Origin of the sequence: Shewanella sp. (genome assembly GCF_047975355.1) — a bacterium.
GTDB lineage: Bacteria > Pseudomonadota > Gammaproteobacteria > Enterobacterales > Shewanellaceae > Shewanella.
Genome location: NZ_JBKEDJ010000040.1, coordinates 1 through 57,671, shown reverse-complemented (window position 1 = coordinate 57,671; position 57,671 = coordinate 1). Strand labels below are relative to the sequence as shown.

The window sequence follows — 57,671 nt, the reverse complement described above, 5'->3', positions numbered from 1 at the left end:
CTATCGATCAATTTATCGAAGCCCGTGGTCGCGAAGGCGCAGCTATCAAAGATATGCTGTTAAGCCGCTTAGATGGCGTGAGCGAGCAAATCGCCATCGTACGTGAACATATGCCAAAAGTGATGGAATATCAGCGTGAAAAGTTAACCAACCGCCTTGCAGAAATCAAAGGTGAACTCGACCCAGCCCGCATCGAGCAAGAGATGGTGCTACTGGCACAGAAACAAGATGTGGCCGAAGAAATGGATCGCCTCGAAGCCCATGTCAGCGAAGCGCGCCGCATCCTCAAAAAAGGCGGCAGCGAAGGTCGCCGTTTAGATTTTATGATGCAGGAATTTAACCGCGAATCTAACACCCTTGCCTCAAAATCTATCAGCACTGAAATCACTTCAGCCGCAGTGGAACTTAAAGTTTTGATCGAACAGATGCGCGAGCAGATCCAGAATGTGGAATAGCTTTGTTTGTGTTATCTAAACCCAAAAGCCCTTTTAAAGGGCTTTTGGGTTTCAGGGCGTTAGCCGAGTAACGACATTAACTTCTGCTGTAGCTCATGATGGGAGGCAACTTGAAAGTGGGGGCGGATGCCTGCGGGAGCGGCGTGTCCATGGACGTTATACCAACAGGTGTGAAATCCCGCATTGATACCCCCTTGAATGTCAGAATGTGGGTTATCACCCACCATCAATACTTGTTCACGCTCAGGATGGCCCATTAATTCAAAGGCATGCTCGAAGATGCCTACATCGGGTTTAGCCATACCGACTTTTTCTGAAATCACTAAAATATCAAAATGATGCTGTAAGCCTGTACGCGCTAAACGCACGGTTTGTAGCTCAGTAAAACCGTTGGTGATGATCCCCATTTTGGCTTTTCCCTGCAGCGCGGCCAGTAATTCACGGGCGCCGGGTAGAGGAGAACAAATTTCAGCCATAGCAGCTAAAAAAGCGCTATTGAGCACTTGAGGATCGACATCGAGTTTGATAGCCCAAGGTTTGAAACGTGTGGTCTGCAACTCAGCGGCGGTGATCTTGCCATCTTGATAATCGACCCAAAGCGGTTTGTTAACTAACTGATACTCATCAAAATCGGCTTGAGTAAAATCGACCCCAAAACCTGCAAACATCAGTTTAAGCCCTGCAAAGGCATCGAAATAAAATAGGGTTTCATCGGCATCGAAAAGCACCCAAGTATAGGGTGTGGCCGTGAAATGAGTTTGGCTTGAGGACAAGATAACACTCCTAACGAAAGATAAAATGCACTGATCAATCAGTAAAATTCTAAGAATCCCGCACACTCACAATATAGAAAAACCGCTACACAGTACCAGATTAACTCGACCCGAGATAAAGCTGGCCATCATTCAACATGGGGTAACGAACTTGCAGAACCTGATCAAGGTTCTATTAGTGGGGACGCGTTTTTTGTTGCAAAATAGTCTACAGTTTTTGCCTATGATTGATAATACCGTACTAATACAACCTATCGTTGAGCATAACTCAACAGTAAATACACTCTACCTATCACTCAGAGAGTCAAGTCAAAGACGGATTAAAATCCAATGGTAATTCAGCAATCTAGCTTAAAAAGGATGGAGCGCATATGGAACATTTTTCCGCCCTGCCCATTTTCGTCACTGTGGTGGAATGCGGTAGCTTTTCCGCTGCGGGACAAAAACTCGGGCTGAGTAAATCAGCCATCAGCAAACGAATCACACAGTTGGAGCAACACTTAGGGATTCAACTGTTACAACGCACCACTCGCAGTTTGAGCCTAACGGATGCTGGCGCGCGCTATTTCGAATATATTCGCCCCGCCGTGCAGCTCACCCAAGAAGGATTGGATGCCATCTCCGAATTGCAGCAAGTTCCTAAAGGCAATTTGCGAATTTCCGTGCCTATGGTGTTTGGCCGCTTGTATATTGCACCTTTAATCGCTGAATTTTTAAAACGTTACCCCAATATTCAGCTACAAATGCAAATGGATGATAAGACCACTGATTTAATCGCAGGCGGCTTCGATCTGGCCATTCGAATTGGCGAACTGCCCGACTCCAGCCTTATCGCTCGCAAAATTGCCCCTTGTGTGAGCGTGATTTGCGCGTCCCCCGCATATCTAGCGCAGCACGGTTTACCCATAGTTCCTAGCGAGCTAACTCAGCACAACTGCTTGTTTTACAGTTACTTTCAAGATGGTGTGGAATGGAGCTTCCTTAGTCCCGATGGCATGCAACGCATCCAACCCAAAGGGAACTATCAAGTTAATAATAGTGATGCCATCCATCTAGCCTGTCTCGATGGCCTCGGTATCGCCAACCTACCACGCTTTATTGTTGAGTCCGATCTACAGGCAGGGCGTTTACAAACGTTACTTACAGACTATCCGCTACCCGAACATGGCATTTATGCCGTGTATCCACAGCGAAAATACCTCCCAACCAAAGTAACGGTATTGATTGAGTTTTTACGGGATAAACTGGCAAATGCCGACTAAGCGTCTTTAAAAATGCGCCGGAAGTAAATCCCAAAGCTTGCGCAGTAGACAGATCCTCAACTACCGACAAATCACGCTCACTAAGATATACTGCGCGGCACTTTCATCGCGCCACACGCATTCACTAAGAGCCATTGTCTATGTCCTCACAGCATTCTCATCCTGAATTCGTCAATAAGCTGATTATCATAGGGCTGCCCCGCACTGGGACGACGAGCGTGAGTGTGGCGTTATTGGAACAAGGCTTAAAAGTGGCGCATATGGCGTTTACCAAAGAAGCCTTTATGCTGGCGGATGCGATTTCCGATGCGCCTTGTTTTAGCGATTTCAAACAGTTGGATGGATTATTCCCCAAAGCCAAGTTTGTCTATCTTGACCGAGAGCTAGAGTCTTGGGTGCCGTCGATGCAGATGTTACTCAGTCGAATGCTACCACATTTAGATGCACAAACCGGCCGATTCCACCCGATTATGAAGCGCAGTTTTCGCCATAGCTTTGGTGTCGGTTTGGTTGAAAACCCGCAAGATACACAACATCTTATCGATTGTTATCTGCGCCATAAACAAAGCGTGTTCGACTATTTTGCCAGCCGAGATGACTTCTTATCGCTGGATGTGAGTCAGCAAGGCGCCCTCGGCCAGCTATTAGCATTTATCGGATTAGCCAGCGCCGAAAACCAACAGAATTTTCCTAAACTCAATGTCGGCCGCAATGTCGCCAGTTGGGATGAATATAAACATCCGAATAAGATCAGCGCTAATGCCTCGGGGCCTGAAAAACGTAAGTTCTTCGATTATAAGCTTTAAAACCCTAACGGGTAGTAAAGCTAATCAGGGTTATTTCGGCGTTTTACCACAGTTAACCAGTCGAGACTCACGCCCGAAATCGCGTTAAAACCGCGGATACGGAAGATAAGCTGCAGCAACTGCGGCCTAGGCCTGACTTTAGGTTCGACCGAGCGCGGAATAAACCACAGCGTCACGAATGCGCGCAGTATGGTCGACACCAAAAACACCACAAAAATCGGGCTACTGAGCCAGCTATTCCAACCCGACCAGACTAAAAAGTCCGCCGCATGGGAGGCTATCGTGCCGCCGACCATGGCCCCCACAAACACCAACCCAGCACTGAGTGACGCTTGCAGCGCCGCGTAGGTCGCAAAATCACTGCGAAAGGGACGAATATCATAAAGGTAATTGGCTGTGCTCAGGGTAAATCCGCTCCACGCTAGGCCCGAAAATGCCTGAATGAGGAGAATATACAGATAGTTATCGGAAAACAGCCATAATAACGGCAAGCTTGGGATCATGCAGCTGGTGATAATCATCACCAAACGATTACCAAATTGATCGCTAAATCGCCCCCAAAACTTCAGCGTAACAAACTGAGTCGCTATCGATGCCACACTGGCTAGCACAAATTCAATGTAACTAAACTTCAAATCTTCCAGCATATACACGGCGAAAAACGGCGCTGAGATGGCCACCATCGCCTGCATACTGGCTACAAATAGGCTGTATTGGCGAAAAGTTTTATCTTTCCATGCTCCGCGAAAATTGCGGATAGTTTGGATAAATACGCCCCGCTGCTTGGCTTCGCGCGGGTCCGGGTCGTGCATTTGCAGTAACAACCAAGCCGAAACAAAACGCCCCATGCCCGCTATCGAAAACAGCAAGGTAAAACCTAACCAGGCCATTTGCAGCGAATCAGTAAGGGTAAGAATGCCACCGCCCACAAAAAATACGCTTAAGGATGCGCCCATGGTTAAGCGGGTGCGCGCCGCAAAGAAGGCGCCACGGCGACGCTCGGGCACAATAGACCCCATCCAAGCACGCCAATGGGGTTGGATAAGATTGATAAACCCGTGATATCCCACGGCGAGCGCGATAAATATCCATACCGCATGCTCGGGGCGAAAGGCCGCTAACGCGCCCATTCCCAATACCACCAACGCCTGCAAAGCTGCGCAGTAGACGATAAAACTACGGCGGGAAAAGTGACTCGCTAACCAGACCGAAACCAGCTGCGACATCGCCCCAAAAAGCTGTGGCAAGCCTGTAACAAAGCCCATTTGTGCAAGACTGGCACCGAGAAAAATTGCGTAAGCATTAAAAAAGTTATCGCTCGTCGCCGTCATCATCGACGAAGCCACGGCTTCCTGCTGCGAGCGACGCAGGGTGCATCTTAACCAGAGATTTCTAGCGCTACGGCGCGAACACGTTAATGCAGTGGGAGCTTCGAGGGTGCCCATTCCAAGCCAAATCCATATGAGACTAAAGGGTTTGATATTGCAATTATGTCGTATATAAGCCAAAAACAAAACGCCCCAAATGGGGCGTTTAATTAGGGCTAGAAGCAAGCCTTTAACTCGGCTTCTTGATCTAACAGGCTTTGATACAAGGTAAATTGATTCGCCGCTCTATCCAGGTTGTGCCCCTCACGGTGCACATGGAAATACACGTCGCCATTGAGATAATCCGTTAAAAAACGCACGCCGATCATCAGGCAAATCACTCGCGCCCCGAGCCAGAGGCTACGTTTTTCGACTTCTGTTAGTACTTCGCCCAGTTCACTTAAATAACCACGGCAAATGGCGGCAAAGATTGATTGGCGCACTTTAACATTATCAAGGGCGGTCGAATCTTCGGCTTCAGGCGAACAGAAGGTACGCACCATATCGCCAAAGTCATACATCAAATGCCCTTTCATGCACGTATCGAGGTCGATAATTGCCATGCTAGACATGTCGCGCTTATCAAACAGCATATTGTTGATTTTAGTGTCGTTATGGCAAATACGCAGCGGGAGCTGTGGCGAAATCTCAGCTAGCTCATCTAATAAACTCTGCTGTGACAGGGCGTAATCGACCCAGTTACGGCATAAATCCAACCGCTTGGCTTTATCCTGTTGCACCGCTTGGCGCAGCATTTCCATCCGTCCCGGCAAATGGTGGAACTGCGGGATCACATCCTCAAGCTGAGTGGCATCGAAATCACTCAAAGCACAGGCAAAATGACCAAAGGCCTTAGCCGCCATTTCGGCTTCGGCTTCAGACTTCACTACTTCAATACTTAAACTGTGGGGCAAATAACTGATGGCACGCCAAAATCCCTGCTCACCTAAGTCGATCGCCAGCTCACCCTCTTGAGTAAGACACGGACTCACCACTTGAAGACCATATTGCTGTTGTAATGCCTTGGCGCATAAATGATGGCTTATCTTATCCGCATTACTTACCAATGCCTGCGGCGTCTTAAACACTTGGGTGTTAATACGTTGCAGCACTAATTCACCCGAAGGCCAACGCACTAACAAGGTATCGTTAATATGACCATTCCCTAACGCTGAGATTTTTGCCTCGTCAGCTTCAATTCCAAAATGAGGCAACACAGACTGCCTAATGAGTTTTATCACTCAATAACTCCATTAATTTTTGCTTTACCCAGACAGTATCCTGCGGATAGGTCACACCGAGCCAAGGTTCGCTGGCCACATAGACAAATACGGGCACACCTTGCTCAATTCCTGCCTGAACCACGGCGGGCAAATAGCATTCAGACTTAGGCAATTGGCCTTGTTGTTCGATAAATTCGATTAATTCACGTTTAATAACATCAAATATGCTTGGCGAGAAGCCCCAACAGGTCATAGAGACCAGCGACTGCGAAGGAAGCGGTGCCAATCCCTCAGGGCCTTCACCGATAAAACCATGATCTTGGGCTTGAATATTCAACCATTCGGCGACTGAGCGCAGTTGCCCCTGCTCCACTTGGCATAAGCCACGATTAACACCGCCGTGCTCGGACAAGGTCAGCCCAATCGGATAAGCCACCATCATCCAGTCGTTAGGTCTGGCGGTTAATCCCTTCGCTAAAGAAGCAAAGGCGCTGTCGCCGTAAAAATCATCGGCATTGATCACCGCCATTGGCCCATTAACACAATCGCGGGCGCACCACAGGGCATGAACCGTTCCCCAAGGCTTTAAACGATGGCTCACATCCGCAAGCTGCGCTTCGGCAGGCAAATCGGTGAGCGACTGATAACAGAAGTGATACTCAAAGTCCGTCGGCAAAAAGCGTATCAACAGCTCGCGGAGTTCCGCTTCCAATTCGGGGCGGATAACCAGCACGGCACGCTTAAATCCACTGCGGATCGCCGACTGTATCGATAACACCAACATGGGTTCGCCCGCAGGACCGAGGGAGGCCAATTGCTTATCGCCGCCAAAACGACTACCTAGCCCTGCCGCCATAATGACTAAGGTCAAATCTGTATTCATGTGGGATTAATGTTCAGTTCGTATTAAAGATATTTTCCCGAACCTCGCCGCAATCGGCTTTGCGAGCACATTTAAAACAAGATTGGAGAAAAAGAGGAGCAAAAGTGTAATCTACCCCTCTAGTCCTGACTAGAATTTTATCGATTTAACGGGCTAAATAATTACCAAAATTGCGATTAGGCTCTAAAACCGCTTGGCTGCCCTTGAGGCTGAACTTGTAACCACACAAACCAATGCTGCCACGGCGAGCTAGATCTGTGATGATACTGGCGGTATCCAGCGGCGTGAAACGCGCCTCCGTTGCAGAATCGGCAAGCAAGTCCACGCTGATAGTGCGATACTCAGTGCCATTATTAAACACCAGCGCACTACAACTCTTATCGCCCTTAGCCGTGGCAATAGACCACAGGTTTTGCGGCTTACCACGTTCGCCTAACCAGCGAATAATTAACACATCTTGCTCTAACGCCACCGAAAAGCCATCGGGCATATCTAAGGTTACACGATCGCTTGCGGCAATAGGCGCAGAAGGCACGATAGGAGCAGCCTCCTCATCCTGTGACTCATCACTATTGGGCCATAATCCCCATACAAGTAAGACTAACAACACAGCGCCCACCCCACCGCCGACGGGCAACCAATAACGACGCTCAAGCTTAGGTAAAGAAGGCAACTTAATAAAACGTCGATAAGGAGCGAAAAACTCGGCAACCCCTCTAAACAGCTCTGTCATCGAGCCCGACTCTTTCGCCTCGGCGCGGCGACGACGCACTTCTTCAGCATGCTCAGTATCGTTAAAGGCTGCGGTATCTTCATCGGGATCGAAACGCCATACTGGCTCATCACTGTGCTCGGCAGGGTCGAGCGGTGCGCGTTTAAACTCCGCGCCCTGTAAATCGACTTGGGCTAAATCCACATCGGCGATGTCGATACGAGTTTGTTCGACTAGGCTCTGATTGGCAGGACGAAAATCGGCGTGGCCCTCGAGTAACGCATCTTGCACGACAAAGTCAGCTGGATTTTGCGTCATTTTCGTTAACGCATCGAAACGCAGCTCATCTTGACGTAAGGCATCCAACTCGGCGTCCACAACGGGGGAAGTACTCGTAGGCTCAGTATGGGAATAGGTTTCGGCCTCTGTCGATACCGGAATATCCGGCGCAGCATGGGAGACAGTGGCACTCTGTGCCGCTGCAGCCTTTGGTGTTAATACGGGCTCGACTCGGCGACGGGGAACGGCCTGCGAGGTTGGGATATCTAAAGCTGGGCCATAATAGCCAAAACGATACTCCACTAACGTGGGAGAGGTTAAACGTGTGCCCCAAAAGGTCGCTCCAGCGCCCAAGACCAGCCCTAGAATGGCGACTACGGGCGGCGCAGCCACTATATACAGCGCCAGTAAAATCAGTAGCGGCAGGATAAACACCGCAACCAAGGCCTTAGGCTTAGCCGCATCATTTAAGCGGCGCAGCGCCGTAAGGGCGAGCAAAGGTAAGCCCACTAGCGCTAAAAGATACATTAAAAAGTTCGGCCCAAACGCGGCGACAGCCAGTGATATGCCCAAATACACACCAACACTGATGGCCACAAAGCGGGGACGGGAATCACGCCCATGAAGGCAGAAAAGAGATTTTAACAGCACGACCCTTCCTTTATAGTGAAATAATCCTAGCGCACACGACTCTCAATGTCGCATAGGCACGAGCGTAACGAATTTAGCCGCAATTGTCAGTGCAATAAGGCGCTAGACGGATAAAAATGCCGATAATATCCATCTAAAACTAAATCAGGCTTAAATCTCAGGTCAACGGCTCTGTGTCTAAACGCTGTGATTTCAAACCTTGGTACACGTAGTAACGGTGAAGAGTGAAATTTGTCAATCAGGATAACATCCTTCAATAAAAACCGTCATAGACTACAATTGCCGGCTAACTAGCCCTAGCGTTTTTAAGGTCAAAATCTGTATAATGCTCGGCTTTCTGGGCCCTTCTTGCGTTAACCAACTGGATATTTTGCTCATGACCGCACGCGGAAATTTATTTATTGTTTCAGCCCCGAGTGGTGCTGGTAAATCCTCGCTGATTTCGGCGCTGCTGAAAGACAAACCCGCCGACATGCAGGTTTCAGTGTCGCACACTACCCGTGCGCCTCGCCCCGGCGAAGTGAATGGTCAGCACTACCATTTTGTTAATGTTGAAGAATTTAAAGCGCTGATCGAGCAAAATGCCTTTTTCGAGTGGGCCGAAGTGTTCGGTAACTACTATGGCACGTCACGCCACGTCATTGAGCACACTTTGACTCAAGGTATCGATGTTTTCCTCGATATCGACTGGCAAGGCGCCCAACAAGTTAAAGCCGTGATGCCTGAGGCCATTGGAGTATTTATTCTGCCGCCCTCAAGGGATGAGTTAGAGCGTCGTCTGACCGGCCGTGGTCAAGACAGCCTGGAAGTGATCGCCAGCCGTATGGCACAGGCGGTTTCTGAAATGTCACACTATAAAGAATATGATTTTATTATCGTCAATGACGATTTTGACACAGCACTGGCCGATCTGCGGGCGATCATTCGCAGCCAACGCTTAACGGGTGCTAGTCAGATCCACGCGCAAAATGATATGCTTAACGATCTGTTGGCAGGCTAACTGTCATAGTGTACAATTTTGCGTCATTTTTTCCCTAGATAAACTGGAGTTTCAACACATGGCTCGCGTAACTGTAGAAGACGCCGTAGAACAAATCGGCAACCGTTTTGATATGATCCTGGTTGCGGCGCGTCGTGCTCGCCAAATCGCCGTGCAGGGTAAAGACCCTATGGTTGAAGAGATGAACGACAAGCCAACGGTTATCGCCCTGCGTGAAATCGAACTAGGTTTAGTGAATGCTCACACTTTAGATGCTGACGAGCGTCAATCAGTGCGTGAGCGTGAAGCAGCTGAAATCGCAGCTGTTGCAGCCATCGCTGAAGGCCGTTCACTATAAGTCTAATTGAGTCACACCTGTTTGGGTAAAGGAGAGCTGCCACTTGTATCTGTTTGAAGGTCTAAAGGAGTCTGCTTCCGGTTACTTAGAACCTGAACAGGTAGAATTGCTCAAGCAGGCGTACCAAGTTGCGCGTGATGCCCATGAAGGGCAAATGCGCACCAGCGGCGAACCTTATATTACCCATCCGGTTGCGGTTGCCCGCATCCTCGCCGAGATGCGTCTCGATCACGAGACGCTGATGGCAGCCTTGCTGCACGACACCATCGAAGATACCTATGTCACCAAAGAGGATTTAGCCGAACAATTTGGCGAATCAGTGGCAGAGTTAGTTGAAGGGGTGTCTAAGCTCGACAAGCTAAAATTTCGCGATAAAAAAGAAGCCCAAGCGGAAAACTTTCGCAAAATGATGATGGCGATGACGCAGGATATCCGCGTTATTCTCATCAAGCTTGCCGATCGCACCCACAACATGCGCACCTTAGGAGCACTGCGCCCCGATAAACGCCGCCGCATTGCCCGCGAAACCTTAGAAATTTACGCACCGATTGCCAATCGACTCGGTATTCACAATATCAAGACTGAGTTAGAGGATTTAGGATTCCAAGCCTATTATCCGATGCGCTATCGGGTGTTGAAGGAAGTGGTTAAAGCTGCCCGTGGTAACCGCAAAGAACTCATCCAAGGCATTGAAGCTGCGGTATTAACTCGCCTAAACGATGCGGGCATTAAAGGCAAAGTCAAAGGTCGCGAGAAAAACCTCTACTCCATCTACAACAAGATGCAGAGCAAGGAACTGCAGTTCCAAGAGGTAATGGATATCTACGCCTTTCGCGTCATCGTCGACTCCATCGATACTTGCTACCGCGTGCTCGGTGCTATGCACGGCTTGTACAAGCCGCGTCCGGGCCGCTTTAAAGATTATATTGCTATTCCCAAAGCCAACGGTTATCAGTCGCTACATACCTCGTTATTCGGCCCACACGGCGTGCCCGTCGAGATCCAAATTCGTACCGAAGATATGGATCAAATGGCCGACAAAGGGGTTGCGGCCCATTGGGCTTACAAAGGCGGTGCTGACGGTCAAGGCACCACCACGCAAGTGCGTGCTCGCAAGTGGATGCAAAGCTTGCTGGAACTGCAACAGAGCGCCAGCACCTCCTTCGAATTCGTGGAAAACGTCAAAACCGAACTCTTTCCCGAAGAGATTTACGTATTTACCCCCGAAGGTCGAATTTTAGAATTACCCGTTAACGCCACTGCCGTCGACTTTGCCTATGAAGTCCACACCGATGTGGGCAATACCTGTGTCGGCGCCCGCGTTAACCGCCAAGCTTATCCGTTAAGTCAGCCATTAATTTCCGGTCAAACCGTTGAGATCATTACCGCCAAAGGCGCGCGTCCGAATGCCGCTTGGCTTAACTTTGTGGTGACGGGTAAAGCCCGCGCCAAAATCCGCCAAGTGCTTAAGAGCCTAAAAGCAGATGATGCTATTGCCCTTGGCCGCCGTTTGCTTAACCATGCACTGGGTAAAACCAAGCTCGATAGCATTCCAGCTGAGCAGATTGATAAAGTCGTGCGCGATACCAAGCACGCCAATTTAAATTCCTTACTCGCCGACATCGGCCTTGGCAATGCCATGAGCATAGTCATCGCCCAACGTTTGATTGGCGATAATTTAGAGAATCAGGAGAGCCGCGATTCTCACCTGATGCCAATCCGCGGCGCCGAAGGTATGTTAGTGACCTTCGCCAACTGCTGCCGCCCCATCCCTGGTGATGCGGTGATTGCCCACGTGAGCCAAGGTAAAGGCTTAGTCGTCCATATGGAAAACTGCGCTAACATTCGCGGTTACCAAGGCGAGCCAGATAAATACATTCCCGTACAGTGGGACAATGTCGAAGGCGTCGAATATCAAGCCAATCTGCGGGTGGAAATTGTTAACCACCAAGGCGCGCTGGCGAAGATCACCTCGATTATCGCCGCCGAAGGCTCGAACATTCACAACCTTAGCACCGAAGAGCGCGATGGCCGCGTTTACTTGATTAACCTGCGGATTTCGGTGAAGGACAGGATCCATTTAGCTAACGTGATGCGCCGTATCCGGGTACTCCCCGAGGTGTTGCGTACATCCCGTAATCGTTGATCATTTATGTAGAGAGAGCGTCATGGCAGAAAAAATCATTATCGCGACCGAAAACGCCCCAGCGGCAATTGGCACTTATTCTCAAGCGGTTAAAGTCGGCAATACAGTGTATTTATCCGGCCAAATCCCACTGGTGCCAAGCACAATGCAAATCGTGAGCGATGATTTTGAGGCGCAGGTAGTGCAAGTGTTTGAAAACTTAACCGCCGTTTGCACCGCTGCTGGCGGCACAATCAACGATATCGTTAAGCTCAATATCTTCCTAACGGACTTAAGCCACTTCGCAAAAGTGAATGAAATCATGAGCCGTTACTTCAGCCAGCCTTACCCAGCTCGCGCCGCTATCGGTGTGAAGCAACTGCCTAAGGATGCACAAGTCGAAATGGACGGCGTGATGGAGCTGTAAGCTTCAACCGATATGAAAGGCGCTTAGGCGCCTTTTTTATTGCCTAATGCGCCCTGCGGCTCCTGCTCTGACCTGTGATTAAGTTCATTTTCATTTCATACTCGCCCATTAGGCTGTTTTGCAGATTTAGTGATTTTACAATCTTGCAAACTATTTGCGCGGCCTCACAAAACTCGCCATACTGGGCACCTATGTTGGGTGAAAATAACAATAAAGAACAGGGAATTGCCTATGGATAAAGCGATTAAGACGCCAATTGAAATGCTGGCGCACTGGGCGAATACGCGTGGGGATGAGATTTATTTGCGCCAGCCAATCAAGGGAGAATACCTTGATTTCACTTGGAATGAAGTACAAGAAAAAGTCCAACAACTCGCTGGTGCACTGCGCCATTTAGGCCTAGAGCCGGGCGATAAGATTGCCGTGCTCTCTAAAAACTGCGCCGAATGGTTTATTACCGACCTCGCCCTGATGCACGGCGGCTATATCAGCGTTCCTATTTATCCGACTGCGAATCCAGATACCATTCGCTATGTATTGCAGCATAGTGGGGCTAAAGCGATTGTCCTCGGTAAGCTCGATCATTGGGCCGATCAAGAAGCCGGTGTCGGCGGCGAATTACTGCGTCTCGCCATGCCCTACGACACCATGCCAGCTCAATATCAATGGGAACAATTGCTCAAAATGGGCAACCCCTTGATTGAAGCTCCATTACCTGAGCATGATCAGACCATGACCCTGATTTACACCTCAGGCTCTACGGGTCAACCTAAGGGTGCGATTCAGACATTTGCCAGCTATGGCTGGACCTGCCAAGCCGTAGTGCGCGATCTGCGTACCAATGGTGACGACAGATTATTATCCTACTTACCGTTAGCCCATATTACCGAGCGCGTGGCGATTGAAGGCTCATCCTTTTATTCAGGCAGCACAGTCGCCTTCGTCGAAAGCTTAGACTCCTTCGTTGCGGATGTGCAGCGCGCTAAACCAACGGTGTTTTTCTCCGTTCCACGCCTGTGGAGCCTGTTCCAAAAGAACATTATCGACAAGGTTGGTGTCGGCAAACTCAATCTATTGCTAAAAATCCCACTGATTAGCAGCTTAGTAAAACACAAGATCCATAAGGGCTTAGGACTCAACCATTGCCGTTTACTCGGCTCTGGCTCAGCGCCTATTCCGCCCTCACTCATCCACTGGTATCACAGTATTGGGCTGGATATTTGTGAGGCTTGGGGCATGACAGAAAACTGTGCTTACTCCATCATCAACTACCCTTTCGATGCGCGTAAAATCGGCACTGTGGGTAAGCCAGTACAAGATTGCCAAATCCGCCAAGGTGAAGATGGCGAGCTACTCATTAAGAGTCCAGGCCTAATGACCGCCTATTATCTGCAACCTGAAGCCACCGCGGCAGCCTTCGATGCTGATGGTTTCTTCCATACCGGCGATCTCTGCGCCATCGATGCCGATGGTTGTGTGACGATAACTGGCCGTGTGAAAGACAACTTTAAAACCGCTAAGGGTAAATACGTTGCACCTGTGCCGATTGAACGTAAGCTCGCCCAGGATCCCCATGTTGAGCTGATTTGCGTCATTGGTTCTGGCCTGCCGCATCCAGTCGCGCTAGTGCAACTTTCCGAGGGCGCGACCCTACAAGCCCGCGAAGAAGTGCGCGCATCCTTAAAAGCGACCCTCGATAGCGTGAATCCACATTTAGAATCCCATGAACATGTGGATGCAATTGTGGTCGTGAGCGAACCTTGGACCATCGAAAACGATGTATTAACCCCGACGCTGAAGATTAAACGCCATGTGCTCGAAAAGGCCTTTAGCGAACGTGTGGATGGCATTCGTGGCGCTCAAGTGCGCTGGGAAGATGAGTTAGCCGCCAAATAAGGTTAAAGCGCACAATGACCATTAAAGCACGCTCTTCGGCGTGCTTTTTTATGACATATTCTGTCAAAGCGCTTCAAAAACACGTATCATGTGCACCTGTCAGCTTAAGGTGACGCACCTTAAATCAATTAACTTAATCAGGTTTAACAGAGTCCAAAATGCTTATTGCACTTTCAATTATCGGCGGCTTTATTATTTTAACCTTAGGCGCAGAGGCCTTAGTCCGTGGCGCAAGCTCCATTGCACTTCGTCTTGGGATTACGCCGCTGGTGATCGGCTTAACGATTGTGGCTTTCGGTACCAGCGCACCAGAGCTTGCGGTAAGCGTAAAGTCAGCCTTGGCAGGCAATAGCGGCATTGCACTGGGTAACGTGATTGGCTCTAATATCGCCAACATTGGCTTAATTTTGGCAATTACTGCGCTTATTCGCCCGATCCAAGTTCAATCGCAGATGGTAAGACGGGATATTCCACTGATGATCCTCGCTTCTATGCTGTTTTGGGGATTATTGCTAGATGGCGAACTCAGCCTGATTGACGGCATCATTTTATTATCACTCCTTGTCGGCTACTTGGTTTTCAGCTATTTCAGCGCCAAACATACTACAGATGCCGATGGTGAAGTTATTGAAGAAGGTCCTAAAAATCCATTGCTTTCAATCGCGTTTATTATTGTCGGCATCGGAATGTTAGTCGGCGGTGGCATTTTATTTGTGAATGGCGCTGTTGATTTAGCCAAAGTGTTTGGTGTCAGTGAAGTCATTATCGGCCTGACTATTGTCGCTATCGGTACCAGCATGCCAGAGCTAGTGACCTCGGTTTTAGCGGCATTAAAAGGCGAAAGCGATATTGCTATTGGTAATATCGTTGGGTCAAATATATTTAATATATTAGGTATTCTTGGCGTGACCGCCGTCGTTTATCCTGTATCTGGGCTTGGTTTCCAACCCTTAGACTTTATTGTCATGCTGGCGTTAGCCGTAATCATTTTACCCTTTGCTTGGTCTGGCCTACGAATTGGTCGCCGCGAAGGTGCCACTCTGCTTATCGCTTACTTAGGCTACATGGTTTACCTAGTCAACCAAGCCAGCAGCCAAGCGGTAGTCTAACGATTTACGCGTTCACCTTAGCTTACTAAAACACCGGAGCCACTCCGGTGTTTTGCTATGTAGCCATTAAGAAATGACATTTGTCACGCCTAATTGATGACCTTTGTGCCTGCACTAAGACCAAAGTGTTTCTGATAATGAAGCCGTCCCCAAGCAATGGGTTATCACTTCAATAAGGAAATGCCATGAAAGCACTATTACTGTTATCAAGTCTTGCCCTCGCCTGCGCGCCTGTATTCGCGGCTTCCAACTCGAGCCTCAATATCGCAGAAGTCGACAAAGCCGCAAGCACCTTGAATATTGAAAAATTACAACAACTCAGCACTGTGACTCAGGATTACGAGGCAGCATACGCCAACTATCGTTTAGCCATCAGCGCAAATGTGATGGGGCAAAAAACCTTGGCGACTCAAGCTTTAGCTTCGGCACAAACGAGCTTAGAAACCTTAACCAATAGTCAAGCCGATGCCGAATCCCTCGCACTCCTCTCATCCGTCTATGGTATGCAAATCGCCTTGGATAACAGCAAAGGCGCTGAGCTTGGGATCAAATCCGCCAAAGTAATAGCCCAAGCCGAACAGCTGGCACCACTTAATCCGCGGGTCGCATTAGTGAAAGCGATTGCCACCTATAATACCCCCGCCATGTTTGGTGGCAGCATGCAAGTTGCCAAGACACTCGCCAGCAATGCGATTGAGCGGTTTAATCAACCTTGCGAGAACATTTGCTGGGGTGAGGCAGAGGCTTACACTTGGCGCGGACTCGCAAAACAGGAGTTAGGTGACGCCCAAGGGGCTATCGAAGATTGGCAACAGGCGCTGCAAGTGGAAAAAAATTATGGTTGGGCTAAGTTTTTACTTCAACAAAATCAGCAAATAAGTGCAAAATAATCCCAGAAAAGGCGAAAGGATTGGCTGACGTTTGAGGCCAATCCTACCCTCAGCAGCCAAAAAATGGATCTTAGGCGAAGCGATATGACAAATAACCCCCTACAACTTGAACGAAAGCTCGCATGGGTGTACTTAATAAACCTCGCGTTTTATCTGATACCGCTGTTTATTACGCCTTATCCTAGCTGGCAAATTATCTTAATCTTAGCCGTGCTGGTTCCCTTTATTTACTGCTATTTTTGGACCTACCGCTGTAATTTCCGTAGCGCCTACCGGCCTATTATCGCCATGTTATTACTGGCCATTGTTATAACGCCCATCAATCCCGGGTCGATATCACTCTTTACCTTTGCCAGTTTCTTTATTGGTTTCTTTTATTCCTTTAGAGTTAGCTTGTTATGCTGGCTCGGGATACTAGTTACACTGTTCTTGCTCAACTACGTTAGTCAATTCAATAGCTACTATTTTCCAATGTACGGCTCAGCCTTAGTATTAGGGGTTGGTATGCTCGGTAAAGCAGAGCGAAGACGTTACCAGCATAGATTGAAGGAGCGACAAAGCGCCAAAGAGATCAGCACATTAGCGACAATGGTTGAACGGGAACGTATCGCCAGAGACTTACACGATATAATGGGACACAGTTTGTCGTCTATTGCACTCAAGGCTGAGCTGGCGGAAAAACTGCTCGCCAAGCAAGAATATCAATTAGCCACAATTCAACTGCAAGAACTTGGGCAAATCGCTCGGGAGAGCTTGAGCCAAATTCGGCATACTGTCTCAGACTATAAACATAAAGGACTGGCGAGTTGCGTCACTCAATTATGTCATTCCTTGAGGGACAAAGGCATCTGCGTTGAGCTAATTGGGGAGTTACCCACACTGCCTGCCAGAACAGAAAGCCAACTTGGACTGATTTTGACAGAGCTAGTGAATAATATTCTACGCCACAGCAGCGCGAGCCAATGCTCCATTCAATTTAGTGAGCAGGCAAATACCCTTCTTGTCGAGGTTAAAGATAATGCCTCGGCAAGCCCATTTGTCGAAGGCAATGGCCTCACAGGGATCCGCGAACGCCTCGCTAGCCTCGGAGGCCATTTAAGCTATGATCTTGAGCAGGGATACACCTTTAGCGTTAGTTTACCTTTGCAGGGAGCAACAGATTAATGAAGATTCTATTGGCAGAAGATCAAGCCATGGTGCGCGGCGCACTAGCGGCACTGCTAACCCTTGCTGGCGGTTTTACTATTACTCAAACCTGTGATGGCGACGAAGCGTTAACTCTTCTCAAACAACAGCATTTTGACCTATTACTGACGGATATTGAAATGCCGGGACGAACAGGTTTGGAGCTAGCAGCTTGGCTAAAGGAGCAACATAGCCAAACCAAAGTGGTGGTGATTACTACCTTTGGACGCGCTGGTTATATCAAACGCGCTATCGAAGCGGGCGTGGGTGGTTTTTTACTGAAAGATGCTCCGTCGGAAACCTTAGTCCATGCCATCCAACAAGTGATGGCGGGTAAACGCGTCATCGATCCTGAGTTAGCCATGATGGCGATTGGCGATGTCGACCCCCTCAACGATAAAGAGCGACGCGCCCTACGTTTTGCCAGTGAAGGCAAATCCACCGCAGAGATAGCCGAGATGCTGTTTATTGCCGAAGGCACGGTACGTAACTATTTATCTGAAGCCATTGCCAAACTCAATGCGAGCAACCGAATCGATGCCGCCCGCATTGCCAAACAAAAAGGCTGGTTATAGCTCAGCTAGTTGTCATAAATGCAGTAAATACGCTCGAATTTACCCGATGCGAGATCATCTCGGTGGATAATAAAATTCAACCGCATAGAGTGCTCACTATAGACGACTTTGAGCAGCACCAGATAATCTTCAGCATTGCCGCCTAACTCAGCCGCGGCGTGGAGTTCGGGTGCTTTATAGCGGCTATCTCCATGGCCATTAATGCTGGCTATCCCATCGTAATACGGTAGCGGCTGCTCGGGAACGAGCAATGCCTGTAAGTTGGATGACCGCCACTCGGTATAAGCCGATTGCGATTGAGTGAGAATCTGACCGGGGATTAACCCGTGCTCATTCAATTGTATCAGCTCATAGCCCTTGAGCTGATCTTGCCACTCTGGTACCAATTCATCATCCACAAGGGCTTCCAGCACCATAGCTTGTTGCGCCTGAGGTAGTACTTGCAAGCGTGCCTTGGCTAACCTTAATAAATGCGGGTTGTCACTATTAATCATGTCAGGAGCAATCATCTTAATACTGGCAATTCCCTGAAGTTGATAAGCGGTTTCATACTCATAGTTTGCACATACAGCATCGTCGAATTTAAGTTCAGTAATAGCTTTCCCAGAGTTAAGCTGCTGATCCTCCGCGACATAATAGACATGGCCGCGAAGCATTTCTGAGAATCGCCAGCGCTCCAAAAAGAACAACAATCGCCCTTCTCGAGGCAAGTAGGATTGAAATGCCTTCAGGTCGCTACAATTGATTTGTGCGATAAATTGCATGGGCACACGGTAGGCTTGCGCTGCCTCGTCCCAATCCGAATCTTGCGACCACCCATAATGCTCCTCGATATACTCGCGAGTATGGTCGAATTCCTCAGCGTAAGCATCCAGCATCTCCTCCCTTCCAACCAAGGTCACTGGGTAATCCATGCCGACAGGCAAATCCGGCAATCCACCCAGCCGGCTGTTACCTAACTGGGTATAGTCTTCGATGGCACAGGGATAGAGATCGACACTACTACGAATAAACGCCGATAGGACGTGGGCAAGGTTGGGGTCTTTAAACTGCGCCAGCTTTTGCGCGAGCTGCTGCTGACGAATGGGGGAATTTTCTGCTAACAATATATCCATAACTACCTCACTGCTCCAATGTCTACTTTTTATCATTTCTATCAAATATTTGCCACCGCACCATACCGCACAGCGGCAAACTCACCACAGCATCGACTCGCCAGATATGCGCGCCTTATCGGATTGAAAAACCCTTAGGCAAATTACTGCTACACTCAAATTCTGCGCAAAAAGATCAACAAAAGGATTTGTTTATGGCTATAGCCTGCGTGCATACCCGAGCCAGTTGCGGTGTTGAGGCTCCAGAAGTCATAGTCGAAGTGCATCTCAGTAATGGGCTGCCCGCCTTTAATCTGGTGGGCTTACCCGAAGCCTCGGTCAAAGAAGCGCGCGAGCGTGTACGCAGCGCTTTGATCAATGCGGGATTTGAATTCCCTATGCGGCGGATAACGGTTAATCTCGCGCCGGCGGACTTGCCTAAACAAGGGGGGCGTTACGATTTGCCCATCGCCATAGGCATTCTGGCGGCTTCGGAGCAAATCCCCGCCAGCAGCCTTAAAAATACCGAATTTGTCGGCGAACTCGCGCTCTCGGGGCAGATACGCCATTGCCAAGGGTTACTGCCCGCCATCATTGCGGCTAAACGCCATAATAATCAGTTAATTCTTCCCTTAGAGAATCGCCACGATGCCGAGCTTGTGGGCTATCACCGGGTCTATTTTGCTTCCCATTTGCAAAGCCTCGCCACTTTTCTCCACGGACAAGCGCCACTGCCGATGCTCGAACAACAGCTCGAATGGATTGCCGACGAAGCACCAACAACTCAGCCTTGTCTGAGTGAAGTCATAGGCCAATATCAAGCCAAACAAGCTCTTGAGATCGCTGCCGCCGGAAACCATAACCTGTTGATGCTCGGCCCGCCGGGCACAGGTAAAACCATGTTAGCCAGTCGAATTATGGCGCTGTTACCCATACTCAATTACGAAGAGGCCTTAGAGGTCGCCGCCATTCATTCGGTAGCGGGCATCAATATCAAACCGCAGGATTTCCTTAAGCGGCCGTTTCGTGCGCCTCACCATACCAGCTCGTCCATCTCCTTGGTCGGCGGTGGCAGCATGCCTAAACCAGGGGAAATCTCCCTCGCCCATCGCGGCGTGTTATTTTTGGATGAAGTCGCCGAGTTTCCCCGTAAGGTGCTCGATTGCCTGCGTGAACCCATGGAGACAGGCGAAGTAGTGATTTCCCGCGCCGCCGCTAAGTTGACCTTTTTAAGCCGCTTTCAGTTGATCGCCGCCATGAATCCTAGTCCCAGCGGCGATATCGACGGGCCCAATCGCGCCACCCCCGATCAGGTTCAGCGCTATCTCGCCAGACTCTCTGGCCCTTTTTTAGACAGATTTGACCTCACCATTGAAGTCCCAAAACTCCCCGCGGGTACGCTCACACAACAATCCGCCCCCGGCGAAACCAGTGATGAAATCGCCAAACGGGTAAAACGCGCCCGCGATAGCCAACTCGCGCGGGCAGGCGTACTTAATAGTGAACTCTCGGGAAAACAGTTAAAGCAATTCAGCGGCCTCAGTGACACCGACTTAAGCTTTTTAGAACAAAGTGTCGTCAAGCTCGGGCTTTCCGTTCGCAGCTTCCACCGCATTCAACGCGTTGCCCGCACCATTGCCGATCTGGAGCAAGCGCCGAATACCGAGCGACGTCACCTCGCCCAAGCCTTAGGTTATCGAGCCATGGATAAGTTACTCGCCCGTTTATCCCAACAATATTGAGGCTCGTAATATTAACAAATGCGCTGACCAGCTGCGGTAAGATTGAGCCAAACGCCGACACCGAGTAACATAGGCCTCCAATTTTATCAGGAGGCACCAATGGGGACGCTGTTTTCACAATTAAAAGGCTGCATTGCCTTCTTGGGTTATGTGGTGAACACCTTATTTTGGGTTATACCCATAGTGCTGGGCAGCCTGATAAAGCTAATCCCTCTGCCGCCTTTAAGAACGGCCATCAGCTACTTTCTCGACTTTTGTGCGAGCGCTTGGATCAGTGTCAATGGCGTGATTGAACGAGTGCTGCACCCAGTCGAAGTCGAACTCTCGGGTGATACTCAATTCTCGACCAAAGAATGGTATATGGTGATCGCTAACCATCAGTCTTGGGTGGATATTTTAATCCTGCAACGCGTGCTTAACCGCCGGATCCCCTTCCTGAAGTTCTTCCTAAAACAGGAACTACTTTATGTGCCCGTGCTAGGTCTGGCTTGGTGGGCTTTAGACTTTCCATTTATGCGCCGTTATAGCACCTCACAGCTCAAGAAGAACCCTAAACTCAAGGGTAAAGATATTGAGATTACTCGCAAAGCCTGCGCGAAATTTAAGACCAAACCCGTGAGTGTGATGAATTTTGTCGAAGGTACGCGCTTCACTAAAGCCAAACATAAAAAACAAAACTCACAGTTCCAACATTTGTTAAAGCCAAAAGCGGGTGGCATGGCCTTTGCGCTATCGGCAATGGGAGAACAGATCCACAAGTTAGTGGACGTTGCAATTTACTACCCAGGCCCAGTCCCTAGCTTTTGGGACTACCTGACAGGCAAGCTGCCAAAGGTTAAAGTACACATCAAAGTGAGTGATATCGCGCCGGGCATGCGTGGCGACTATATGAACGATCGTGATTTCAAAATTGGCTTCCAAGAACAATTGAACGAACTTTGGCTCGCTAAGGATCAAGTGCTTAGCCAGATGGCTGAGCAAGCGGATCAAGAAGTAAGGTAAAACCTCTATGTTGAATTTCCTTCCCGGCCCAGTGCTGTTTATTCTCAGCTTGAGCCTACTAATCATTAACACCGCCCTTTGGGGAACCTTAGTTTGCGTCGGTGGTTTAGTGAAAATGTTGATGCCCGCTCAAAGCGCACGCAACGCTGTAACCTCGTTGATGAACCGTTTTATGTGGGCATGGGCGACCTGCAATGGTGGCATTTTGTATCTGATTGCCAAAATTGAGTGGGATGTCCAAGGACTTGAATCACTCAATAAAAACAGCTGGTACTTACTCATCAGCAACCACCTCAGTGGTTTTGATATTGCCGCACAGACGTATCTACTGCGTAACCATATTCCTATGTTGAAGTTTTTCCTGAAGAAGGAGCTGATCTATGTGCCTATTATGGGCCTAGGTTGCTGGGCACTCGACATGCCATTTATGGACAGAACCAGCCCTGCAAAGCTCAAGAAAAATCCAAAGCTTAAGGGTAAGGATTTAGCGACCACTCGCCGCGCCTGCGAAAAGTTTAAAAATATGCCCACCTCGATCATCAACTATGTTGAGGGTAGCCGCTTTACCGAAGATAAGCGTCAGCGTCAGGATTCGCCTTACCGTCATTTACTGCGCCCTAAGGCGGGCGGTATTGCCTTCACCCTGTCGGCCATGGGTGAGCAATTTACCAATCTGTTGGATGTGACCTTAGTGTATCCCGATGCACCGGATGATGTGTTATTCGGCGTGATGAACGGTAAAGTACGTAAGATAGTAGTGCGAGTACGCGCCTTACCTGTCCCCCAAGTCGATGCCACTCGCTACTTTTCAGAATCTGAGTATCGCGTCGAGTTTCAGCGTTGGTTAAACCAAGTTTGGGCAGAGAAAGATGAGCAAATTGATGCGCTATTACTGCAACATCGACAACTCAGAGATAGTGCCACCAGCACCCACACTCAGGCTCACTAAGACGCGAGTGCAACGAGTAGTTACATGGCTAGGCACTCGCCTAGCCTGCTTATTCCGCCTCAAGCTCCGCCAGTCTCGTCGCCGCTTGCACTAATTCGGTTTCATTAAACACGCTCACACCTGCCGCCTGTAGTAATTCCGCCGTTATTCCCTGTCCTTCGATTAAGTGTTTACTGAAAGTGCCATCATAAATATGTTGATTGCCACAAGAAGGACTGCGCGCCTTTAAAATCGCCACCTTAATGCCTTGCTGCTGAACTAGAGCAAGTGCCTTCTGTGCGCCTAGCCGAAAGGCCACTGTTACATCTTCACCCTGCGCCGTTAGCACTAGATCGCCGACACGCTCAGCCGCGGGCCTTGGTGTGGGTAATCCGCCAGCACATTCAGGACAAAACGCCACTATGCGACCTTCTCGCTGCCATTGCTGCATCCACTCGTCTTGCAGCAGATTATGACCCCCGTCATAACGTACCGCCTGCCCGAGCAAACAACTGTTAATGAGGATTTTCTCCATCTTCTCTCAATACCTTAAAAGTTTAAGCGCCGACTGATACCTCCTCTGCATTGTACTCAATAAGTCGCTATGGGATAAAAGCCATGCTTAGTCGCACCATCAACTCCCACTCAAAACACAAAATTGTCGACAATTATTAATTATTAAATATAGAAAACAAAATTAATAAAACCATTTAAATGATAAAATCACCAATAAATACAGCAAAATATAAACAATCAGCCAGAGATATAGACTTACGTCTAAGTAAACATATTGTTGACAATGATATTTAACGGAACTATTTTTTACTCATTGTCGACAATCCAGCAATCAACGAGTGATGCGCAGTATGTTGAAGCAAGAGACCATATTCCCTACAGATGACACCCCAAGCCAAGTGGCTCATGCCGCGACTAGCTCAACGACTAAGGTGAAATCCCTCGCCAGCGAAAAATCGTCGACCACCTTAGCCGATCAAATTTTGGTACAAATACAAACCAGCATCATCAAGGGCGAGCTGCCTGCAGGCAGTAAGATCAACGAACAAGCCCTCGCCGAAAAATACGGCATCAGCCGCGGCCCAACCCGCGAAGCACTGCAAACCTTAGAAAGACAACGCCTTGTCGTACGCGCTCCCCATGTCGGAGCCCGTGTCGCTCAACTCACCGTGAGCGAATTAAACGATTTATATCAATTACGTAGCGTGCTCGAAGGCATGGCCTGTGAACTCGCCGCCAGCCGCATTACCCCAGAACAACTGGCTAAGTTAGAAGACTTGCTCGCCGTACAGGAAACCGCGCTGGCCAATGGCGACACCTATTTCCAAGAGGAAGGCGATGTCGACTTCCACTACCAAATCATCCAAGCCAGCGGCAATAAGCATCTGCAAGAAACCTTAATTGGCGGGCTCTACCATCTGCTGCGGATGTATCGCTATCAGTGCACCAATAAGAATCGCCCAGTAAAAGCCATTGCCGAACATAGACGTATCGTCGAGGCCATCGCCCAGCGCGATGGCGAACTCGCTAGCCTGTTGATGCGTCGCCATATTGAGCAAGGCCGTAAAAATACCGAATTACGCTTGATTGAATTACAAGCTAACGCCGCCGCGAAAGAAACCTTAACCAATATTAGCTAAGGCATTGCGGCCCATAAGCATCGAATGCTGAACACTCAGTACCCTAAATAGGATAAGGACAAGACCATGACTCAAAGCGCAGGATTACGTTTTCGCCAAGCTCTTGCTAACTCAAAACCGTTGCAAATCGTCGGCACCACCAATGCCTATTTCGCCCTGATGGCGGAGCAAACAGGTTTCCAAGCTCTGTATCTGTCGGGCGCAGGCGTCGCAAACGCCTCCTACGGTCTACCGGATTTAGGCATGACCTCGATGAATGATGTGCTAATCGATGCCGGTCGTATCACCTCGGCAACCCAACTGCCACTGCTGGTCGATATCGACACAGGTTGGGGCGGCGCTTTTAACATCGCCCGCACTATTAAAGAGTTTGAAAAAGCAGGTGTTGCCGCCGTGCACATGGAAGACCAAGTGTCACAAAAACGTTGTGGCCACAGACCCAACAAAGCAGTCGTCAGCACAGAGGAAATGGTTGACCGTATCAAGGCCGCCGTCGATGCCCGTACCGATCCTAACTTTGTAATCATGGCGCGTACCGATGCGGTTGCCGTTGAAGGTTTAGAAGCGGGTATCGAACGTGCAAAAGCCTATATCGCCGCCGGTGCCGATATGATTTTCGCCGAAGCCTTAACTGAGCTCGACCAATACCGTCACTTCAAGGCTCAGGTTAACGCACCAATCCTGGCGAACATGACCGAATTTGGCCAAACCCAATTGTTCAATAAAGAAGAACTTGCGCAGGCGGGCGCCGACATGGTGCTTTACCCACTCGGCACTTTCCGCGCCGCTAACCAAGCCGCACTGAAAGTGATGCAAGCGCTGATGAATGATGGTCATCAACGCAATGTCTTAGACACTATGCAGACTCGTGCGGACCTGTATAAGTACTTGGGCTACCACGCCTTTGAAGACAAGTTAGATCAATTATTTAGCCAAGATAAGTAAAAGATAAGTACAGACCATGGACGTCAGTAGAAGCTTAGGCTTCGCGTTGTTACTGATACCCAGATGCACAAGCCGTGACCTCAAATAACGGCTCATGCATCACCGACACGCTGCAACCCTACATAAGGTCGAAACGAGTATTTCGCCAACATTATGCAGCTTTAACCAAAAAGCGAGACGGCCAATATTGAGCCTGTCTGCAATAACCATAGCGTTAACGGAAGGGAAGGATTATGTCAGACGCAAAAAAATTAAGTGGTGCAGGATTACGTGGCCAGAGCGCGGGTGAGACCGCATTAAGTACCGTAGGTGTATCGGGCAGCGGCCTGACCTACCGCGGTTACGATGTGAAGGATCTGGCCGAAAATGCCACCTTCGAAGAAGTCGCCCACCTCATCCTCTACGGTGAGCTGCCAACCACAGCACAACTCGAAGCTTACAAGACCAAACTTAAGGGTATGCGCGGCCTGCCACAGGCATTAAAAGAAGTATTAGAGCGTATTCCTGCCGACGCCCATCCAATGGATGTCATGCGTACTGGTTGCTCTATGTTGGGTAACCTCGAAGCCGAGCACAGCTTTAGCGAGCAAAGCCAAATTGCCGATCGTTTACTGGCGGCCTTCCCATCGATCATCTGCTACTGGTATCGCTTTAGCCACGATGGTGTACGCATCGAAACCGAAACCAACGATGAGCAAATCGGTGCTCACTTCCTGCACCTGCTGCACGGCAAAGCGCCATCGGCGCTGCACGCTAAGGTAATGGACGTATCGTTAATTCTGTATGCAGAGCATGAGTTTAACGCATCTACCTTTACTGCTCGAGTGTGTGCATCGACCCTATCTGACATGCACTCCTGTGTGACCGGCGCTATTGGTTCGCTGCGTGGCCCGCTGCACGGCGGCGCTAACGAAGCGGCAATGGAACTTATCCAAGATATGAAAGACGAAGCCGATGCCCGCGATGTGCTGATGGGTAAACTCGAGCGTAAAGAGAAGATCATGGGCTTTGGCCACGCCATCTACCGCGACTCAGACCCACGTAACGCCATCATCAAAGAATGGTCAGAAAAACTGGCCGCCGATTACGGCGATGATCGCCTCTACCGCGTATCAGTCGCCTGTGAAGCCCTGATGTGGGAACAGAAGAAACTCTTCTGTAACGCCGACTTCTTCCACGCCAGTGCCTACCACTTCATGGGCATTCCAACCAAGCTATTTACCCCAATCTTCGTTTGTTCACGGGTAACAGGCTGGACGGCACACGTGATGGAACAACGCTCAAACAACCGCATTATTCGCCCAAGTGCCGACTATGTGGGTGTGGCATTACGTAAAGTGGTTCCAATTTCAGACCGCTAATCAACACGATAGGAACTGGCGCTTAGGCGTCAGTTCCCCGTTAAGACCTTAGAAAAATGGCTGTGAATAGCAGCCTATGCAGTAATAACTAGGTACGGACATCAAGCCTATGACCACAGCCATAAATACTAAATATCGCAAGCCACTTGCTGGCACTGCGCTCGACTATTTCGACACTCGTGAAGCCGTAGAAGCCATCAGCCCCGGCGCCTACGCGAAACTGCCCTACACCTCTCGTGTACTGGCTGAAAACTTAGTCCGTCGCTGCGAGCCAGAGGCGCTAACCGCCTCACTAAAACAAATTATTGAATCAAAACAAGAACTGGATTTCCCTTGGTTCCCCGCCCGCGTAGTGTGCCACGATATTTTGGGCCAAACCGCGCTGGTTGACCTTGCGGGTCTGCGTGATGCTATTGCCGCTAAGGGTGGCGATCCTGCGCAAGTAAACCCAGTCGTGCCAACGCAGCTGATTGTTGACCACTCACTGGCGGTGGAATATGGCGGCTTCGATAAAGATGCCTTTGCGAAAAACCGCGCCATCGAAGACAGACGTAACGAAGACAGATTCCACTTTATCAACTGGACGCAAAAAGCCTTTAAAAACATTGATGTTATCCCGCAGGGTAACGGCATCATGCACCAGATTAACCTAGAACGTATGTCACCTGTGGTACATGCTCGCGACGGCGTTGCCTTCCCTGATACCTTAGTGGGCACCGACAGTCACACGCCACATGTTGATGCACTGGGCGTTATCGCCATCGGTGTGGGTGGTCTTGAGGCAGAAAGCGTGATGTTAGGTCGCGCCTCTTATATGCGTCTGCCGGACATTATCGGTGTTGAGTTAACGGGTAAGCCGCAGCCCGGCATTACCGCAACCGATATCGTATTGGCTCTGACCGAATTCCTGCGTAAGGAAAAAGTGGTTTCATCCTACTTAGAGTTCTTCGGTGAAGGCGCAGAAGCTTTAACACTAGGCGACCGTGCAACCATCTCTAACATGACCCCTGAATTTGGCGCCACCGCCGCCATGTTCTACATCGACCAACAAACGCTGGACTACTTAACCCTCACTGGCCGTAGCGACGAACAAGTGAAATTGGTTGAGACCTATGCCAAGACCACAGGTTTATGGAGCGATGACCTAAAGCATGCCGAGTACCCACGTACCCTGCACTTTGACTTATCATCGGTTGTGCGCACTATTGCAGGGCCATCTAACCCACATGCCCGCGTTCCAACCTCTGAACTTGCCGAGCGCGGTATCAGCGGCGTAGTTGAAAACAAGCCCGGCCTAATGCCAGATGGCGCCGTCATTATCGCCGCCATCACCAGCTGCACCAACACCAGTAACCCACGCAACGTGATTGCGGCAGGTCTGCTGGCACGTAACGCCAATGCCAAGGGCTTAAGCCGTAAACCTTGGGTAAAAACCTCACTCGCACCCGGCTCTAAGGCGGTACAACTGTATCTCGAAGAAGCCAATTTGCTGCCAGAACTTGAATCCCTAGGCTTCGGTATTGTCGGTTTTGCCTGTACTACCTGTAACGGTATGAGCGGCGCACTCGACCCAGTGATTCAGCAGGAAGTCATCGACCGCGATCTTTACGCTACCGCAGTATTATCCGGTAACCGTAACTTCGACGGCCGCATCCATCCTTATGCTAAGCAAGCCTTCCTCGCATCACCACCGTTAGTGGTTGCCTATGCAATCGCAGGCACCATCCGCTTCGATATCGAGAAGGATGTGTTAGGTCACGATAAAGACGGCAACCCAGTTCGCCTTATCGATATTTGGCCCAGCGATGCCGAAATCGATACCGTGATTGCGAAAAGCGTTAAGCCGGAGCAGTTCCGCAAAGTCTACGAGCCAATGTTTGATTTAAGCGTCGACTATGGCGATAAAGTCACTCCGCTTTACGACTGGCGACCACAATCGACCTATATTCGCCGCCCACCTTACTGGGAAGGCGCATTAGCGGGCGAGCGTACCCTCAAGGGCATGCGTCCTCTAGCCGTATTAGGTGACAACATTACCACCGACCATTTATCGCCATCGAACGCGATTATGATGGACAGCGCGGCGGGCGAATACCTACACAAAATGGGTCTGCCAGAGGAAGATTTTAATTCCTACGCCACCCACAGGGGCGACCATTTAACCGCACAGCGCGCAACCTTTGCCAACCCTAAACTCAAAAACGAGATGGCGATTGTCGATGGCAAGGTGAAACAAGGATCTCTTGCGCGTATCGAGCCAGAAGGCCAAGTGACTCGTATGTGGGAAGCCATTGAAACCTATATGGATCGCAAGCAGCCGCTGATCATTATCGCCGGTGCCGACTACGGTCAAGGTTCATCCCGTGACTGGGCCGCCAAGGGCGTGCGATTAGCGGGCGTTGAGGCGATTGTCGCCGAAGGCTTCGAGCGTATTCACCGCACCAACTTAGTCGGTATGGGCGTGCTACCGCTGGAGTTTAAAGCGGGCGAGAATCGTGCCACCTACGGCATCGATGGTACCGAAGTGTTTGATGTTTATGGTGACATTGCGCCACGTGCAAATCTGACCGTAATCATCACCCGTAAAAATGGTGAGCGTATCGAAGTGCCCGTGACCTGTCGTTTAGATACCGCAGAAGAAGTGTCTATCTACTCTGCTGGCGGCGTATTGCAACGTTTTGCGCAGGACTTTTTAGAGTCAAACCTGAAGTAAGACTCGTGTCAAATATGGCGGTGATGCCGACAAGCATCGCCGTCCTTAGTTATATCGATAACATAGATAGTATCGACGCTAACCTTTCGCTATTCCCTTTGGAGTTAATAGCATGAGCAACAATCTTTTCCCGCCCCAGATTAAAGTAGCCGCGACCTATATGCGCGGCGGCACCAGTAAAGGGGTGTTTTTCCGTTTACAGGACTTACCCGAAGCAGCCCAAGTACCCGGCCCAGCTCGAGATGCCCTGCTCCTTCGTGTGATTGGCAGCCCAGACCCCTACGGTAAACAGATAGATGGTATGGGCGGCGCCACCTCAAGCACCAGCAAAACCGTGATCCTGTCTAAAAGCAGCCAAGCCGACCACGATGTTGACTATCTGTTCGGCCAAGTGTCTATCGACAAACCCTTTGTGGATTGGAGCGGAAATTGTGGCAACTTAACCGCCGCCGTCGGCGCCTTTGCCATCAGCAATGGCCTGATTGATGCCAAGCGCATCCCACAAAACGGTATCTGTACCGTGCGTATTTGGCAGGCCAATATCGCTAAAACCATTATCGCCCACGTGCCTATCACCAATGGTGAAGTGCAGGAGACAGGTGATTTTGAGCTGGATGGTGTGACCTTGCCCGCCGCGGAAGTGCAAATCGAATTTATGAATCCCGCCGCCGATGAAGACGCCAATGCTAACGGCGGCGGTGGTAGCATGTTCCCAACGGGTAATTTAGTGGATTTGCTCGAAGTGCCCGGCATTGGTAGCTTTAATGCGACCATGATTAATGCAGGTATCCCGACCATCTTTATCAATGCCGAAGACTTAGGTTACACGGGCACTGAGCTGCAAGACGATATCAACAGCGACACTGCGGCGCTTGCTAAGTTCGAAACCATTCGCGCCCATGGCGCGGTGCGTATGGGGCTTATCAAGCATATTGATGAAGCCGCATCACGCCAACATACGCCGAAGGTAGCTTTCGTAGCTAAGCCTAAGAGTTATGTGTCATCGAGCGGTAAAACTGTTGCGGCGGAGGAAATCGACCTGCTGGTTCGCGCCCTTTCAATGGGTAAATTACACCATGCGATGATGGGCACCGCAGCCGTAGCCATTGGCACAGCAGCGGCTATCCCAGGCACGTTAGTGAATCTTGCAGCAGGTGGTGGTGAGAAAGAAGCGGTGCGTTTTGGTCACCCATCGGGCACATTACGCGTCGGCGCGCAAGCCGTGCAGGAAAACGGCGAATGGACCGTAGTCAAAGCCATTATGAGCCGCAGCGCTCGAGTGTTGATGGAAGGCTTTGTACGCGTGCCTAAGCCATAGTCCAATAAAAAGAGTTCAACCAAAGACCTTGCTTCTCCCCCTTCCGGCAAGGTCTTTTTTATTTGGCCTTCTGAAAATCCCAATATGTTGGCATTAGATAAAAACTGCTAAAATCCCCCCGACAGCAAGATAATAACAACAAGCATTTTGCGTCCAATAAATCAGTGAATATACTGATTATTAATTTTGATATTTAATTGAGATCGCGTCTCTAGTTGCACTATACGCGGCATCCCCAAGGTAAATGCATAATACCTCCCAGTTTTGGGTTAGTGGGTTTTGATAGGGGTAACTTTGAGCCATCCAATCCTTAAACTTTTCTTCGCTGTGCTCTGCCTCCTAAGCTTATGCGGGGCACCGCTCACAGGCTCGGCATTACCCTTAAATGCGGCTAATACACTGCTGAAATTTGAACATATCCGCAGCGAAGAAGGATTAAATCAGAATACGATTACCAGCCTATTTATGGATAGCGCGGGTATGCTTTGGATTGGTACTCAGGACGGCCTGCATAGCTACAATGGCTATAACTTCAACCTCTTTATCCACTCGCCGAATAATCCCAGCAGCATTTCAGAAAGCTTTATCTCAGATATCATTCAAGATGCCGAAGGCTATCTCTGGATTGGCACCTTTAGCCAAGGGATTAATCGGCTCGATCTCAACACTGGTACTTTTGAGCGCTTTGGCATTGAACAAGGTCTCACCGATCCTAGAGTGACCAAACTCAATATTGTCGGCAATACCCTGTGGATTGGCACCCAAGGAGGATTGTTTTCGCTGTCGATAAAAACTCAGCGGATCGCTCAAGTCTCCCTAGGTAGCAGTGTCGAACCCCATATCACTAGCCTCGCCAATGTTGAAAACACCTATCTACTCGCGGGAACAAGGGCTAATGGTACCTTTGCAGTGAGTACGAATACCATTACTAGGCTCAATGTGCCGCAGGATATGACCGCCTATCAGATCAAGGCCAATTCCACTCGCACCATTACCTTAGCGCTGGGGAATCAGCTATGGCATTACGATCTGGTTTCTCACCAAGGAAATATTCTCTGGCAGGAGGAAGACGACATTCCCTATCTCAAGGATTTTATTCAAACACCCCAAGGGCAGTTTTGGGTTGTCGGCCCAGAAGCGGGTCTTATCCAACTAGAGCGTGAAGCGGGGCGTTTCGTTGCGGCTTATCATAAATACGATATGCAGCGTCCCAACAGTATCAGCGACAATAATATTCTCTGTTTATTGCAGGATACTTTCGGCAACCTCTGGCTTGGAGGCAGCTATTCTGGCTTGAATAAGATCAATACCCGCCGGCAGTACTTTCAACATCTCTTTGAATATACAACCGAATTACCACAGCAGAGCAATAATATCCGCACCATTTTTCGCAGTCAGGATAATGCGCTGTGGATAGGTACCGAGGGGGCTGGTCTTAAACGTTTAGCCTTTAACAGTACACAATATGAACATTACACTTCGGCTTTTGCTAAGGCGCTCGGTAAAAAATCGCGCCATTTAAACCTTATCCTGCGCGCAATAACTCAAGACAAGCAAGGTGTACTCTGGTTTGCCAGCAATTACGGCTTAGGGCGTTTAACACCGAGTGGGGAATTTAGTCTGCTTAAGCTCACAGAAAGCCAAGACCCCACCTCAGAAGCTAACTACATCCGCAGTTTAGAATTAGATGCTCAAGGTCAGCTCTGGGTTGCGACCTCCCACGCTCTGTACCGAAAGGCGCTTGAAAATGATGAGTTTACCCCTGTCCCGCTCACAGATATTGATAATTTCCACCCCACACAAAACCTGTTGCTCACGCTCAGAGCCGCTCACAATACTATGTGGATTGGTTCGCTCAATGGTTTAGTCAAACTGGATATGCAGACGGGTCAGGGTCAAGCTTTTTACCATGATCCCAAAAATAAAAACACCATCATAAACAACCGAATTAGGGACATTTTAGTCGCAAGCAATGGCGATATCTGGTTCGCTACCCATGGCGGTATTAGCAGGCTGTCGGCTCAAGCCGAGGATATGATTTTTAGAGACTATACTCGTGAACAGGGCCTGCCGAGCGACACCATTTACGCACTGCTAGAAGACGAGAACCACCATATTTGGTTCAGCAGTAATGCGGGCATAGGCAAGTTGAATCCCCAAAATAATAAAATCATCAATTTTAACGAGCAAGAGGGCCTGCAGGCCTTAGAGTTTAACGGCGGCGTCAAACTCAAAGACAATGATGGCGACCTCTGGTTTGGCGGCATCAAGGGCATCAACCGCTTTAATCCTAAAGCCATCCCCGACCAAAGAAGTGACGCAAAAGTCGCTCTCACGGCCTATAAGATTGCAGGTAAGAGACACACGATTCTCGATCTGAGTCATCCGCCCAAAATCCTGATGGATTATAATGAGCAACTCGTCAGCTTTGAGGTCACCTCACTCGATTTTAGTTATACAGGGAAAAATCGCTTTAGCTATTATCTCGAAGGGTTTGATAATCAATGGCATAATCTCCCTTCTGGGAATGAAATCACCTTTACCAATATCAACCCCGGCCACTATGTACTCCATGTGCGCCATTCTTTGGAATACAACAGCGAGGGCAGCTATGCGCTGCTGGTCGATTTAACGGTAAAAGCGCCCTTATACCGTTCCTCAATTGCCTATGCACTTTATGTCCTGTTAGCACTTGTGCTAATGGGGGGGATTGTGATGTGGCGTAAACAAAAACGCGCTCAACAACAAGAGTTTGAAACCAGCATTCGCGCCTCCGAGGAACGACTCAAACTAGCGCTATGGGCTTCAGGTGATGGCATGTGGGACTGGAATATCCCTGAGCACCGAGTCTATCGTACCAATATGGATATCTCTGTGCCGCAATGGAGCAGTAACAGCTTACTCCATGACAATACTCATCCCGAAGACAGGGAAAAGTTTAAGCACGAGCTAACCGAACATCTGCAAGGTCGCTCGCCCTTTTTTGAGGTGGAATATCGCATTGAGCACTCTCCGGGTCATTGGATTTGGATTTTAGATCGCGGCAAAGTAGTTGAGACCAACGCGCAGGAACACCCCATTCGCATGACGGGCACCACCCGTAATATCACCTCACGCAAGCTGATCGAGAACGAGTTAGTGCTGTCCTCCCAAGTGCTGAACAGCATGAACGAAGCGGTCGTAGTGGCGAGCTTAGACTACCGTATTCGCTCAGTAAACCCAGCCTTTAGCGCCATTACCGGTTATTCGGAGCGGCAAATCAGTGATAAATACTTAATTCACTTAGCCTACAGCAGGCAACAGCGGGATCTGTTCAATAGCATAGAGCTACAACTGCTGCGCCATAAACATTGGGCGGGTGAAATTTGGATCCGTAACAAGGCGCGCAAGGCGATTCTGGTGTGGCTTGAGATAAACCAAGTCATCGACGTAAAAGGCGAAACCAGCCACTTTGTGGCGGTATTTACCGATATTACCGAACGTAAAAAAGCCGAGGAAGATCTCCGCTTCCTCGCCAGCTTCGACACCCTAACAGGGCTGCCGAACCGCACCTTATTCCAAGACAGGCTTAATCATGCTATATCTCAAGCACATAGATCGAATAATATTGTCGCCCTACTCTTCTTAGATCTCGATCGCTTTAAGCATATCAATGATTCTATGGGGCACCATATTGGCGATCTGTTGCTGAAGGCCGTGGCCCACAGACTACAAAATGCAGTTCGAGAAGGTGATACTGTGGCCCGCTTAGGGGGCGATGAATTTACGATTATTTTGGAAGGCGTGGCGAAAACCAAAGCGGCGACGCTGATCTCCGAGAAAGTGCTAAAAGCCTTCCAAGCGCCGTTCTTACTCGACGATAAGTCACTGACCATTTCAACCTCGATTGGTATTAGCCTGTATCCCAACGATGCGGAAGATGTGGATTCGCTGATTAAGTTTGCCGATACCGCCATGTACCATGCTAAGGCGCTCGGGCGAAATAACTTCCAGTTTTACACCAATAAACTCAATGAGATGGCGACTCGCCATGTGCAACTCGAGGCAGGACTTAAACAGGCAATCTCACGTAATGAGTTAAGCCTGGTGTATCAGCCTAAATTCTGCCTGCGCAAAGGTTCGCTGACTGGACTCGAGGCATTACTACGTTGGCATCATGCGGAATTAGGCCCAATCTCACCCGCCGAGTTTATTCCGCTCGCGGAGGAAACCGGCATCATTAACCAAATTGGCCATTGGGTGATCAACCACGCCTGCCAACAGTTAGCCGAGTGGAGTGAGTTAGGCTTTGGCGATATTAGCATGGCAGTTAACCTGTCTGCACGGCAGTTAAAGGCCGATATAATCTCGACCATCGAAGTGGCCCTTGCGGTGTCAGGGCTACCCGCCAAGGCACTCGAGTTGGAATTAACCGAATCGATGATCATGGGCAACCCGCAGGAGTCGGTCAACATCCTCTCTAAACTCAAGGCATTAGGTTTAACCATCGCAGTGGATGATTTTGGTACAGGTTACTCGAGCTTAAGTTACCTTAAACGTTTCCCTATCGACACCTTAAAGATCGACCGCGAGTTTGTGCGCGACATAACCAACGACCCAGATGACGCAGCCATTACCAGTGCGATTATCGCACTCGCCCACAGCCTAGAGTTAAATGTAGTGGCGGAAGGGGTAGAAACCCAAGAGCAGCTTAACTTCTTAGCGCTGCAAGGTTGCGATCAGGTGCAGGGCTTCCTGCTGAGTAAGCCACTCAGCGCCGAGGATTGCTTAGCACTGTTGCAACAACGGATAAAATAAAACCAGATAAAAAATAAGGCTCCCTAAAGGAGCCTTATTTTATTGATTAATCAAACGATTAAGGAGCTACACGTTCAACACGCTTCACCCAGCCATCCGGGCCTTGAATATGGCCTTTCTGGATATCAGTGTACAGCTTGTAGATGCGCTGAATATGCTCACCCACTTCACCGTTGCCCACGGTCACCACTCGGCCATCTTCAAAAATATAGGAACCGACAGCAGACACTACGGCGGCCGTACCAAAACCACCCGCTTCGATAATCTCACCGGATTCGATATCGGCGATAAACTTATCCAGCATGACAGTCTCTTGGCGCACTTCGCAGCCGAGTAACTCACCCAGTTCCATAATGGATTGTGAGGTAATGGATTTTAAGATGGTATCGGTGAAGGTTGGGATGATCACAGTGCCATCTTTCAGAATGTGGAAGTGGTTCATGGCGCCCGCTTCTTCAATCTGTTGATTGTTAGCATCGAGATACAGAACCTGCGAGGCACCGAACTGCGCAGCAGCTTTACCAGCACGCAAGGAGGCAGCATAGTTACCCGCCGCTTTAGAAGCACCAGTACCACCCGACACGGCGCGGTGATAAGTCTTGCTGATCAGCAGACGAATACCTTTATTCACGCCAGCCGCGTAATAAGCGCCACTAGGGCTTAACACCACGCAGAAAGTGTAACGAGAACTTGGGCTCACTGACAGACGGTCTTCGGTCGCAAAAATAAAGGGACGAATGTATAAACAGGCACCTTCTTGCATCGGGAACCAGAGACGATCGACATCGATCAAGGCATTAATCGCATCGATTTGCATCTGCTCATCGATATTAGGAATACAGACAATATCCGCGGAGCGATTCATACGCTCGGCGTTTTTGTTGATACGGAAAGTGTAAATTTCGCCATCTTCATGCATAAAGGCCTTGGCACCTTCGAAGATTGACTGACCATAATGCAGGGCCATCGCACCCGGCGCCATTTCAAACGGGCCATAGGGCACAATACGAGGATCGCGCCACTCACCATCGCGATAATCCATTAAAAACATATGATCGGTTCTGAGGCTACCGAAGCCCACATTTCCTTCGGGCTTGAATTGCTCAGTACGGCGTTCGGACGCAGGTTTTAAATCGTATTTTATTTCCATCGCATACCACCTTGATTACTGAACAAGCAGACTAGGTAGCAGCAGGAATAAAGTCAATAGGTGTGATTCATCTAAAAGTCTTAGCCGATAAAATAACCCGTTAAAAAATGTCTTATCAACTTGCCGTTAGGCAATTGCCCTGATTCAGCTCCACTTATTGACTTTGAATTTCACTCTGCTGCTCAAGCCAACCGCCCACGGCTTGTATGGGATAATCATTTAGCGTTAACCAAGCCACCCACGCCAGACGGGGCGCGTTAAACGCTGATACGGGAATGGCATCAAGGAATTGAGCAAACTGCAGCGCAGGGTCTGTGACACCCGTAAGCACAGTACTTGCGGGCAAAGATTGCAAACTCAGCACCACAAAATCATGGGGTAATTGTTTATGGCGATTCTCGCCGCGTTTTATCTCAGTCGTAAAACCTGAACCGACCAAGGCCAAGTGCAAACGCGCTCGATGTAAGTCTTTATCCTGCGCCCAAATGGGCTGCGGTGCAAAACTCGCCTCAAGTCGCTGATTGGCGATGCGTACCTTAAGCACACCGACCTCAGGCTGAGGCATAGCAAATATCCCGTTTAACTCACCCGAGAACCAACCACGCCACTCCTTAGCATTAATCACAAACTGCGGCGTATACACTTGCCGCGTATGCTTTTGGTTTAAATGCTGATATTGGCGCTCACTGAAAGCCCTTTGGCCAAAAATATCTTTCCATCCTAGGTAATCCCAATAAGTCACATGAAAGGCTAATGGAAAATATTTCTGCCATAGGTCGGTCTTATTAAACTGTTCAGCTAACCAAGCTTCGGCGGGCGGGCAACTACTGCAGCCCTGTGACGTATAAAGTTCAATAATATAAGGGCGAGTCACGGCACTCTGCACTTCAAAAGGTGCCAAGGTTTGAGCAAACACGGGTTGCAACAGCTGCCAGAAAAAAATACTCACTAATAGGATGCGTTTCATAATTTCTCCTCCCTTAATAGAGAAGAAGACCTCGAATCGCATCCAAATCATTCACACCAGAGGAAAGATGATGTCTGACTACAAAATGATCCCCTGTGCTCACTACGACTACCTTGAGCTAGCTTGTATGCACGGCTATCGCCTCGACATTGAGCTGCAGGACGGCAGCCTGTGCCAAGCACGGGCAATCACAACCCAGACCCACGCCGATAAGACTGAATGGCTGGTCGTCGAACATCAAGCTGGCCAGCAAGCACTGCGGCTAGATAGCATTATCGCCATCACGCCCACGGATCCCCATGCCAGTTTTGGCCGTGTTATGATAGCCTGCCAGTAGCAAAGGAGCGTAAATAAATGGCAAGGATGATTCTGTGGTTGGAATTAGGCGATTGGACTGGCGGTCACCATGGCAAATCCCCCTATATAGTGGAATTTGATAGCAAGCGACTCCATGCGCCCTTTTGCGTCAGCGAAGGTTGGGGGCACGGATTAGGCGGTAGCAGTTATTCGTTGGCACGGTTTGTTGAAACTGAACATTATACCCAACTCAAGCTCCACGCACCTTGGGCCACAACCATCATAGAGCAAGGTTTACCAACGCTGGATATAGAGGCTATTTCCCAAGGCTTGCAGGCGCAGTATGCATCGCACAACCCCAATATCCCGGCGAACTTAGCCCACTATTTCTAATAGCAGAGAGAGTTGCGCAGAGTGACACTGCGCATTTAGCACTGCAACCTCAGGCAGTAATCGCTTGAGGACTAGTAAAGCCAAGTCTGAACCCTGCCTTATTGTTTACTTGGATTTCGATTTACGCCTTGGCGACAGCCGCAATCACTGATACTTCAACCAGATATTCGGGCTCGGCAATGGCAGCCTGCACGCAGGCACGGGCTGGCGCATGACCCTGTGGCACCCATGCATCCCAAACGGCATTCATGGCATCGTAGTCGTTCATATCCTTTAAATAGATAGTGGCAGACAACAAATGCTCACGGGAACTGCCCGCTTGCGCTAACAGGGTGTCGACTTCCTCTAGCATAGTCGTCGTTTGTTCGGTGATGTTCTGAAACTTATCCTTCGCCACTTGGCCACATAAGTACACAGTGCCTTGGTGGATCACTATGCTGCTCATACGTGTTCCAACATCTAAACGGATAATGCTCATAGGGATAATCTCTTAAATCAAATGGTTAATTCGTATTTGTGGGCATTTTACCCCGAAAGGCTCAACTTGTCTGCTAACGAGCGCCCACCCAAGGAGGATAAAAGTGTGTCATTAAGATCAATAACCCTAGCGCCGTACCTATCACCCCAAACCACACGAACAGGGTTGTAACGGATAAATTGACTAATTGGAATCCCACTAACGCCGCACCGGCACCGATTAATGCAAAAGGCAGTTGGGTCACCACATGATCGTGGGGTAAACAGCCTGAGCTAGTCGCACTCAGCACACTGGTATCGGAAATCGGCGAGCAATGATCGCCAAACACCGAACCTGCCATCACCGCACTCAATACGGGTAACAGCAAGCTAACATCCATGTTATGGGCAATTTCCCCGCCGATGGGTATCATAATCGCAAAGGTCCCCCAGCTCGAACCCGTGGCAAAGGCCATAATGGCGCAGAGTAGGAACATCCCCGCCACCAGCAGACTCGGGGATAAATACAATTTAGCCCAACCCGCTAACAAGCTTGCCACGCCTAGGTCTTGGATCACCGCACCTATCATCCAAGTACAAAGCAAAATCGCGATGGCAAAGGCAATCATCCGAACCCCATGCACCAAGTCGCCGAGCAGTTTCCCTATGCTTCGGCCCGACAACATCAACAATATTAGGGTGGCCAGTGTCGATAACAGGCAGGCATCACGCATCGCAGCACCGATATCGGCTTTGGCTAACCAGGCTGAAATATCCCATGACGGCACCTGCTGCGCGCCAGACCAGAGGGTTAAACCCACAGAGGCGCCCAGCAAGGTCAGCATGGGAATCGCAAGTAACCAAGGATTGCCTTGCGAGTAAGGCAAACTTGGCTCAACGGGATCTGCCGCCAATACCGCATTCTCGATGGGGCGAAACCCCATCCCAAACCAAGCCACAATCAGTGACAAGCCTAAGGTTGTTATCGCATAAAAATTAGATAAGGCGATCTCGATAAAGGCTTCAAGGGCGGAAACGGGTAAAAAGCTTAATCCCGCCAGCAGCGCCATCACATAGGGCCCCCAGCTAGAGAAAGGTAAGAGCGAACAGAGCGGCGACGCATTAGAGTCGACTAAATAGGCTAGCTGCGTCTGACGTATGCCATAACGCTGGCTCAAGGGTTGGCACACATGCCCCACGGCGAGGCAACTAAAAATACCATCGATAAAGACTAGCCAGCCCAGTAACACCACCCCAATACGCGCTTGACGACCAGTACGAATACGCCGATATAGCCAGTCACCAAACTGCTCGACCGCGCCGCTTCTGGCGAGGAGTTGTGTCATGCTGCCGAGCAGTAACATGGCCATCAGTACGTTTAAATGCCACCACTGCCACTCGCCTTGGCTGTAAAACTGTTTAGCGCCAATCTCAAGGAGATAACCCAAGCTTTGCAATATATCGAAGTGGGCAATGATCAAGGCCCCCGAGAGGATACCAACACCCAGCGCTACTAAGGTACGCCGCAACCATAGGGCTAACACTAAGGTGAATAACAGGGGAAGTATCGCAAGCAGATTTGGCGACATGGGCCATTCCGATAATAAATAAACCCAAGAATACTAACGAGTTAGTAACAAATGCAAAAAAACTTAAATTAGCATACTTTTATTGGGTATTTTTTAATCAAACGGAAAAGACTGCTATTCCTTATGCTCTTGGCACTGCTAGAATCACAGTCCCATCCAGAAACTATAGGACTCTCCAGATGAGCCTTGAATTACTGTCCAAACTGGAAACCAAGATCCAGGCTACACTCGAAACTATCGAGCTTCTAAAAATGGAGCTAGAGGAAGAGAAGCAAAAAGCGTCGACTTTGAGTGAGCAAAATCAACAATTAACAGAGCAGAACCAACAACTGCAACAAGAACTCACTTCTTGGAACGACAAAGTCACTGGACTTGTTGGCCTGCTCAACAGTGAAATCTAAGCTGTTTTAGTTTGATGATTCTGCGATTCAATCAGTTCGTTCAGCTCTAAGATAGCCTGCTTCACTTTTGGCAGGCTTTTTCTTGGCAATAAAAAACGCCCCTTTTCAAATTCTAATCGACCTAAGTCTTTAACCCATATCACGCCAGTGAGAAAAATACGCGCATGCTTTGCGATCAGCTTCGGTGCGTATACAGGGAAAACTCTCATACAACCCCCTACATGCTTTCTTGTTGTTATTGACTACGGCTATTTGACAGAAAGATGACCAATTGAGTTTCATCCTTTATGGATTTTTTTCAAAATTTACAATTAATAAAATTAATCATCTGATTTTATTGAACAATGTAAAACTCCATCATTTTCAAAATCAATAGTCAAAATTTTGACTATTGACATTATTTTGACGCGCACTTAAAATCATCCACGTTACTCAGGGTAAAAATGAGTCATATGGCTCAAGTCCGTACTCTCCATCATCGGAGGTACGGTTTTTTTTTGCCAAATGACTAATCATGGATACGAACACATCGACATACTGGTTCAACCTATTTTGGAGATGTCGCGCTCGCCAATAAAAAAGGAGCACTAGGCTCCTTTAATTTTATATCCGTAGTATCAATCAGTTAAGTTACAAAAAGATGATAAAGCTACGGCAATCTAGCGATCTTTATTGTTTCTTAGCTAAATAGTAAGCGATATCTAATAGCTCGTCGTAAGACTTGATCGCACCTGTTTCAACGCGGTACTTGCCATTCACCACTATTGCAGGTACGCCAGAAATCTTCGCATTTTCAGTATCACGCTTCATTTTCGCCATTTGGGCTTTCACCATAAATGAATCAGCAGCGGCATCGAAAGCTTTACCGTCAACGCCGTTTGCCACAAACAAGGCACGCACGTCGTCACGGCTAGTAAAGTGTTGTTTCTTCTCGTGGATGGCTGAAAATAATGCCGCATCCATTTTCTCATCCACATTGAGTTGGTGCGCTACGGCAAAGGCGCGAGACATTTCTACGCCCATTTCTTTACCGATAAAGTCAACGTGGGCTTGGTTGAATGCCACACCTTCTGGCTTCTCAGCCAAAATTTTAGGTACCACAGTTTTTGAGAAGTTGAAGCAATGTGGGCAATAGAAAGAGAAAAACTCGGTGATTTCTGGTTTAGCCGTTCCTGGACCATCGTTAATCACTGTGTAATGTACGCCTTCTTTGTATTCAACCGCCGATACAGTTAATGGAGCCAATAACAGCGCTGCTGCCATAAGTAATGCTTTTTTCATGAATTTTCCTTAAATCAATTTTTATAAACTAGCTGGAGCCTAACATATTTCATTTTTTGAGTGTAACTCAAGCCGAGAGTTCAATCGGTTTGGCCTAAGAGGCGTGTAATTCCACCCTGTTCACACATTTAATAGGGGATCAGGCTCAACGGTGGTTCATCAAGAGCCGCGAGCTGCTCCTTAAAGGCCAAGATCTGCTGCTCCCAATACTTTTCATCCCCAAACCAGGGGAAGTGCATAGGGAAAGCTGGATCCTGCCAACGCCTGCCAATCCAAGCGTTATAGTGCACCATCCGTAATGCGCGTAGGGGTTCAATCAGCGCCAGTTGTCGAGTGTCAAACTCACAGAACTCTTCATAGGCCTCGAGTAATACCTCGAGTTGCAGTTGCTGCTGTGCTCTATCCCCCGTCAGCATCATCCATAAATCTTGAATAGCCGGCCCCATACGGGCATCGTCTAAATCCACAAATCCCGGCCCTTCGGGTGTCCAGAGAATATTCCCAGGGTGCAAATCCCCATGCAGACGAATGGGCGTAAAGGATTGCTGCGCCCAAATGCGATTCACCTTCGCCAACACTTGCTCCACCACGGTAAAAAACGCGGGGCGCAGTGTGCTTGGCACTAAGTCTGACTGTTTTAACCAGGCTAAAGGTTCATCGCCTAAGATCTGAGGATTCAGTGGCTCACGGGCCTTAAACGTCGACTGGGCACCGTACTGGTGTATACGACCGATAAAACGCCCAACAAATTCCAGCTGCTCTAAATTATCCACTTCGAAGGCGCGACCGCCGATGGAAGGAAACAGTGCAAAGCGAAAGCCGTGAAAATGATGCAAGGTTTGCCCTTGCACAGAGGCTGGCATCGCCATCGGGATTTCCTGCTCGGCGAGGGCAATGGCATAGTCGTGTTCTTCTTGGATTTGTGCATCGGTCCAACGGTCGGGGCGATAAAACTTCACCACAAAGCGTTGTCCTTCATCGCTGCGAAATTGATACACGCGGTTTTCGTAGCTATTGAGTGCAAGCAGGCCTGTCTCTGGATATATCCCAAGGCTCTCGATCGCATCTAAAATCAAATCCGGCGTTAAGGCTTGAAAGTCAAAGGCTGCGCCAGAATGCGTATCATCGATGGCACTGTTGGATGGGTCTAACTTATTTTGGCTCATTGCGACTCTCTCATAGGTAAGACTTTAACAGTGTGGCAAGGTATTCCAGCACCTCAAAATCGGCCTCACGCTCCACACTCAGCCAACAGATATTGCCGTAAAACTCATAATTGAGCCAAAGTGAGGTGCCCTCAAACTCCAATAGCCATTGATGGCGATCCGCGCCCCATTGACGCTCGCGCACTCGGCAATCTAAGGCATGGGCTAATGGCTCGGCAAAGGCCTCGAAATGGTCAAAATCGATATCGCCGCTCACACTTAAGCTTAACGCGGCTCTATCTAACTGAATGGCTTCTAATTTCATTTTTACTTCCATCAACTGCTGCACGACATAATCAGCCCTTGTCCCCAATCGGGTGGACGCTTGGCTAGATCTTCATGCTCAACTTGTTCGGCAAATGGCTGGCGCAATACTTGATGCAAACGCTCTAGCGGCGCAAGATTTCCCTCCTCCACGGCAATAATGGCTTCTTGAGCCAAATAGTTGCGCAGAATGTACTTGGGATTGACGCTATTACGCGCCTGTTGCCATGCCTCAATATCGGCAACTTTACCCAGCCACGCCTGATAGGTCTGATACCAAGCATCAAACTCCTTGAGGTCGATAAAATCATCCCGCAGCAAAGAGTGCGCACTACTAGGGTCAAGCTGACCGAAGCGGCGCCACGTGTTGCTGTAATCCAGCTGATTTTTCTCCATCAGCACAGTAAAGCGGCCTATCAGTTCTAAGTCCTGCTGATCCTGCTCGGCTGTCGAATCCGCTCGCGCAGCCAGCCCTAACTTAGCGCGCATCAGCATCAAATAATGCTGCACTAGAGCATGTTGATATTGATTCAAGGCGGCAATTAGATCATCGGACGGGATCACAGGTGTCAACGCCTGCGCTAAACGTTGCAAGTTCCACAGGCCAATGCCGGGCTGCTGACCAAAGGCGTACCGCCCCTCAGGGTCGGAATGATTGCAAATAAAGTCTTCTTGAAAGGTATCGAGGAAGGCAAAGGGGCCAAAATCGAAACTATCCCCCAGAATCGACATGTTGTCGGTATTCATCACCCCGTGGGCAAAGCCGATAGCCTGCCAATGAGCGATGAGCTTAGCGGTATCTTGTACCACCTGCAAAAACCAGGCTTTATAGCCCGCCAGATCGCAGCTCAAGTGTGGATAATGCTGCTTCAAGGTAAAGTTGAGTAACTGCGTGAGCTTATCGGCTTGGCCACGCTCGCTATGGCAGAAAAATTCGAAATGACCAAAACGGATATGGCTACGGGCCAAGCGTACGGTAATGGCCGCGGTTTCTTGACTCTCACGCCAGACAGGCATATCAGAGCCGATCACCGCCAATGCTCGGGTCGTCGGCACGCCTAAATGATGCAGAGCCTCAGAGACAAGAAACTCCCGCACCGCTGAGCGCATCACGGCTCTGCCATCGCCATGGCGAGAATAGGGCGTTGGCCCACCGCCTTTGAGTGCTACATCCCAAGCGCCTTTGGGGCCTAATGCCTCACCCAAAATAATCGAGCGACCATCGCCTAATCTAGGCGTATAACCACCAAACTGATGTCCACTGTAAACCTGCGCATAATAACTTGCGCCCGAAACGGCCGCGTTACCCGATAATCCCTGCAATAACGGATCCGTCGGCTGCTGTAAGTCGATTAACTTGGCGGCATCTTCACTCCACGCCAGCCAATGGGGATTGCTTATCCCCTGCGGATAGACTTGAGAGTAAAACTCAGGCAACTGGGTAAAAAAATCCTGTTTAAACTTCATCAGTGCTTCCCTATTGAACGAGCTGCTTACACACGAGCACGGACTTGTCGTTAAACTCGCACTGCAGGCCGCATTGATATACGCCGGCACCGCTGGCCTCGAAGCCACTCACTCCAGACCCAGTTAAGCGTTGTAACCCTTGGGCTTTGCGTTGGCATTGTTCGAGGGTGTCGTAATAACCATTGATATCATCGGTTTGTAACGGCATCGTTGGCAGTGAGGTCGCCGCAGGATAATAGAATAGCGTCCATTCAGGGGTTTTAGTGCAACCACTCAACCCTAGACTGAAGCTGGCAAACAAGATGGCCAAGAATAATTTCATTTTGCCGATTCGGTTAAAACAGCTCGCAACATACTTCATAAAAATAGCCCATAAAAAAAGCGAACCTTAGTTCGCCTTTTGCGCGGTAAGTATCAAGATTCTACACGGCTTTACCCGGTTAAATAACCGCTTTTCGGCTAAGGGTATCGCAAGCGCTTTCGCAACCTGTATTTACTGCAAAACACTTGAATCCTATTCAAGCTACCTTAGGCCGTCGCCGCTTTCGCCTGCGCCTTCTCGATACGGCTAATCCGCCCTTCAAATCCCGTCACTGTGCCGTCGCTTAAGCCAAGTGCGATCGCCTCCTGACAGAGTGTGATGGCTTTATCAAAGTCTTGGGTATCATTGAGCAAGGTCGCGAGTTGCATAAAGCCAGTGGTTTTAAGCTCAAGCTCTTTAGGCTTTTCAGCATTCGCGCTGTGGAATAACGCAAGATACAGCCCATGTTGCGCTGCACCATAGGCTAAATATTCGGCCGATTTGCGCTGCTTGTAGCACTCGGCAATCACGTTTTGTAACGCGTTATAGCGAGCCAATGCCGTCTCTGCACTTTGGTATTCTTCTGCCGCACGTTGCAGGGTCACATTCGCCCATGAACCAAGTGCTGCAAGCGACTCGTCTTTTGCCAAACTTGTGCTTGCAGCTTCAGGAGCGACCATCTTGTTTTCTTCGACATTGGTTGGTGCTTCAACCGCGACTGGCTCTTCTTTTTCTTCAGCAGCATTGGCCGCTGGAGTCTCATCCTCTGTGGATACTAGCGGGGTTATTTCAGCGTCTTTATTGCCATCGGCGAGGATAATTACAGTCTTTTCATTGGTTGAAGCGGGGATCTCAACATCAATAATATCTTCGCTCAACTCGACGCGGCGAGATGGCTCAACGTCCCTTGGCATTAATTCAACTTCGGGCGCTTTCGCAGCAGAAGCGACTTCTGACTCGTTAGTCGCTGGAGGGACAAGGTCGGATGTAAGTTCAGCCGCATCAGGTGAAGCGCTTGTATCCCTTGTCTGTTCGGTTGATTTTTTCGCCATCATTGCCTCTTGTTCTTCCTTCGCCAAGCGCTGGGCCCGACGAAATAAAAACACTCCGATAGCGATCAGTATAAAAACGACAACGACCTTCATTCTTCTTCACCTTTAATGGCTGCTTCCTATATAGAAGCTATTGCAGTTGGCTTGCCAAAGCGACTCAATTGCCTGCGTCTAGCAAGGGGTTCTGTCCAAAAGTTGAGCAGAGATTAACCGCTATTAAAGTCCATAGTGTCTGTGTAAATCAAGTATTTATGCCGTTTTATCCGATCTTACACGCAAATCGATATATGCAATTCGGCTAGACTGTTAGGATTTATGACCATTTGCAAAAATTAAGGAAAGCCTAATGCAAAAAATTCTGATCGTTGCCCACGCCAGCCCCTATGGCACTGAAAAACTCTTCAATAGCCTTCGTATTGCGTTAGCCTTAAAGGATCAAACTGAGCAACAAGTTGATTTAAAAATCTTTTTAATGTCAGATGCGGTGTTTGGCGCCCTTAAACATCAAACAACCCCAGACTTAAGTTACAACCTACAGCAGATGTTTGAGATCCTAAGCGCCCAGCAAGTCCCGATTTTACTCTGCAAAACCTGCGCGCAAGCACGGGGAGTAAATACGGATATGCTGCTCGACGGCGCCGAAATTGGCACCTTACAGGATCTGACCCGCTGGACTCTGGCAGCGGATAAGGTGATGCACATTTAAAGCCTCATTTTGTGCGCACCTTCATAAATCGACACTTCAATTTTGAACAAGTCAACGCCGCTGCTTATGATGGGATTATCCGAGTGACAGACTAAGGTATTCCCATGAACTCAGCGGCCCTACTCACTGGTAAACTGCGCTACGAGCATGAAACCATTAGCGCAATGGCAAAAATTTATTGTAAAGCCAAACACCAAGATCAAACAGAATCTGGTCTGTGTGAAGAGTGTTTAGCACTCTTAGAGTATGCTGCCGTTCGCCTCGACCGCTGCCCCTACGGACAAGACAAGCCCACCTGCAATAAATGCCCTGTGCACTGCTACAAACCGGCACAAAAAGCGCAGGTCAAAACGATCATGATTTTCGCCGGCCCAAGAATGCTTTTACCGCATCCCATTCGCGCAATCAAACACTTACTGGCAGAGCGTCAACCTGTTCCTGCATCTGTGCCCGAGGCGGCTTCGAATCGCCATCAACGCATCGCAATTTCACAGAAAAACCTTTAGTAACACTTTTGCACCTCGAATTTCCCTGTTATAACAGGGCGTCGAGGTGTTTAAAATGAACGAGTTTAATACATTTTTTGCTCAAGCTTATTGGTGGTTATCTCTATTTGGTGGCTTACATTGCCTCGCGTTAGCTATTTATATTCGCTACGTTTACCCATCGGATAATAACCAAAAACTGCTTGCAGGCTTCTTAAGCCTCGTCGGTCTGTATTTCCTCACGGGCATGCTCAACCGCGATAACACTCCCATTCCTATCCATGTGTTATTTAACCTGATCACCCCGATTTACTTTTTACTCATGCCGCTGCTGTACCTCTACTGCAAACGCAGTCTAGAGCAAAATACCTCACCCATTGGCTTCTCGCGGCATTATTGGCCTGCACTACTCACCTTATGCTTAGCCATGATTGATATTTCTGTGCGGCTAAATCTGCATAAAAACGCTATTTGGTTTCAGGCGGAATTTTTTAAGTATCGGCAAGATATCGACTTCAGCCATTGGAGCCTTGCCCTTCCCTTGTTGTTGTTTATCCAAACCGCGATATATTTTTTTGCACTCTGGCGGCTGTTCCAAAGGCATAAACTACGCCAACAACAGAGTGAAGATGCACCGCAGCAAACCTTAAAACTCATTCGTTTCCGCTGGTTGTTCGGCCTGACCTTGGCCATGCTGTTTAACTGGTTGTTACGAGCATTTGTGGTGATATTGCCCTTTTATCTCGGGGATTCGCTCTCAACCCTATCCCATGCGCTGCCGCGCTTAAGCCTACTGTTAAGTTTTTACTTGCTTGCGGCTTACGGTCTCAAGCAGATCACTCGCACCGCTTACTTAAAAGGGCATTTATCAGCCCCTCAGCCAAAGGCGGAACCTCAGTCTTCAGAAGTGCTCACTCCAGAAGAATTTGAATTTATTCAACAACTGCAGCAGGAATCGAACGAACGCTCAGAAAAAATCATTAACACGCCCTCTGACCCGAAGAACTAATTCACCGCAGAGCAATCAAAACTGTCACACTGAATAAACTGAACCCTAGCTGACACGAACGCAGCTTTAGGCTGTCATTTGTAAAAACAAAGGGTAGCCTGATGGAACCGAAGAATTAAGGAGGAACGCCATGAAATCATTTTTATCCCTTATCGCCGCCTCGACTTATCTGATTGCCAGCTTTATGGTACCCGTAGCGCAGGCCGACGATAGTTACACCGAGGCTTTAAATAATTTTCACCAAGCAAAGGAAACGCAAAAATTTTTTGATACCGCCTACGGTTATGCCCTCTTTCCGACTGTTGGCAAAGGTGGGATTGGCATTGGTGCAGCCTACGGCAAAGGCCGCGTCTTTCAAGCGGGGCAATATATGGGAGATTCGAGCTTGACCCAGCTCTCCATCGGTTTTCAGCTAGGCGGACAAGCCTATAGCGAAATCATCTTCTTTAAGGATGCGAAATCCTACAACGAGTTCACCAGTGGCAGTTTTGAGTTCGATGCCCAAGCCTCAGCTGTCGCCATTAATATGGGCGCCAATGCTAAAGCAGGGACAACAGGAAACTCGGCGGGAGCTGGCCAAGCGGGCGGCAATCAATCGGCCACCGCCGCCTATATCAATGGCATGGCGGTATTTACGGTTGCCAAGGGAGGATTAATGTTCGAAGCCGCACTGGCAGGACAATCCTTCTCCTTCGAGCCTAGGGGTAACTAAGTTTTAGTAATGACGTCCTCATAAAAACCTCCGAACCCACAGGGTTAGGAGGTTTTCTTTTATCCACGATTGTACTTACTCATGTCCCCAAGGGGCTGGCGGTATAGGTTGTGGCAGGCTCAAGTCAAAATCTACTTGGAAATGACGATTCTCGCGAGTCAGCAGGTAGCTGAAGGTGCTTGAAGTAACCTCCATGTGCCACACATTGGTGACCGACTGGGTCAGGCCGTTTTGCATAAAGTTATCAATCGATGCTTGATCGATGGGGAATGACTGCTTTTGGCTGGTGCCGACACTCGCCGTATCGCCACCATACATAGTCACTTTATCTTCAGTCCCATCTTGGTGGCGGTGGTCATGCTTTAGCCTTAAACCCTGAGCCGTTTTCGTGATAACCCAGGTACGGGAGTGGTCATCACCCACATGGAATGGGATTTTCAGCTCTGAGTCACTGCATTCACGCACATGCATTACCAGTGATTTATCACGAAAAGCCGCATCGGCGTTGTCCTTAGACACAACCTTACCCGCAAATGCTTTACCACAATGGGATGCTAATTGAGTGAAGAAGGCTTCTTGCTCCATGGCAAATGCAGGTTCGGTAGCAGCATTGGCAAATACAGGCGCTGCAATCAACAGGCTGGCGAGTCCAAGGTGTGGTAGGGCAATAGTTTTCATTATGTTTTCCATGGAAAATTCGATGAAAACCACGCTAACACAGGGGAATAAATTTAAACTTAATTCCCCTGCGCAAGCTAACGAGGCGTTACCAACCGATATACAGGCGTGAACGGTTGCCTAAGCGTTTTTTGATAAAGCGCGCCGTGATAACACTGCCCACCATCATGAAGATAAAAATCCCAGCCGAGAACAAGATACTGGTGACCCATGACCCAGGCGGTAAGCGGTAACGTAACACTGTGGCGACCGTATTAAACAACATGTCGAATAACGGATGGAGAAAGAAAATCGCAAAGCTCATCTCGGCGGTTTCGACTAACCAAGGGATACGACTGCGTTTCGATAGCCAATCGCAGAAGTTAAGCACCAACACACACAGACTCAGTTTTTGGATAAACTGCCAATCGATGCCGTTATATTCAAAAGGCGCCTTATGGTAGTTACCTATGTGCTGCACTATGTAACTTTGCTCGACCAGACTCACAATCAGGAAGATCACCGCTAACGCACTGAAAATCGAGCCGTAACGCGTCACAATATGTTCATCTTGGGAATATAAAATACCAATCAAATAGAAAGGCATAAAATACACCACTGAATGGATAAAGTTGACGTTACCTATGGGTCTGTGGAGCAGAATCGCCACCACGCAACTCAGCACGAATAAGGTCCAACGCATCTGCTGCGAGCAGCGGATAAACCACAAAAACACCGGCGATAATAAAAACACCGCCATGATAAAGGGGATATACCAGTGCGGATACAAGATGTAGCCATTACGCACTGTGTAGAAAATACTCAGCAGTAGATTCTCAAGCGGCTGATGCTCCAAGAAAATCCAGCGCAAACTCAAGAAAAACAGGCCGACGGCAGAAACGACTAAGAAGGGATAAAGTACGTTTTGTACCTTATTCTTCATGAACTTACCGTAATCGAAGTCCTTGTAAAAAATCCGATGAAAAAAATAACCAGAGATAAACACGAACAACGCAGTGCCACCCCTAAGTAAATTTTCCAGCAACAACGGAAACCCTTCCCCAGAGTTATAAATACTGTGGCCAAGCACGATAAAAATAATCGCGATGCCGCGCATGTAGGTAAATTCGAGCTGATTTTTTCTCATATTAATTCATCGCACAGTAGAGGGTTCTGCCCTCAACAACACTTGCAGAAACCCGGATAGTCCCATGGATTTCCGGCTCATTGAATACCAAATACTGACCTTCGCGCTGAAAGTTGAACCCCAAAGGTAACAGAGTTGCGGCTTCAATGCCCTCACAATAATTCTGTAACGGCACATCCAGCAGCGGGCTGCCGCTCACATTTAAGTTGCTGAATTGTGAACTCATACCTAAATAGGCTTGGGTCATTTCTTCTTGATAAGGCACCACATAAAACCCTGAGCGTACCTCGCCCACATCGATAAAACTGCTGCTATCGCTCACACTCGGCATCACCAGTAACGGCACCTTTGGGTCTTGCACATCCTTAAGTAACTGGGTCAATTTTTGCTCTGTCGCCGGATAGTAGGCTAGCATTTCCTGCAGGCGTTTCTTCTGCGCCGTATTCTGAGTATCGGGAGGGGCAATCGGTTTGATTCGACCGAGCAGTAAGTCCACCGGCAACATGCCCGACATCACCGACTCTTTCCACACATAGGCATCTTGATTGCTATCGAGCAGTATCCCCGCCAGTGCACCGATATTCTCGGCCTCGGCCGTCCAGCCACCGAGCATTTGCTGCTGCTGATAATAATCCTGCACATATTGCAGCAGGATCTGCTGATAGCCGAGGTAGGACTGGTTTTGACTCAAGAAGCGCGCACCCGCGATTAACTCGACATATCTCGCGCAGCCTTCGACTAAGTCATTTACATAACTGACTTTATCTTCGTTAGGCGCCGTTTGCCGCCACACTTGTAACCAGTAAGCGGCATAACCTAAATACAGTGCCTGCTGCTCGGGTTGTTTTAAGGCCGCCATCAAGGCATTAAACAGTTGTAAGCGGTAATAACGGGCATCGAGGTTGAGTGGATAAACCTCGCCCTCATAGCGACGTGCATCCTCTAACACCCGCCACTCGGATTGGGCATAAAAATGAAACGCCTCGTGCACACTGTTGCCAGCCCAAATCACAAAAGGTAAATCGGCGGTTTTAGTCGTGCTGTCGAATTGGATTGTGGGCGACTCGAGCTGGATAAGCACACCCGCCTGCCCTTGATATTGGGGAAAACCAAAGTTAATCGACAACCCAGAGTGCAAGTTAACTGACTCTAACACACTGTTGTCTTGGATAATCTCACCACCTGGTTGACGCAACCAAACATTGCCCGCATAGCTAAAGAGGTGCACTTTATCGTCGAGACGAAATCCTGGCCACAGGGCTTCACTCTGGCGACTGGTCTGAGCCATAAAATCGAGGTACAGGCGGGCGAGTTGTTCTGGCGAGGCCTTATCGGCGAACACGGGGGTGGCGGCAGAGACTCCTAAAAACCACAGGATCACCGCCATAATATTTTTCATTTATTTGCCTAAACACACACAATGGGTTCACAAAACAGCGCTAGCATATAGCGCAATTAACCAATAGTGAAACGTTTCACAAAAAATATTTTTACCCTTAAAAAACGCGAGTAAAGCCTATTCATTAACCACTAATAAAATCAAATTTTTACCCTATGAGATGGGCTATTTGCCCAACTAAGACTTAGGCTCTGCGGGCTCATCACCAAACCACTGCGCTAACTTATCCGCCGCTTGGGATTTCACCTCATCATCAATATAGAGCATGACCATGGTCAGCGCCGCGGCTAAGGCGCCCAAGTCATCGGTAAAGCCCACTAAAGGCGTCAAATCCGGGATCGCATCCAAAGGCGAGATAAAGTAAGCCAAGGCCCCAAAAATCACCGACTTGGCCCACTTAGGCGTATTGGGCTTTTGCGCCGCATAATAAAGCCACAGGGCACGCTCAACCACTTCACGCCCAGCTTGGCGACCAAACAGTTTGATTTTGTTCCAAAAACCAGTTTCAGTGAATTGTTCTTCTGCCATGTCGACTCCTTGTAATGACGATTAACGTAGCTCACAGTGTACGGCGATACGCGGCGGGTGTCAGGCCAAAGGCCTGTTTAAAGCGCGCCGAGAATTTTTCTGCCGATAAATAGCCGCAGGCCAGTGCGATTTGCTGCACGGAATCCGTAGAGTTTTGCAACAGCGTTAAGCCCTGACACAAACGCACTTCGGCGAGCAATTGCCTAAAGCTAGTGTCTTCCTGCGCCAGTTTACGTCTTAAACTGGCACTGCTCATATGCAACTTGTCGGCGATTTCCTCTTGCTGCCATGGGGCTGAAGGATGTTGTCCCAGTAGGCCTAGCACCGCTTGACTCACATTTGCAGGCTTATGGCTGTAGAGCCAATTGACGCTCACTTGCTGCGGCAGACTGAGCAGCAAGGCGGCTAAATAATGCATCTGCACCGACCTGGGTAGCGCCAAAGTCAGGCTGTGCAGTAACGCATTCCACGCAAAATCGACCGAGCGTGAAATCGTTTGTGTGGGCTTTGGCATCAGCCTGTCGGTCGCCGCCAGCATAACGCCCGAGGGCAACTCATAGGGCAAGAGGAGTTGCACCGCTCGGTAGCGCCCGCTCATCGGACGATTGACGAAGCTGATATTGCTTCCGGCGGGTAACAGTAACAGTTGGTCGGCATTGACGGCGAGAGTCTCATCTTGCCAAAGCAGAGACTTCTCCCCTTGGATCACGCGGATAATAGAGGGCTGATGCACAGGCACCCGCGAAAGTGACTGCGCCTGTTTCGAGTCGTATTCAAACATGCGGATCATACATCAGCCCCTACAATTTTAACGCTGATATACAGCGGTCAACTTAGCGCTACCTAATGCCTGCGCCCTGAGCATAAAACCCAATAGCGCGGGAGAAGCATCCTTAGGTAACTCTAATAGTGAGGGTAGCGCCCACACAGTAAATTCATATCTGTGCATGCCATGTCCCTGCGGCGGACAAGCGCCACCAAAATCGGTTGTGCCGAAGTCGTTCTTCAGCGCAATCGCTCCTTTAGGCAAAGCATTGGCTTTAGAACCCGCACCTTGGGCTAACTGCTGTTGCTCGCCGCCAATATTGTAAACGGCCCAATGCCACCAACCACTGCCCGTAGGCGCATCGGGATCATAGGCTGTCACCGCATAGGCTTTTGTGCCTTTAGGCGCATCACGCCAAGTGAGTTCGGGAGAAAGATTTTCACCATTACAGCCAAAACCATTAAAAACAAATTGATTCGATAATTGCTGACCTTCGCCAATATCTTTACTCGATAAGGTTATGGCATGCGCCGAACTAAATACCGCCGTAAATAATCCAATTCCAACTGTCCACTTATGTAAATGCATCATCACTGTCTCCTATAGATACGTAATATCGCTAATTTACGTCAGTCTAAAGTCATAAACCTGCCTCAAAACGCCAAGTTTCTTCCCTAAATGCTCAAAATTGAGAAAAAGTGTCGACTTTTTGTCATCTTTAAGCACTCAAGTGATTTTGTAAATACTTTACCTGCATTTTTATGCAAACATATCGTTCCTTATAAGTTGCCAAACATATTAATACAGCGATTAGCGCGGAATTAGATATTTATCATTTATTAATTTATGCAATTTTTAATTTAAAAAATTAAACTGACAATATTTACTTTAGTTATTTAGACAATGATACTTAAGGACGATTGACTGTATTTATTCGGTCAAAAATATCGAAATAAATAATTACAGTTAATTAAAAATAAGACACTGATCATATTTTTATTGATAACACATAGATAAACTCCATACCGTAATAAAGCGTATTAATCATTTTCTCTAATCTCATAATGGAGTTGTATATGAAGAGGAAATCAAAAATCATGGCACATATCCGGCGCACTAGACATATCATGATGCCTAGCCAACGCGACTATTTCGACCATTCATACATCTTCCTTCGCTAATCTTCGCGTAGGTAGTAGGCCAATTAACAGGTCTAAAGTGGTATTGCCCTTGTAAGCACATACACTTATCGTACTGTTTTTGCAGGTTTATTATCTCACATCTAAATCAAAGCATTCTTTAGTCAGTGCAGCCAAGCTGCGGCCAAATAATTCTCTCGGAATAAATATCTCTATTTTATTCTTGGACGATTTATAGCCTCATCATATCTGCACACGGAATAGCCATATCTAATTTAATGCCATTAATTTTTTTAATTAGGTATAGGCCAAGTTGTATCCAAAATTTTTTAAAGTAAAAGGGAAATTAACGATGAAATCATTAAAAGTTGCCGCCAGCTTATCTGTTAGATCATGTTTTGAAATAGACAGAGAAGTCGTCAATGTATTAACCACAGATTTTTGCGATGTGGGCGCGGCTGTAGTCTCTGTTGATGATGTTAAAAATGGTATTGTTGAAAAAATTAAAAATACCGGATTAAAACTGCCTATTTTCGTATCAGTTTGTTGTGAAGAAACCTTCCCTGATGATATTTGTTCCTCTATTACCGGGGTATTTGAACTGTGCGGTAGCAATACCGATTTCTATGGAAAACAGGTCGAAACCGCTGTTCAAAAATATGAGCAAGCCCTATTACCGCCGTTCTTTGGTACACTGAAAAAATACGTGGAAATGGGCAACTCCACCTTCGCCTGCCCAGGCCATCAGGGTGGTCAATTCTTCCGTAAACATCCTGTGGGTCGCCAATTTTTCGATTTCTTTGGCGAAACCATTTTCCGCTCCGATATGTGTAATGCCGACGTTAAACTCGGCGATCTGTTAATCCATGAAGGCGCGCCACTGGATGCACAAAAATACGCGGCTAAAGTTTTTAACGCCGATAAAACCTACTTTGTGCTCAACGGCACTTCTTCTTCAAACAAAGTGGCGACAAACGCACTGCTGGCGAAGGGCGACCTGGTATTATTCGACCGTAACAACCATAAATCCAACCACCATGGCGCGTTAATTCAAGCCGGTGCAACACCGATTTATTTAGAAACCGCCCGTAATCCCTTCGGCTTTATTGGTGGTATCGACGCCCACTGTTTCCAAGAGTCTTATTTAAGGGAGCAGATCCGCGCCGTTGCGCCTGAGCGTGCCGATGAACAACGTCCATTCCGTTTAGCCATTATCCAGCTAGGCACCTACGACGGCACTATCTACAATGCTCGTCAAGTGGTTGATCGTATTGGACATCTATGTGATTACATCCTGTTTGACTCAGCTTGGGTGGGCTATGAGCAATTTATTCCTATGATGAATGACTGCTCACCTCTGCTGCTCGAACTGACGCCTGAAGATCCCGGTATCATCGTGACTCAGTCAGTGCATAAACAGCAGGCAGGCTTCTCACAAACCTCGCAAATTCACAAAAAAGACTCACATATCAAAGGCCAAGCCAGATATTGCAACCATAAACGCTTCAACAACGCCTTTATGATGCATGCCTCTACCAGCCCCTTCTATCCGCTGTTTGCCGCATTGGATGTGAACGCTAAGATGCACGAAGGCGCCAGCGGCCGTTATCTATGGCGCGAAGCGGTCAAAGCCGGTATCGAAGCTCGCAAGTTACTGCTCAAAAAATGTAAATATATCAAGCCATTTATCCCAAACATGATCGAGGGACGCCCATGGCAGGATTACCCAACCGAACAAATGGCCGATGATTTACGTTTCTTCGAGTTTGAACCCGGACAAAAATGGCACTCTTTTGAAGGTTACGAAAAAGGCCAATATTTCGTTGACCCTTGTAAGTTCCTATTAACCACGCCTGGTATCGATGTCGAAACTGGTAAATATACGGAGTTTGGTATTCCAGCGACTATTCTGGCTAACTTCTTACGTGAAAATAATATTATTCCCGAGAAGTGCGACTTAAATTCGATTTTATTCCTGATGACGCCTGCGGAAGATATGGCAAAGATGCAACACCTAGTGTCGCAAATATCTCGCTTCGAGAAATTAGTCGACGAAGATGCGCCATTATCTGAAGTATTACCTAACGTCTATAACGCTAATAAAGCCCGTTATAAAGACTACACCATTCGTCAACTGTGCCAAGAAATGCATAACCTTTATGTCAGCCATGACGTAAAACAACTGCAAAAAGAAATGTTCCGTCAGGCGCATTTCCCAACCAAAGTGATGAATCCACAGGAAGCTAACCTCGAGTTTATCCGTGGCAAAGTGGAGTTAGTGCCACTGTCACAAATTGAGGGACGCATTGCCGCAGAAGGTGCATTGCCTTACCCACCAGGGGTGTTATGTGTGGTCCCAGGTGAAATATGGGGCGGCGCGGTACAACGTTATTTCTTAGCCCTTGAAGAAGGCATCAACTTATTACCCGGATTCTCCCCTGAATTACAAGGTGTTTACCTCGAAAACACCCCAGACGGAAAAATCCAAGCCCTAGGTTATGTATTAAATAAATAATTGAAACCCGACTGCTGAGTTAATTAACCCCGCTCTGCAGTCAATTTCAAACTTCTATAATGAATAACATTATTAGGTCATTATTATGAGTAAATCAGCAAACAAAATTGGTGTCGTCCAATTAACTATTATCACCATAGTCAACATGATGGGTTCAGGTATTATCATGTTGCCCACCCAATTAGCCCAAGTAGGTACTATTTCTATCCTTTCCTGGTTAGTTACTGCGGCAGGTTCCACGGCCCTTGCCTATGCCTTTGCCAAGTGCGGTATGT

General features: G+C 48.6%; 54 protein-coding genes and 1 pseudogene (1 of these 55 running past the window's edge). 31 read left to right on the top strand and 24 right to left on the bottom strand.

Annotation, left to right across the window (positions count from 1 at the left end):
• Nucleotides 1–455, top strand: partial view of a YicC/YloC family endoribonuclease gene (locus tag ACK5NH_RS12215; protein ID WP_416920441.1) — the 3' portion only. The gene continues 409 nt to the left of window position 1, outside the view; 455 of the gene's 864 nt are visible here — the last part of the coding sequence; the start codon falls outside the window, past its left edge; its stop codon occupies nt 453–455.
• Nucleotides 456–514: 59 nt separating this feature from the next.
• On the opposite strand, the gene yjjG is transcribed toward ACK5NH_RS12215, so the two are convergent.
• A complete protein-coding gene (yjjG, locus tag ACK5NH_RS12210) occupies nt 515–1,228 on the bottom strand; it encodes a pyrimidine 5'-nucleotidase (protein WP_416920439.1) in 714 nt (237 codons plus the stop codon).
• A 371-nt stretch (nt 1,229–1,599) separates the two neighbouring features.
• On the opposite strand from yjjG, the gene ACK5NH_RS12205 reads away from it, so the two are divergent.
• Both ACK5NH_RS12205 and ACK5NH_RS12200 read left to right on the top strand, forming a co-directional pair.
• Nucleotides 1,600–2,490: a LysR substrate-binding domain-containing protein gene (locus tag ACK5NH_RS12205; RefSeq protein ID WP_416920436.1), complete on the top strand. Its 891-nt coding sequence runs from the start codon at nt 1,600–1,602 to the stop codon at nt 2,488–2,490.
• Between the two features lie 140 nt (nt 2,491–2,630).
• Nucleotides 2,631–3,296 (top strand): sulfotransferase family protein, encoded by a 666-nt coding sequence (locus ACK5NH_RS12200; RefSeq protein WP_416920434.1) that lies wholly within the window; start codon nt 2,631–2,633, stop codon nt 3,294–3,296.
• Nucleotides 3,297–3,316: 20 nt separating this feature from the next.
• Here the strand turns inward: ACK5NH_RS12200 and ACK5NH_RS12195 are convergent, their stop codons facing one another.
• The 4 genes from ACK5NH_RS12195 to ACK5NH_RS12180 form a co-directional block, all read right to left on the bottom strand.
• Nucleotides 3,317–4,741, bottom strand: coding sequence for an MFS transporter (locus ACK5NH_RS12195; protein ID WP_416920432.1), 1,425 nt, complete (start codon nt 4,739–4,741; stop codon nt 3,317–3,319).
• Nucleotides 4,742–4,839: 98 nt separating this feature from the next.
• Nucleotides 4,840–5,904 (bottom strand): aminoglycoside phosphotransferase family protein, encoded by a 1,065-nt coding sequence (locus tag ACK5NH_RS12190; RefSeq protein ID WP_164717899.1) that lies wholly within the window; start codon nt 5,902–5,904, stop codon nt 4,840–4,842.
• Nucleotides 5,888–6,769 (bottom strand): nucleotidyltransferase family protein, encoded by an 882-nt coding sequence (locus ACK5NH_RS12185; protein WP_416920429.1) that lies wholly within the window; start codon nt 6,767–6,769, stop codon nt 5,888–5,890. Before ACK5NH_RS12185 ends, ACK5NH_RS12190 begins: the two co-directional genes overlap by 17 nt.
• Nucleotides 6,770–6,914: 145 nt before the next feature.
• Complete coding sequence (locus tag ACK5NH_RS12180; RefSeq protein ID WP_416920427.1) at nt 6,915–8,411, bottom strand: hypothetical protein; 1,497 nt, start codon at nt 8,409–8,411, stop codon at nt 6,915–6,917.
• A gap of 376 nt (nt 8,412–8,787) precedes the next feature.
• On the opposite strand from ACK5NH_RS12180, the gene gmk reads away from it, so the two are divergent.
• From gmk to ACK5NH_RS12135, 9 genes are all read left to right on the top strand, one after another.
• Nucleotides 8,788–9,411, top strand: a complete 624-nt coding sequence (gene gmk, locus ACK5NH_RS12175) for a guanylate kinase (RefSeq protein WP_416920425.1) — start codon at nt 8,788–8,790, stop codon at nt 9,409–9,411.
• A 58-nt stretch (nt 9,412–9,469) separates the two neighbouring features.
• A complete protein-coding gene (gene rpoZ, locus ACK5NH_RS12170) occupies nt 9,470–9,748 on the top strand; it encodes a DNA-directed RNA polymerase subunit omega (protein WP_011624339.1) in 279 nt (92 codons plus the stop codon).
• A gap of 43 nt (nt 9,749–9,791) precedes the next feature.
• Nucleotides 9,792–11,894, top strand: coding sequence for a bifunctional GTP diphosphokinase/guanosine-3',5'-bis pyrophosphate 3'-pyrophosphohydrolase (gene spoT, locus ACK5NH_RS12165; protein WP_023268989.1), 2,103 nt, complete (start codon nt 9,792–9,794; stop codon nt 11,892–11,894).
• 22 nt (nt 11,895–11,916) lie between these two features.
• Nucleotides 11,917–12,300, top strand: a complete 384-nt coding sequence (locus ACK5NH_RS12160; RefSeq protein ID WP_011624341.1) for a RidA family protein — start codon at nt 11,917–11,919, stop codon at nt 12,298–12,300.
• A gap of 231 nt (nt 12,301–12,531) precedes the next feature.
• Nucleotides 12,532–14,196, top strand: coding sequence for an AMP-binding protein (locus ACK5NH_RS12155; RefSeq protein WP_416920422.1), 1,665 nt, complete (start codon nt 12,532–12,534; stop codon nt 14,194–14,196).
• A 158-nt stretch (nt 14,197–14,354) separates the two neighbouring features.
• Nucleotides 14,355–15,305, top strand: a complete 951-nt coding sequence (locus tag ACK5NH_RS12150; RefSeq protein WP_416920420.1) for a calcium/sodium antiporter — start codon at nt 14,355–14,357, stop codon at nt 15,303–15,305.
• A gap of 185 nt (nt 15,306–15,490) precedes the next feature.
• Nucleotides 15,491–16,195: a hypothetical protein gene (locus tag ACK5NH_RS12145; RefSeq protein WP_416920418.1), complete on the top strand. Its 705-nt coding sequence runs from the start codon at nt 15,491–15,493 to the stop codon at nt 16,193–16,195.
• A gap of 84 nt (nt 16,196–16,279) precedes the next feature.
• On the top strand, nt 16,280–17,359 hold the full coding sequence (locus ACK5NH_RS12140; protein ID WP_416920416.1) for a sensor histidine kinase: 1,080 nt from the start codon (nt 16,280–16,282) through the stop codon (nt 17,357–17,359).
• On the top strand, nt 17,359–17,955 hold the full coding sequence (locus ACK5NH_RS12135; protein ID WP_416920414.1) for a response regulator transcription factor: 597 nt from the start codon (nt 17,359–17,361) through the stop codon (nt 17,953–17,955). Before ACK5NH_RS12140 ends, ACK5NH_RS12135 begins: the two co-directional genes overlap by 1 nt.
• Before the next feature lie 5 nt (nt 17,956–17,960).
• On the opposite strand, the gene ACK5NH_RS12130 is transcribed toward ACK5NH_RS12135, so the two are convergent.
• Entirely contained in the window at nt 17,961–19,070 is a 1,110-nt protein-coding gene (locus tag ACK5NH_RS12130; RefSeq protein WP_416920412.1) for a DUF1963 domain-containing protein, read from the bottom strand.
• A gap of 194 nt (nt 19,071–19,264) precedes the next feature.
• On the opposite strand from ACK5NH_RS12130, the gene ACK5NH_RS12125 reads away from it, so the two are divergent.
• From ACK5NH_RS12125 to ACK5NH_RS12115, 3 genes are all read left to right on the top strand, one after another.
• Entirely contained in the window at nt 19,265–20,791 is a 1,527-nt protein-coding gene (locus tag ACK5NH_RS12125; protein ID WP_416920410.1) for a YifB family Mg chelatase-like AAA ATPase, read from the top strand.
• A 99-nt stretch (nt 20,792–20,890) separates the two neighbouring features.
• Nucleotides 20,891–21,793 (top strand): acyltransferase, encoded by a 903-nt coding sequence (locus tag ACK5NH_RS12120; protein WP_416920408.1) that lies wholly within the window; start codon nt 20,891–20,893, stop codon nt 21,791–21,793.
• 7 nt (nt 21,794–21,800) lie between these two features.
• A complete protein-coding gene (locus tag ACK5NH_RS12115; protein WP_416920406.1) occupies nt 21,801–22,742 on the top strand; it encodes an acyltransferase in 942 nt (313 codons plus the stop codon).
• Between the two features lie 49 nt (nt 22,743–22,791).
• Here the strand turns inward: ACK5NH_RS12115 and ACK5NH_RS12110 are convergent, their stop codons facing one another.
• The gene (locus tag ACK5NH_RS12110) at nt 22,792–23,256 is read right to left on the bottom strand and encodes a DUF523 domain-containing protein (RefSeq protein ID WP_416920404.1); all 465 of its coding nucleotides are present in this window, start codon (nt 23,254–23,256) and stop codon (nt 22,792–22,794) included.
• A gap of 331 nt (nt 23,257–23,587) precedes the next feature.
• On the opposite strand from ACK5NH_RS12110, the gene ACK5NH_RS12105 reads away from it, so the two are divergent.
• The 6 genes from ACK5NH_RS12105 (at nt 23,588) to ACK5NH_RS12080 (ending at nt 35,510) form a co-directional block, all read left to right on the top strand.
• The gene (locus ACK5NH_RS12105) at nt 23,588–24,376 is read left to right on the top strand and encodes a GntR family transcriptional regulator (protein ID WP_416920401.1); all 789 of its coding nucleotides are present in this window, start codon (nt 23,588–23,590) and stop codon (nt 24,374–24,376) included.
• 66 nt (nt 24,377–24,442) lie between these two features.
• Nucleotides 24,443–25,321 carry a methylisocitrate lyase gene (gene prpB, locus ACK5NH_RS12100; protein ID WP_416920399.1) on the top strand — a complete coding sequence of 293 codons (879 nt, stop codon included), beginning with the start codon at nt 24,443–24,445 and terminating at the stop codon, nt 25,319–25,321.
• Nucleotides 25,322–25,554: 233 nt separating this feature from the next.
• On the top strand, nt 25,555–26,682 hold the full coding sequence (prpC, locus tag ACK5NH_RS12095; protein ID WP_416920397.1) for a bifunctional 2-methylcitrate synthase/citrate synthase: 1,128 nt from the start codon (nt 25,555–25,557) through the stop codon (nt 26,680–26,682).
• Between the two features lie 109 nt (nt 26,683–26,791).
• On the top strand, nt 26,792–29,395 hold the full coding sequence (gene acnD, locus ACK5NH_RS12090; RefSeq protein WP_416920395.1) for a Fe/S-dependent 2-methylisocitrate dehydratase AcnD: 2,604 nt from the start codon (nt 26,792–26,794) through the stop codon (nt 29,393–29,395).
• A 112-nt stretch (nt 29,396–29,507) separates the two neighbouring features.
• Entirely contained in the window at nt 29,508–30,713 is a 1,206-nt protein-coding gene (gene prpF / locus ACK5NH_RS12085) for a 2-methylaconitate cis-trans isomerase PrpF (RefSeq protein ID WP_416920393.1), read from the top strand.
• A 279-nt stretch (nt 30,714–30,992) separates the two neighbouring features.
• Nucleotides 30,993–35,510, top strand: coding sequence for an EAL domain-containing protein (locus ACK5NH_RS12080; RefSeq protein ID WP_416920391.1), 4,518 nt, complete (start codon nt 30,993–30,995; stop codon nt 35,508–35,510).
• 58 nt (nt 35,511–35,568) lie between these two features.
• Here the strand turns inward: ACK5NH_RS12080 and ACK5NH_RS12075 are convergent, their stop codons facing one another.
• Together ACK5NH_RS12075 and ACK5NH_RS12070 are read right to left on the bottom strand one after the other, a co-directional pair.
• Entirely contained in the window at nt 35,569–36,660 is a 1,092-nt protein-coding gene (locus tag ACK5NH_RS12075; RefSeq protein WP_133179236.1) for a branched-chain amino acid aminotransferase, read from the bottom strand.
• A gap of 154 nt (nt 36,661–36,814) precedes the next feature.
• The gene (locus tag ACK5NH_RS12070) at nt 36,815–37,627 is read right to left on the bottom strand and encodes a DUF1223 domain-containing protein (RefSeq protein WP_416920389.1); all 813 of its coding nucleotides are present in this window, start codon (nt 37,625–37,627) and stop codon (nt 36,815–36,817) included.
• Nucleotides 37,628–37,697: 70 nt separating this feature from the next.
• On the opposite strand from ACK5NH_RS12070, the gene ACK5NH_RS12065 reads away from it, so the two are divergent.
• Together ACK5NH_RS12065 and ACK5NH_RS12060 are read left to right on the top strand one after the other, a co-directional pair.
• Complete coding sequence (locus ACK5NH_RS12065) at nt 37,698–37,964, top strand: Rho-binding antiterminator (RefSeq protein ID WP_416920387.1); 267 nt, start codon at nt 37,698–37,700, stop codon at nt 37,962–37,964.
• A gap of 17 nt (nt 37,965–37,981) precedes the next feature.
• The gene (locus ACK5NH_RS12060) at nt 37,982–38,317 is read left to right on the top strand and encodes a hypothetical protein (RefSeq protein ID WP_416920385.1); all 336 of its coding nucleotides are present in this window, start codon (nt 37,982–37,984) and stop codon (nt 38,315–38,317) included.
• Nucleotides 38,318–38,438: 121 nt separating this feature from the next.
• Here the strand turns inward: ACK5NH_RS12060 and ACK5NH_RS12055 are convergent, their stop codons facing one another.
• Both ACK5NH_RS12055 and ACK5NH_RS12050 read right to left on the bottom strand, forming a co-directional pair.
• Complete coding sequence (locus ACK5NH_RS12055) at nt 38,439–38,795, bottom strand: RidA family protein (protein WP_416920383.1); 357 nt, start codon at nt 38,793–38,795, stop codon at nt 38,439–38,441.
• Nucleotides 38,796–38,868: 73 nt separating this feature from the next.
• The gene (locus ACK5NH_RS12050; protein ID WP_416920381.1) at nt 38,869–40,362 is read right to left on the bottom strand and encodes a Na+/H+ antiporter NhaC family protein; all 1,494 of its coding nucleotides are present in this window, start codon (nt 40,360–40,362) and stop codon (nt 38,869–38,871) included.
• Between the two features lie 179 nt (nt 40,363–40,541).
• On the opposite strand from ACK5NH_RS12050, the gene ACK5NH_RS12045 reads away from it, so the two are divergent.
• Nucleotides 40,542–40,763 (top strand): cell division protein ZapB, encoded by a 222-nt coding sequence (locus ACK5NH_RS12045; RefSeq protein ID WP_416920379.1) that lies wholly within the window; start codon nt 40,542–40,544, stop codon nt 40,761–40,763.
• On the opposite strand, the gene ACK5NH_RS12040 is transcribed toward ACK5NH_RS12045, so the two are convergent.
• The 7 genes from ACK5NH_RS12040 to ACK5NH_RS12010 all read right to left on the bottom strand — a co-directional run bounded on the left by ACK5NH_RS12040 (nt 40,760) and on the right by ACK5NH_RS12010 (nt 46,426).
• The gene (locus ACK5NH_RS12040) at nt 40,760–40,972 is read right to left on the bottom strand and encodes a DUF1107 domain-containing protein (protein WP_011624366.1); all 213 of its coding nucleotides are present in this window, start codon (nt 40,970–40,972) and stop codon (nt 40,760–40,762) included. The two genes, ACK5NH_RS12045 and ACK5NH_RS12040, sit on opposite strands and share 4 nt — an antisense overlap.
• 460 nt (nt 40,973–41,432) lie before the next feature.
• Complete coding sequence (locus ACK5NH_RS12035) at nt 41,433–42,044, bottom strand: thiol:disulfide interchange protein DsbA/DsbL (RefSeq protein WP_416920376.1); 612 nt, start codon at nt 42,042–42,044, stop codon at nt 41,433–41,435.
• 128 nt (nt 42,045–42,172) lie between these two features.
• Nucleotides 42,173–43,210: a serine/threonine protein kinase gene (locus ACK5NH_RS12030; protein WP_416920374.1), complete on the bottom strand. Its 1,038-nt coding sequence runs from the start codon at nt 43,208–43,210 to the stop codon at nt 42,173–42,175.
• Nucleotides 43,211–43,220: 10 nt separating this feature from the next.
• The gene (locus ACK5NH_RS12025; RefSeq protein ID WP_416920372.1) at nt 43,221–43,514 is read right to left on the bottom strand and encodes a DUF3630 family protein; all 294 of its coding nucleotides are present in this window, start codon (nt 43,512–43,514) and stop codon (nt 43,221–43,223) included.
• Nucleotides 43,515–43,525: 11 nt separating this feature from the next.
• On the bottom strand, nt 43,526–44,980 hold the full coding sequence (locus tag ACK5NH_RS12020; RefSeq protein WP_416920370.1) for a protein adenylyltransferase SelO: 1,455 nt from the start codon (nt 44,978–44,980) through the stop codon (nt 43,526–43,528).
• Between the two features lie 10 nt (nt 44,981–44,990).
• A complete protein-coding gene (locus ACK5NH_RS12015) occupies nt 44,991–45,302 on the bottom strand; it encodes a hypothetical protein (protein ID WP_416920368.1) in 312 nt (103 codons plus the stop codon).
• 206 nt (nt 45,303–45,508) lie between these two features.
• Nucleotides 45,509–46,426, bottom strand: coding sequence for a hypothetical protein (locus tag ACK5NH_RS12010; protein ID WP_416920366.1), 918 nt, complete (start codon nt 46,424–46,426; stop codon nt 45,509–45,511).
• A gap of 253 nt (nt 46,427–46,679) precedes the next feature.
• Between ACK5NH_RS12010 and ACK5NH_RS12005 the strand changes: the two genes are divergently transcribed.
• The 4 genes from ACK5NH_RS12005 to ACK5NH_RS11990 all read left to right on the top strand — a co-directional run bounded on the left by ACK5NH_RS12005 (nt 46,680) and on the right by ACK5NH_RS11990 (nt 49,245).
• Nucleotides 46,680–47,039 carry a DsrE/DsrF/TusD sulfur relay family protein gene (locus ACK5NH_RS12005; RefSeq protein WP_416920364.1) on the top strand — a complete coding sequence of 120 codons (360 nt, stop codon included), beginning with the start codon at nt 46,680–46,682 and terminating at the stop codon, nt 47,037–47,039.
• Between the two features lie 104 nt (nt 47,040–47,143).
• Nucleotides 47,144–47,545 (top strand): nitrous oxide-stimulated promoter family protein, encoded by a 402-nt coding sequence (locus ACK5NH_RS12000; RefSeq protein WP_416920362.1) that lies wholly within the window; start codon nt 47,144–47,146, stop codon nt 47,543–47,545.
• A 55-nt stretch (nt 47,546–47,600) separates the two neighbouring features.
• Nucleotides 47,601–48,533 (top strand): hypothetical protein, encoded by a 933-nt coding sequence (locus ACK5NH_RS11995; RefSeq protein WP_416920360.1) that lies wholly within the window; start codon nt 47,601–47,603, stop codon nt 48,531–48,533.
• Nucleotides 48,534–48,663: 130 nt separating this feature from the next.
• Entirely contained in the window at nt 48,664–49,245 is a 582-nt protein-coding gene (locus ACK5NH_RS11990; RefSeq protein ID WP_416920357.1) for a YSC84-related protein, read from the top strand.
• A 75-nt stretch (nt 49,246–49,320) separates the two neighbouring features.
• On the opposite strand, the gene ACK5NH_RS11985 is transcribed toward ACK5NH_RS11990, so the two are convergent.
• The 6 genes from ACK5NH_RS11985 to ACK5NH_RS11960 form a co-directional block, all read right to left on the bottom strand.
• Complete coding sequence (locus ACK5NH_RS11985) at nt 49,321–49,935, bottom strand: hypothetical protein (RefSeq protein ID WP_416920355.1); 615 nt, start codon at nt 49,933–49,935, stop codon at nt 49,321–49,323.
• A gap of 76 nt (nt 49,936–50,011) precedes the next feature.
• The gene (locus tag ACK5NH_RS11980; RefSeq protein ID WP_416920353.1) at nt 50,012–51,049 is read right to left on the bottom strand and encodes an acyltransferase family protein; all 1,038 of its coding nucleotides are present in this window, start codon (nt 51,047–51,049) and stop codon (nt 50,012–50,014) included.
• Between the two features lies 1 nt (nt 51,050).
• A complete protein-coding gene (locus ACK5NH_RS11975) occupies nt 51,051–52,448 on the bottom strand; it encodes a hypothetical protein (protein WP_416920351.1) in 1,398 nt (465 codons plus the stop codon).
• Nucleotides 52,449–52,625: 177 nt separating this feature from the next.
• On the bottom strand, nt 52,626–52,976 hold the full coding sequence (locus ACK5NH_RS11970) for a YkvA family protein (RefSeq protein ID WP_416920349.1): 351 nt from the start codon (nt 52,974–52,976) through the stop codon (nt 52,626–52,628).
• Nucleotides 52,977–53,007: 31 nt separating this feature from the next.
• On the bottom strand, nt 53,008–53,766 hold the full coding sequence (locus tag ACK5NH_RS11965; protein ID WP_416920347.1) for a helix-turn-helix transcriptional regulator: 759 nt from the start codon (nt 53,764–53,766) through the stop codon (nt 53,008–53,010).
• Between the two features lie 18 nt (nt 53,767–53,784).
• Nucleotides 53,785–54,333, bottom strand: coding sequence for a YbhB/YbcL family Raf kinase inhibitor-like protein (locus tag ACK5NH_RS11960; protein WP_416920345.1), 549 nt, complete (start codon nt 54,331–54,333; stop codon nt 53,785–53,787).
• A gap of 473 nt (nt 54,334–54,806) precedes the next feature.
• Between ACK5NH_RS11960 and speFL the strand changes: the two genes are divergently transcribed.
• From speFL to potE, 3 genes and pseudogenes are all read left to right on the top strand, one after another.
• Nucleotides 54,807–54,923, top strand: a complete 117-nt coding sequence (gene speFL, locus ACK5NH_RS11955; RefSeq protein ID WP_374897525.1) for a leader peptide SpeFL — start codon at nt 54,807–54,809, stop codon at nt 54,921–54,923.
• A gap of 310 nt (nt 54,924–55,233) precedes the next feature.
• Nucleotides 55,234–57,396 (top strand): ornithine decarboxylase SpeF, encoded by a 2,163-nt coding sequence (gene speF, locus ACK5NH_RS11950; RefSeq protein WP_416920343.1) that lies wholly within the window; start codon nt 55,234–55,236, stop codon nt 57,394–57,396.
• 85 nt (nt 57,397–57,481) lie between these two features.
• Nucleotides 57,482–57,671, top strand: a pseudogene (potE, locus tag ACK5NH_RS11945) (putrescine-ornithine antiporter); the annotation flags it as partial.

Bases quoted from the DNA above. Each gene is read 5' to 3' on its own strand.
- ACK5NH_RS12205 (WP_416920436.1), top strand. From the start codon at position 1,600: ATGGAACATTTTTCCGCCCTGCCCATTTTCGTCACTGTGGTGGAATGC.
- ACK5NH_RS12200 (WP_416920434.1), top strand. From the start codon at position 2,631: ATGTCCTCACAGCATTCTCATCCTGAATTCGTCAATAAGCTGATTATC.
- ACK5NH_RS12195 (WP_416920432.1), bottom strand. From the start codon at position 4,741: ATGGGCACCCTCGAAGCTCCCACTGCATTAACGTGTTCGCGCCGTAGC.
- ACK5NH_RS12185 (WP_416920429.1), bottom strand. From the start codon at position 6,769: ATGAATACAGATTTGACCTTAGTCATTATGGCGGCAGGGCTAGGTAGT.
- gmk (WP_416920425.1), top strand. From the start codon at position 8,788: ATGACCGCACGCGGAAATTTATTTATTGTTTCAGCCCCGAGTGGTGCT.
- rpoZ (WP_011624339.1), top strand. From the start codon at position 9,470: ATGGCTCGCGTAACTGTAGAAGACGCCGTAGAACAAATCGGCAACCGT.
- ACK5NH_RS12160 (WP_011624341.1), top strand. From the start codon at position 11,917: ATGGCAGAAAAAATCATTATCGCGACCGAAAACGCCCCAGCGGCAATT.
- ACK5NH_RS12155 (WP_416920422.1), top strand. From the start codon at position 12,532: ATGGATAAAGCGATTAAGACGCCAATTGAAATGCTGGCGCACTGGGCG.
- ACK5NH_RS12150 (WP_416920420.1), top strand. From the start codon at position 14,355: ATGCTTATTGCACTTTCAATTATCGGCGGCTTTATTATTTTAACCTTA.
- ACK5NH_RS12145 (WP_416920418.1), top strand. From the start codon at position 15,491: ATGAAAGCACTATTACTGTTATCAAGTCTTGCCCTCGCCTGCGCGCCT.
- ACK5NH_RS12140 (WP_416920416.1), top strand. From the start codon at position 16,280: ATGACAAATAACCCCCTACAACTTGAACGAAAGCTCGCATGGGTGTAC.
- ACK5NH_RS12135 (WP_416920414.1), top strand. From the start codon at position 17,359: ATGAAGATTCTATTGGCAGAAGATCAAGCCATGGTGCGCGGCGCACTA.
- ACK5NH_RS12130 (WP_416920412.1), bottom strand. From the start codon at position 19,070: ATGGATATATTGTTAGCAGAAAATTCCCCCATTCGTCAGCAGCAGCTC.
- ACK5NH_RS12125 (WP_416920410.1), top strand. From the start codon at position 19,265: ATGGCTATAGCCTGCGTGCATACCCGAGCCAGTTGCGGTGTTGAGGCT.
- ACK5NH_RS12120 (WP_416920408.1), top strand. From the start codon at position 20,891: ATGGGGACGCTGTTTTCACAATTAAAAGGCTGCATTGCCTTCTTGGGT.
- ACK5NH_RS12115 (WP_416920406.1), top strand. From the start codon at position 21,801: ATGTTGAATTTCCTTCCCGGCCCAGTGCTGTTTATTCTCAGCTTGAGC.
- ACK5NH_RS12110 (WP_416920404.1), bottom strand. From the start codon at position 23,256: ATGGAGAAAATCCTCATTAACAGTTGTTTGCTCGGGCAGGCGGTACGT.
- ACK5NH_RS12105 (WP_416920401.1), top strand. From the start codon at position 23,588: ATGTTGAAGCAAGAGACCATATTCCCTACAGATGACACCCCAAGCCAA.
- prpB (WP_416920399.1), top strand. From the start codon at position 24,443: ATGACTCAAAGCGCAGGATTACGTTTTCGCCAAGCTCTTGCTAACTCA.
- prpC (WP_416920397.1), top strand. From the start codon at position 25,555: ATGTCAGACGCAAAAAAATTAAGTGGTGCAGGATTACGTGGCCAGAGC.
- acnD (WP_416920395.1), top strand. From the start codon at position 26,792: ATGACCACAGCCATAAATACTAAATATCGCAAGCCACTTGCTGGCACT.
- prpF (WP_416920393.1), top strand. From the start codon at position 29,508: ATGAGCAACAATCTTTTCCCGCCCCAGATTAAAGTAGCCGCGACCTAT.
- ACK5NH_RS12075 (WP_133179236.1), bottom strand. From the start codon at position 36,660: ATGGAAATAAAATACGATTTAAAACCTGCGTCCGAACGCCGTACTGAG.
- ACK5NH_RS12070 (WP_416920389.1), bottom strand. From the start codon at position 37,627: ATGAAACGCATCCTATTAGTGAGTATTTTTTTCTGGCAGCTGTTGCAA.
- ACK5NH_RS12065 (WP_416920387.1), top strand. From the start codon at position 37,698: ATGTCTGACTACAAAATGATCCCCTGTGCTCACTACGACTACCTTGAG.
- ACK5NH_RS12060 (WP_416920385.1), top strand. From the start codon at position 37,982: ATGGCAAGGATGATTCTGTGGTTGGAATTAGGCGATTGGACTGGCGGT.
- ACK5NH_RS12055 (WP_416920383.1), bottom strand. From the start codon at position 38,795: ATGAGCATTATCCGTTTAGATGTTGGAACACGTATGAGCAGCATAGTG.
- ACK5NH_RS12050 (WP_416920381.1), bottom strand. From the start codon at position 40,362: ATGTCGCCAAATCTGCTTGCGATACTTCCCCTGTTATTCACCTTAGTG.
- ACK5NH_RS12045 (WP_416920379.1), top strand. From the start codon at position 40,542: ATGAGCCTTGAATTACTGTCCAAACTGGAAACCAAGATCCAGGCTACA.
- ACK5NH_RS12040 (WP_011624366.1), bottom strand. From the start codon at position 40,972: ATGAGAGTTTTCCCTGTATACGCACCGAAGCTGATCGCAAAGCATGCG.
- ACK5NH_RS12035 (WP_416920376.1), bottom strand. From the start codon at position 42,044: ATGAAAAAAGCATTACTTATGGCAGCAGCGCTGTTATTGGCTCCATTA.
- ACK5NH_RS12030 (WP_416920374.1), bottom strand. From the start codon at position 43,210: ATGAGCCAAAATAAGTTAGACCCATCCAACAGTGCCATCGATGATACG.
- ACK5NH_RS12025 (WP_416920372.1), bottom strand. From the start codon at position 43,514: ATGAAATTAGAAGCCATTCAGTTAGATAGAGCCGCGTTAAGCTTAAGT.
- ACK5NH_RS12020 (WP_416920370.1), bottom strand. From the start codon at position 44,980: ATGAAGTTTAAACAGGATTTTTTTACCCAGTTGCCTGAGTTTTACTCT.
- ACK5NH_RS12015 (WP_416920368.1), bottom strand. From the start codon at position 45,302: ATGAAATTATTCTTGGCCATCTTGTTTGCCAGCTTCAGTCTAGGGTTG.
- ACK5NH_RS12010 (WP_416920366.1), bottom strand. From the start codon at position 46,426: ATGAAGGTCGTTGTCGTTTTTATACTGATCGCTATCGGAGTGTTTTTA.
- ACK5NH_RS12005 (WP_416920364.1), top strand. From the start codon at position 46,680: ATGCAAAAAATTCTGATCGTTGCCCACGCCAGCCCCTATGGCACTGAA.
- ACK5NH_RS12000 (WP_416920362.1), top strand. From the start codon at position 47,144: ATGAACTCAGCGGCCCTACTCACTGGTAAACTGCGCTACGAGCATGAA.
- ACK5NH_RS11995 (WP_416920360.1), top strand. From the start codon at position 47,601: ATGAACGAGTTTAATACATTTTTTGCTCAAGCTTATTGGTGGTTATCT.
- ACK5NH_RS11990 (WP_416920357.1), top strand. From the start codon at position 48,664: ATGAAATCATTTTTATCCCTTATCGCCGCCTCGACTTATCTGATTGCC.
- ACK5NH_RS11985 (WP_416920355.1), bottom strand. From the start codon at position 49,935: ATGGAAAACATAATGAAAACTATTGCCCTACCACACCTTGGACTCGCC.
- ACK5NH_RS11980 (WP_416920353.1), bottom strand. From the start codon at position 51,049: ATGAGAAAAAATCAGCTCGAATTTACCTACATGCGCGGCATCGCGATT.
- ACK5NH_RS11975 (WP_416920351.1), bottom strand. From the start codon at position 52,448: ATGAAAAATATTATGGCGGTGATCCTGTGGTTTTTAGGAGTCTCTGCC.
- ACK5NH_RS11970 (WP_416920349.1), bottom strand. From the start codon at position 52,976: ATGGCAGAAGAACAATTCACTGAAACTGGTTTTTGGAACAAAATCAAA.
- ACK5NH_RS11965 (WP_416920347.1), bottom strand. From the start codon at position 53,766: ATGATCCGCATGTTTGAATACGACTCGAAACAGGCGCAGTCACTTTCG.
- ACK5NH_RS11960 (WP_416920345.1), bottom strand. From the start codon at position 54,333: ATGATGCATTTACATAAGTGGACAGTTGGAATTGGATTATTTACGGCG.
- speFL (WP_374897525.1), top strand. From the start codon at position 54,807: ATGGAGTTGTATATGAAGAGGAAATCAAAAATCATGGCACATATCCGG.
- speF (WP_416920343.1), top strand. From the start codon at position 55,234: ATGAAATCATTAAAAGTTGCCGCCAGCTTATCTGTTAGATCATGTTTT.